This window comes from Geodermatophilus maliterrae (genome assembly GCF_041018925.1).
Lineage (GTDB): Bacteria > Actinomycetota > Actinomycetes > Mycobacteriales > Geodermatophilaceae > Geodermatophilus > Geodermatophilus maliterrae.
Window position 1 is genome coordinate 1 of the sequence record NZ_JBFNXQ010000028.1, and the last position, 51,386, is coordinate 51,386.

A 51,386-nucleotide genomic window follows, 5' to 3' on the forward strand; every position below is an offset into this window, starting at 1 on the left:
CCCCCCGACCCCGGGCGCGCCCCCCCCCCCCGCCGCGGGCGCCGCCGGCGGTGGCCACGCCCGCGGGCCGGCCGTGAGCGATCGGCGGCCCTGGCCGGCGCGGGCGGTGGCGCTGCTCGCCTGCCCGGTGTGCGGGCAGCCCCTGGCGGCCCTGCCCGGGGACACCGGCCTGCGCTGCCCTGCCGGGCACTCCTTCGACCGCGCCCGGCAGGGCCACGTCACGCTGCTGCCGCCGGGGCACACGCCGCCGCCGGGCGACACCGCGGCGATGGTGGCCGACCGGGCGGAGGTGCTCGCCGCCGGCACCTACGCCGGGCTGACCCGTGTCCTCGCCGACGCGGTCGCCGCGGGGGAGGGGCCGGTGGACGGCGTCCTGGACCTCGGCGGCGGCACAGGGCACCACCTGGCCGGTGTCCTCGACCGGCTGCCCGACGCCGTGGGTGTGGTGCTCGACTCCTCGCGCTACGCCGCCCGGCGGGCGGCCGGGGCCTCGCCCCGCGCGCTGGCCGTCGTCGCCGACACCTGGGCCCGGCTGCCGGTCCGCGACGCCGCCGTGGACCGGGTGACGGTCGTCTTCGCCCCGCGCAACGGCCCGGAGACCGCGCGGGTGCTGCGTCCCGGCGGCCGGCTGGTGGTGGCCACCCCCGCGCCCGACCACCTCGCCGAGCTGGTCGGGCCGCTGGGTTTGCTGCGGGTCGACCCGGACAAGGCGGCGCGGCTGTCCAGCGCGCTCGAGCCGCACCTCACGCCGGCCGGGGGAGTGCGGCACCGCGAGGAGCTGGTGCTCGACCGGCGCGCCGTCACCACCGTCGTGGGGATGGGGCCGCACGCGCGGCACCTCGCGCCGGGGCGGCTGGCCGGCGCGGTGGCGCGGCTGCCGGCGCACGTGTCGGTGACCCTCGCCGTCGACGTCACCACCTGGACGGTCTGACCCCGTGGACGCCGGAGGGGCCCGGCCGTGGCGGCCGGGCCCCTCCGGGCTGTGCTGTGCGGTGTCCCCGACGCCGTCACGGCGGCGGGAACGACGTCACCGTACGGCGCGGCTGCGTCCCCGGGTGGCGAACACGTAGACCAGCAGCACCACGATGGCGCCGATGATCGAGCCGATGATCCCGGCGGTGCCGAGCTCGAAGCCCCTGCCGCTGAGCAGGCTGCCGAGCAGGTTCCCGACGAGGGAGCCGACGATGCCGAGCACGATGGTCATCCCGATGCTCATCGACTGCTTGCCCGGGACGACGGCGCGTGCGATGAAGCCGGCGATCGCGCCGACGACGATCAGCACGATGATGTTCCAGAGGATCTCCACGGTGGACCTCCTGAGCATGTGGCCGAGGTGGCCGGGGCCTGGGATCTCCAGCGCCGGACGGTCCTGTTCCCTTCCTGAGCAGGGCGGAAACCATCGTGATCATGATGTGACCTGAGGGTGCGCCGGGGTGCACGCTCCGTGCGGCGGCGTGCCCTCCCGGTCGGGCCGGACGGCCCCGGCGCACACGGTCTAAGCTGCGGCTCGTGACGATCGCGCCTGCACCGATCGTGAGCCGGCCGAGCCCGGCTCGCGAGGTCCAGCGGGGCTCCCAGCTGTCGAACCTGCTGCGGACCACGGACCACAAGACCATCGGCCTGATGTACATGGCCACCTCGTTCGCCTACTTCATCATCGGTGGCTTCATGGCCATGCTGATCCGTGGCGAACTGGGGCAGCCCGGCCTGCAGTTCCTGTCACCGGAGCAGTACAACCAGCTGGTCACGATGCACGGCACCATCATGCTGCTGATGTTCGCGACGCCGCTGTTCTTCGCGTTCTCGAACCTGATCATGCCGCTGCAGATCGGTGCGCCCGACGTCGCCTTCCCGCGGCTGAACGCCTTCTCGTTCTGGCTGTTCTTCTTCGGCAGCGCGATCGTCGTCTCGGGCTTCTTCACCCCCGGTGGGGCGGCCGACTTCGGCTGGTACGCCTACGCCCCGCTCTCCGACGTCGTGCACACCCCCGGCGTCGGCGTCAACATGTGGTTCTGCGGTCTGGCGGTCAGCGGCCTGGGCACCATCCTCGGCGCGGTCAACTTCACCGCCACGATCGTCTGCCTGCGGGCGCCGGGCATGACCCTGTTCCGGATGCCGATCTTCACCTGGAACACGCTGGTCACCAGCCTGCTGGTGCTGCTGGCCTTCCCGATCCTCACCGCGGCGCTGCTGGCGATGCTGGCCGACCGCAACCTCGGCGCCCTCGTCTACTCCGACGAGAACGGCGGGCCGATGCTGTGGCAGCACCTCTTCTGGTTCTTCGGCCACCCCGAGGTCTACATCATCGCGCTGCCGTTCTTCGGCATCATCACCGAGGTCATCCCGGTGTTCTCGCGCAAGCCGCTGTTCGGCTACAAGGGCATGGTCGCCGCGACGCTCCTCATCGGTGGCCTCTCGCTGACCGTGTGGGCGCACCACATGTACGCGACCGGCGCCGTGCTGCTGCCGTTCTTCGCCTTCCTGACCTACCTGATCGCCGTGCCGACCGGCATCAAGTTCTTCAACTGGATCGGCACCATGTGGCGCGGGCAGCTCACCTTCGAGACGCCGATGCTGTTCTCGATCGGCTTCCTGGTGACCTTCCTCCTGGGCGGTCTGACCGGTGTGCTGCTGGCCAGCCCGCCGCTGGACTGGCACGTCAACGACAGCTACTTCGTCGTCGCCCACTTCCACTACGTCGTCTTCGGCACCGTGGTGTTCGCCGCCTACGCCGGCATCTACTTCTGGTTCCCGAAGATGGCCGGCCGGATGATGGACGAGCGGCTGGGCAAGCTGCACTTCTGGCTGACCTTCATCGGCTTCCACGCGACGTTCCTCGTCCAGCACTGGCTGGGCACGGAGGGCATGCCGCGCCGGTACGTCGACTACCTGCCGACCGACGGCTTCACGACGCTGCACGTGATCTCGACGATCGGGTCGTTCATCCTGGGCGCCTCGACGATCCCGTTCCTCTACAACGTCGCCAAGTCGTGGAAGTACGGCCGCCTCGCGCTGCGCGACGACCCCTGGGGTCACGGCAACTCGCTGGAGTGGGCGACGTCGTCCCCGCCGCCGCGGCACAACTTCACGGAGATCCCGCGGATCCGGTCGGAGCGCCCGGCCTTCGAGGCGCACTACCCGCACCTCATCGAGCGGCTCCAGCGCGAGGCGCACGTCGGGAAGCGGCACGAGCCCTACGGCGGGGTCAGCGAGCTGTCCGGCGACTCCGGTCCCCGTCAGGGTCCCAACGACCCCGATCCCTTCTAGAAGGACCCCGCTGCCCCCCACCGCTCGCAGGCTCGCGGCGGGACCCTGCAGCGGGGCCGCCCGCGATCTCACCAGCGACGCCCCGTCGGCCCCGGCCGGCGGGGCGTCGCCGTGTCCGGACCGCCTCCGGGGCCGGCCCGGAGCGTGCGGCACCATGACGCCGTGTCGCTCGACCCCGCTCCCCGCACAGCTGCCCACCCGCCGGTGGAGGGGCCCCGCGCGCTCCTGACGGTGACCGGCGTCGACCGGCCCGGGGTGACCGCCCGGCTCTTCGGTGCGCTGGCCGAGGGCGCCGAGGGTCTCGCGCCGGTCGAGGTGGTCGACGTCGAGCAGGTCGTCGTGCACGGCCACCTGGTGCTCGGCGTCGTCCTGGGCGCCCTGCCGGCCGACGGGCCGGTCGACGAGGCCACCTTCCTCTCCGGGCTGGCCCGCCTGGGGGCCGGGGTCGCCGAGGCCACCGGGGTCCGGGTGGAGATCGAGTCGGCCTCCGGCCCGGGCCCGGGCGGCGCCCGCGCAGGCCGCCCGCACCACGTCATCCTGCTCGGCCGCCCGGTGCCGCCCGCGGCCGTCGCGGGAGCCGCCACGGCCATCGCGGGGGTCGGCGGCAACATCGACGCGATCCGCCGGCTGTCGGACTACCCGGTCACGAGCCTGGAGCTGACGGTCTCCGGCGCCGAGGCCACCGAGCTGCGCACCGCGCTGGCCGCCGTCGCCGCCGCCAGCGGTGCCGACATCGCCGTCGAGCAGGTGGGGCTGGCCCGGCGCAGCAAGCGGCTGATCGTCCTCGACGTCGACTCGACCCTCGTCCGCGGCGAGGTCATCGACGAGCTGGCCGCCCGCGCGGGCCGCGCCGCCGAGGTCGCCCGCATCACCGCGGCCGCGATGAACGGCGAGCTGGACTTCGCCGAGTCGCTGCGCGCCCGGGTGCGCACCTTGGCCGGGCTGCCGGTCGAGGTGCTCGACGAGGTCCGCGAGCACCTGGAGCTGACCCCGGGCGCCCGCACGCTGATCCGGACCCTGCAGCGGCTGGGTTTCCGCTGCGGCATCGTCAGCGGCGGCTTCACCCAGATCACCGACCCGCTCGCCGTCTCACTGGGCCTGGACTTCGCGGCGGCCAACACCCTCGAGGTGGCCGACGGCCGGCTCACCGGAGGTCTGGTGGGCGAGATCGTCGACCGCGCCGGCAAAGCGCGCGCGCTGGCCCGCTTCGCCGCCGAGCACGGCATCCCGCTCGAGCAGACGGTGGCCGTCGGCGACGGCGCCAACGACCTCGACATGCTCAACGCCGCCGGCCTGGGCATCGCCTTCAACGCCAAGCCGGTGGTGCGCGAGCAGGCCCACACCGCGCTCAACCAGCCCTACCTCGACGCCGTCCTGCAGGTCCTCGGCTTCACGAGGGACGAGGTCCTCGACGCGCTGTGACGCGGCGTTTGCGGGCGTTCCTCGTGCGTCGGGGGTCCTGCAGCGCCCGCGGAGCACGAGGACCACCACGAGGGCACCTCAGCCCCGGGTCACCGTGCCCTCGAGCTGGACGCCGGCGGTGCGGAGCTGGTCGAGGGCGGCGTCGGTGGAGGCCTCGGAGACCCCGGCGGTGAGGTGCAGCAGCACCCGGGTCGCGAAGCCCTCGCCGACGGCGTCGAGCGCGGTGGCCCGCACGCAGTGGTCGGTGGCGATGCCGGCGACGTCGACGGCGTCCACCCCGCGCTCGCGCAGCCAGTCGGCCAGCGGTGTCCCCTCGGCGCGCCCCTCGAAGCCCGAGTAGGCCGCCGCGTACTCGCCCTTGTCGAAGACCGCCTCGAGCGGCTCCCGGTCCAGCGCGGGGTGCAGCTCCGCCCCGGCGGTGCCGACGACGCAGTGCGCCGGCCACGTCTCCAGGAAGTCCGGCTGCTCGGCGAAGTGGCCGCCGGGGTCGACGTGGTGGTCCCGGGTGGCGACGACGTGCGCGTACTCCCCGGCCGCGTCGCGGACGTGGGCGCTGATGGCCGCCGCCACGGCCGCGCCGCCGGCCACCGCCAGGCTGCCTCCCTCGCAGAAGTCGTTCTGCACGTCGACCACCAGCAGTGCGCGGCTCATCGCGGTCCTCCCGTCCTCACTCGGTCACCGTCTCCAGTGCCGGTTCCCCGCGCGAGAGCGCCCATGCCTCGGGCGGCAGCGCTTCGCGCACCCGGCGGTGGTGCGCCGTCGCCGCGGTGAGCGCGTCGGCCGGGGAGGAGGGGTCGACCACCCGCCCGCCGCGGACCAGCTCGACCAGCAGCGACCGGTCGCCGTCCCGGGGCTCGACCCGCCCGCTGGTGACCACCTCGGCGGTCGCCGTCCCGTCGGCGTCGTGCCGGCGGACGGCGGTCTTGCGGCCGCCGACGGAGTTCTTGCCCTCCGAGCGCTTGGCCACCGGCACCCCGTCGCGCTCGACCAGCTTGTAGACCATCCCGGCGGTCGGGGCGCCCGAGCCGGTGACCAGCGAGGTGCCCACCCCGTAGCCGTCGACCGGCGCGGCCATCAGCCCGGAGATGGCGAACTCGTCGAGGTCGCTGGTGACGATGATCCGCGTGCCGGTCGCGCCGAGGGAGTCCAGCAGCTCGCGGGCGTGCGTGGCCAGCGTGGGCAGGTCGCCGGAGTCGAGCCGGATCGCGCCCAGCCCCGGCCCGGCCACCGCGACGGCGTTGCGGATCCCCTGGACGACGTCGTAGGTGTCGACCAGCAGGGTGGTGCCGACGCCGAGCGCCTCGATCTGCGCGCGGAAGGCGTCGGTCTCGTCGTCGTGCAGCAGGGTGAACGCGTGCGCGCTGGTGCCCGTCGTCGGGACGCCGTAGCGCCGTCCGGCCTCCAGGTTCGAGCTGGCCACGAACCCGACCAGCGAGGCGGCGCGCGCCGCGGCGACGGCGGCCTGCTCGTGGGTGCGGCGCGAGCCCATCTCGATGCACGGCCGCTCGCAGGCCGCGCCGACCATGCGCGCGGCGGCCGAGGCGATCGCGCTGTCGTGGTTGAGCACCGACAGCACCAGGGTCTCCAGCAGCACGCCCTCGGCGAACGGCGCGCGGACGGTGAGCACGGGGGAGCCGGGGAAGAACGGCTCGCCCTCGGCGTAGCCGTCGACGTCGCCGGAGAAGCGGAAGCCGGCCAGCCAGTCGAGCAGCCGGGGGTCGGTGAGCCCCTGGGCGCGCAGCGTCTCGAGTTCGTCGTCGCCGAAGCAGAACTCCGGCAGCGCCTCGATCAGGCGGCCGGTGCCGGCGACGACGCCGTAGCGGCGGCCGTGCGGCAGCCGCCGGGCGAAGACCTCGAACACGCAGTCGCGGTCGGCGGTGCCGTCGGCCAGGGCGGCGGCGACCATCGTCAGCTCGTACCGGTCGGTGAGGAGGGCGGGACCCGTCGGCATGGCCGGAGCCTAGGTGTGCCGTCCTAGAGTGGTGACGTGGCCGGACCCCTCGCGCCGACGCAGACACCCGAGACCACGGTCGAGGAGACCGCCGACCTCGACCGACCGTGGGTCACCATCGTCTGGAACGACCCGGTGAACCTCATGACCTACGTGACCCACGTGCTGCGCGAGCTGTTCGGCTACGACGAGCCGACGGCCACCGGGCTGATGCTGCAGGTGCACCACGAGGGCAGGGCCATCGTCAGCTCGGGCCCGCGCGAGCGGATGGAGCACGACACCAGCCGGCTGCACGCCTACGGCCTGTGGGCCACCTACCAGCGGGACTCGTGAAACCCTTCCGCCGTCGTGGGAACGACGTCGTCGCCCGCCTGGACCCCGCCGAGGCCGGCGTCCTCGGCCTCCTGCTCGACCAGCTCGAGCAGCTGCTCGCCGCCGACCCCGCCGACGTCGAGGGCGATCCCGTGCTCGACCGGCTGCTGCCGGCCGGGCACCGCAGCGACCCGCGGCTGGCCGCCGACTACCGCGAGATGACCGAGGCGGCGCTGCGCAGCGGCAAGACCGACGACCTCGCCGCCGTCCGGGCGACGCTCGCGGCCGGGGGCGGCGAGGTGCGCCTGGACCGCGAGCAGGCCGGCGCCTGGCTGCGCACCACCAACGACCTGCGGCTGGCGCTGGGGGAGCGGATCGGCGTCACCGAGGAGACCGAGCCGCCCGACGACCCGACGGGCGAGGAGGGCCAGCAGCTGGCCGTCTACTACTGGCTCACCGCGCTGCAGGGGTCGCTCGTCGACGCCGTCGCCGCCGGTCGCGCCGGCCGAAGGTGAGCACCACCAGCACCGCGAGCAGCAGGTCGAGGACGAAGAACACCGACACCAGGCTGGGCATCTCCAGGTCACGGACCAACGCCCCGACGGCGCAGACGAGCACGACCGCCGAGAGCAGCAGGACCAGCAGCAGGGTCAGCGCGCGGACGGCGACGAGCAGGACCAGCGAGGCCCGGTCGGCGGTGACGTCGCTGCTGTAGTGCCCGGTGCGCCGGGTCAGCCCGCCGACGCCGAGCCACAGCGACGGCAGGGCGAGCAGGACCACGCCGACGACCATGAGCAGCTCGAGGACCACGGTCCCGCACCGTATCCGGTCGGTGACCCGCCGGTGACCCGTCCTCCGCCCGGACCGACGTCCCGGCGGCCGCGCGGCGCCGCCTAGACTGGGCGTCGTGCTGCGCATCGACCGCGCGACCTACGACGCCATCGTGGCCCACGCCCGGGAGGACCACCCGGACGAGGCCTGTGGCGTCGTCGCCGGCCCGGAGGGCAGCGACCGTCCCGAGCGGTTCATCCCGATGCTCAACGCCGCACGGTCGCCGACGTTCTACGAGTTCGACTCCGCCGACCTGCTCAGGCTGTACCGGGACATGGACGACCGCGACGAGGAACCGGTCGTCGTCTACCACTCGCACACCGCGACCGAGGCGTACCCGTCGCGCACCGACGTCAGCTACGCCTCCGAGCCGAACGCGCACTACGTCCTCGTCTCCACCCGGCACCACGGCGAGCGGACCGGGCTGGCCGGCGACGAGGTCGAGTTCCGCAGCTTCCGCATCGTCGGCGGCCAGGTGACCGAGGAGGACGTCGAGGTCGTCGAGTCCTACCTGTTCGGCCACTCGCCGACGACCGTCGTCTACGACTGAGGAAGGCCCCTCCTGCAGGGGGGCCGGCCGCCCGTAGGAATTCCCGGCGGCGAGCGGGCGTTGCCCGCGACCGAGAGCACTCCCGCGCTGCCCTCCGCAGCGCTGCCGCACGTCCCCGACCCCTCCCGAGGAGAACCGCACACCATGGCCATCGAGGTCCGGATCCCGACCATCCTGCGCACCCACACCGGCGGCAACAAGACCGTCGAGGGCAGCGGGGACACCCTCGGCGCGCTCGTCGACGACCTCGACGCCAAGCACCCGGGCCTCAAGGGCCGCCTGGTGACCGAGGAGGGCAAGCTGCACCGCTTCGTCAACGTCTACGTCAACGACGAGGACGTGCGCTTCACCGGTGCGCTGGACACCCAGGTCAAGGACGGCGACTCGGTCACCATCCTCCCGGCGGTCGCCGGCGGCTGCTGAGGCCCCGTCCTCCCCGTCCCCACCCTCCGTCTCCCGGAAGAGCACTCGATGGCCCGCTTCGCCTCCCTCGTCGACTCCCTCGGCGGCACCCCGCTGGTCGGGCTGCCGTCGCTGTCGCCGACCCCCGACGTGCGGCTGTGGGCCAAGCTCGAGGACCACAACCCCACCGGCTCCATCAAGGACCGGGCCGCCATCTCGATGATCGAGGCGGCCGAGAAGGAGGGGAAGCTCGCGCCGGGCGACACGATCCTGGAGCCGACCAGCGGCAACACCGGCATCTCGCTGGCGATGGTGGCCCGGCAGCGCGGCTACCGGCTGATCTGCGTCATGCCGGAGAACACCTCGGTGGAGCGCCGCCAGCTCCTGGAGATGTACGGCGCGCGGATCATCAGCTCGCCGGCCGCCGGCGGCTCCAACCAGGCCGTGGCGATGGCCAAGGAGCTGGCCGCCGAGCACGACGACTGGGTGATGCTCTACCAGTACGGCAACCCGGCCAACGCCGAGGCGCACTACACCGGCACCGGCCCGGAGATCCTCGCCGACCTGCCCTCGATCACCCACTTCGTCGCGGGCCTGGGCACCACCGGCACGCTCATGGGCTGCTCGCGCTACTTCCGCGAGCACAAGCCCGACGTCCAGGTGATCGCCGCCGAGCCGCGCTACGGCGAGCTGGTCTACGGGCTGCGCAACATCGACGAGGGGTTCATCCCGGAGCTCTACGACGCCGAGCTGCTCGACTCCCGCTTCTCCGTCGGGCCGGAGGACGCGATCCACCGCACCCGGCAGCTGGTCGAGCGCGAGGGCATCTTCGCCGGCATCTCGACCGGGGCGATCCTGCACGCCGCCCTGGGCATCGCCGACAAGGAGGTCGCGGCGGGCCGCAGGGCCGACATCGTCTTCATCGTCTGCGACGGCGGCTGGAAGTACCTCTCCACCGGCGCCTACGCCGGCACCCTCGACGAGGCCACCGCGGCCCTCGAGGGCCAGCTCTGGGCGTGAGGGCCCCGCTCGAGCTGCCCGCCCGCGGCCTGCTGTTCGACAACGACGGCGTCCTCGTCGACTCCGACGCCGCCGTCACGGCCTCCTGGTCGCGGTGGGCCACCGAGCAGGGGCTCGACCCCGCCGGCGTCATGGCCGTGGTGCACGGCCGCCGGTCGGCCGACACGGTCGCCGACCTCGTGCCCGGGGCGCGGCGGGTGGCGGCGACCGCGCTCATCGACCGCTACGAGCTCGAGGACGCCGAGACGGTGCCCGCCGTCCCCGGCGCCGCCGACCTGCTGGCCTCCCTCCCCGCGGAGGTGTGGGCCGTGGTCACCTCCGGCACCCCGGCGCTGGCCACCGCTCGGCTGACCGCCGCCGGCCTGCCCCTGCCGAAGGCGATGGTCACCGGCCCGGACGTGCGGGCGGGCAAGCCCGACCCGGAGTGCTACCGCCTCGGCGCGCAGGCCCTGGGTCTGCGCCCGCAGGAGACCGTGGTCCTCGAGGACAGCCCCGCCGGGATCGCCGCCGGGCGAGCGGCCGGCGCACGGGTGGTCGGGATCGGTGCGCGGGCGCTGACGGCCGGCGCCGACGTCGTCGTCCGTGACCTCACCGGCCTGCGCTGGACCGACGGCGTGCTGTCCGTGCCCGCCGGGGGCGTGCTGCGGGCGCGTTGAGCGCGGCAGCTAGCCTGGCCGCGCCATGGTGAGGGAACGGGGCGTCGGCCGGGACCGGCAGGGGACGGCAGCGTGAGGCTCACGGTGGTCGGGTGCTCGGGCAGCGGTCCCGGCCCGACGTCGGCGGCCTCCTGCTACCTGGTGGAGCACGACGGCTTCCGCCTGCTGCTCGACCTCGGCAACGGCGCCTTCGGTGCCCTGCAGGCGCTCGCCGACCCCGACTCGATCGACGCGCTGTACCTCTCGCACCTGCACGCCGACCACTGCCTCGACGTCGCCCCGCTGGTCGTCTGGCACCGGTACTCCGGCCGCTCCTCGCGTCGTCGGCTGCCGCTGATCGCCCCGGCCGGTGCCGAGCGGCGGCTGGCCGCGGCCTACGACGCCGACGGCGGCCCGCTGACCGACGTCTTCGACTTCGCGGTCACCCCGGTCTCGGCCCGGCTCGGTCCCTTCGCCGTGCGGACCGCCCGCACCGCGCACCCCGTCGAGTGCCACGCCATCCGGCTGACCGCGCACGGCAGCTCGCTGGTCTACACCGGCGACACGGGCCCGAGCCGCGCCGTCGTCGACCTGGCGTACGGCGCCGACGTGCTGCTGGCCGAGGCCGCCCACCCCGAGGTCGACGGGCTGCCGCCCGACCTGCACCTCACCGGCCGGCAGGCCGGCCAGGCCGCGGCGGCCGCGCGGGTGCGCCGGCTGCTGGTCACCCACGTGCCCGCCTGGGTCGACCCGGCCGCGCAGCTGGCCGCCGCCCGGGCGGTGTTCCCGGCCGCCGAGCTGGCCCGGCCGGGCGCCTCCTACGAGGTGTGAGCCGGGCGGCGCCACGATCAGGTGACCTGATCGTGGCGCGTCCTCCCCGACCGCCCACCGTGGGGAGGACGCGCTGCGGTGAGGGAGGACGGCGGCCGGATCAGGCCCCCGGCGGCCGGCGCGTGAACCGCACCATGTCCACCGTCCCACCGCCCGTCCGGCGGGGGTGCGCGACGACGTCGACGCGGCGGTACCCCGCCCGCTCCGCCGTCCGGACGGAGGTGGTGTCGCCCGGCTCGACGAAGAGCTCGAGGCGGTCGAGTCCCGGCAGCGTGGCGGCGAACGCCGTGACGGCGCGCAGCGCGCGGGTCGCCACACCCCGCCGGCGGGCGTGCGGCGCCACGAGGTAGCCGACCGTCCCCACGCCCACGCCCCAGCGGTCCAGCCACAGGCCGATCTGCCCGGCGGCGCGGTCGGTCGTGGTGTCGGCGACCGCGAAGGAGAAGCCCGCGCCGTCGGTCCACCGCCGGTGCTGGCGCCGGATCCACTCCCGGGCGGCGTCCTCGTCCGCCGCGCTGGGCAGCGTGCTGATGGCGGCGACGTAGGGGTCGCTCGACAGGTCCACCACCGCGGGCCAGTCGCCGTCGCGGAAGGGGCGCAGCCGGATGCCGTCCTCCTCCGGTGCGGTCACCGGCCACGGGGGGAGCCGGGAGCGGGGCCTCACCCGGCGGACCGTAGCGCGGGCCGTCGCGCTTGCCGGGCCCGCGGGGACACGGCACGGTGGGCCGGTGGTCGACGACGAACGGGACGGCGTCCGGCTGACCAGCCTCGACCAGCCGCTCGGGGACGGGCTCGGGGTGACCAAGGGCGACCTGGTCGACCACCTGGACGCGTTCGCCGACCGCCTCGTGCCGCAGCTGGCCGGCCGGCCGCTGTCGGTCAAGCGCGTACGGCCGGGCCAGGAGCCGTTCATGCAGCGCAACGTCGCCAAGGGCGCGCCGGAGTGGGTGCGCACCGTGCCGGTCTGGTCGTTCGGCGCGCACCGCGAGGTGCACCAGGTGCTCTGCGACGACCGCCGCACGCTGCTGTGGCTGGCCAACCAGCGGGCGGTGGAGTTCCACGTCCCCTTCTTCCGCGCCGGCGCCGAGACGGAGCCGACCGGCCTCGTGCTCGACCTCGACCCGCCGGAGGGCGCCGACTTCGACGTGGTCGTGCGGGCCGCGGAACTCGTGCGGCGCGCGCTGGCCGGCGCCGGCCTCGCGGGGGCGGTGAAGACCAGCGGGTCCAAGGGCGTGCACGTCGTCGTCCCGGTGCGCGGCCTGGGACCCGAGGACGCCGCCGCGGCGACCCGCGCGCTGGCCGCGCACGCCGCAGCACTCGACCCGGACCTGGCCACGACCGCCTACATCCGGGAGGACCGGCACGGCCGGGTCTTCCTCGACTCGACCCGCTCGGGCTCCTCGACGATCGTGGCTGCCTACAGCCCGCGCATCCGCCCGGGCCTGCCGGTGTCGGCGCCGGTCGCGTGGGAGGACCTGGCCTCCGTGCGGCCGGGCGACGTCACCGTGCGGACGGCGCCGGAGCGGCTCGGGGACGGCGACCCGTGGACGGCACTGCTGCCCGCGCCGCAGGAGCTGCCCGCCGACCTCGTGGCCGAGGGGCACACCATCCCGGTCGCGCGGGTGGCCGCGATGCACGAGGGCAAGCGGCGGGCGCGGGCCAAGCGGGCCACGGAGGGCTGACCCCGGGGACGACGATCCGGCCGCCGTCGTCCACAGCCGGCCCCGCCGTCCACGACCGCCTGTGTGCGTGCGCGTCCTGTCGGTGCCGACGCGCAGGCTGCACCGCATGACGCCCGACCCGCAGACGACCGCCTGGCTGGACCAGGAGGACGCCCACCTCGACGCGGTCGCCGCCGAGATCGTCGCCGGCCGGTCGCTGGTGCCCGGCGAGCTGCTGGACGCGGCGCGGGAGCAGCTGGTCGTCGAGGACTGCCCCAACCCCGGCGCGGTGCTGCTCGGCGCCAACCGCTGGTACCAGCGGCCGGCGGAGTACTCGGTGCCGGCGTACCAGCTGGCCTGGGCCTCGCCGGCCGGTCGCTTCCCGTGGGACGCCGGCTGGGACGGCGGGCCGCACCGGCAGCCGCGGCCGGGGACGTGGACGGCGTGAGGGCCGGCCCGGTCGCGGCGCCGCTCAGCCGGCGGGCACCTCGCGCCGGTCCTCCGACCAGAGGGTGTGGAACGCACCCTCGCGGTCGACCCGCCGGTAGGTGTGCGCGCCGAACAGGTCGCGCAGGCCCTGGATCAGCGCGGCCGGCAGCCGCTCGGCGCGCAGGCCGTCGTAGTAGGCCAGCGCGCTGGCGAAGCCGGGCGCCGGGATGCCGGCGCGGGCCGCCTCGACCACCACGGTGCGCCAGCCCTCCTGGCACTCGGCCACGGCGTCGCGGAAGTACGGGTGCACGAGCAGCGTGGCCAGGTCCGGTTCGTCGGTGTACGCCTGCCGGATCCGGTCGAGGAAGCGGGCCCGGATGATGCAGCCGCCGCGCCAGATGGTGGCCAGTGCGGCCCGGTCGACGTCCCAGCCGTGCGCCTGCGCGCCCGCGGTGATCTGGTCGAAGCCCTGGGCGTAGGCCACCACCTTCGAGGCGTACAGCGCCTGGCGGACCGCCTCGACGAAGCCGTCCCGGTCGGCCACCGGCTCGGGTGCCGACGACGGGCCGGGCAGCACCTCCCGCGCGGGGGCCCGCTGCTCGGCGTGCCCGGACAGCGCCCGGGCGAACACCGCCTCGGCGATGCCGCTCACCGGCACCCCGAGGTCGAGCGCCGACTGCACGGTCCAGCGCCCGGTGCCCTTCTGCTCGGCCTGGTCGAGGACGACGTCGACGAAGGGGCGGCCGGTATCGCCGTCGACGTGCCGCAGGACCTCGGCGGTGATCTCGATGAGGTAGGAGTCGAGGTCGCCCTCGTTCCACCCGGCGAACACCTCGCCGATCTCCGTGGGCGACATGCCCAGCCGGGTGCGCAGCAGGTCGTAGGCCTCGGCGATGAGCTGCATGTCGGCGTACTCGATGCCGTTGTGCACCATCTTCACGAAGTGGCCGGCGCCGTCGCCGCCGACGTGGGTGCAGCACGGCGTCCCGTCCACCACGGCCGCGATGCTCTCCAGCAGCGGGCCGATCAGCCGGTAGGCCTCCGCGGAGCCGCCGGGCATGATGCTCGGCCCGAGCAGCGCGCCCTCCTCGCCGCCGCTGATCCCGGAGCCGACGAAGTGCACGCCCTTCTCGGCCAGGGCCGCCGTCCGCCGGATGGTGTCGGTGTAGCGGGCGTTGCCGCCGTCGACGAGCACGTCGCCCTCGTCGAGCAGCGCCATCAGCTCCTGGACGACGGCGTCGGTCGAGGCCCCGGCCTGGACCATGACGATCACCCGGCGCGGTCGCTGGAGGGCGGCGACGAACTCCTGCACCGAGCCGGTCGCGACGAACTCACCCTCGTCGCCGTGCGCGGCCAGCAGCGCGTCGGTCCGTGCCCGGGTGCGGTTGTGGACGACCACGCGGCAGCCGTGGCGGGCCAGGTTCCGGGCGAGGTTGGCCCCCATCGTGGCCAGGCCCGTGACGCCGATCTCTTCGCTCATGCCGGGCCATGCTGCCCCACCCGGCGGTGCTCTGGCGATGCCGACGTGCGGGTCCCCGGCCACCTGCGGCCGGTGCGCTGCCGGCGCGGCCGGGGCGGACCGGCTGCCCGGACGGTGTACCCGCAGGTCACCGCGGCCCTAGGCTCGGCGGTGTGATCGCGCCCCCCGACGAGGTCGTGCGGCGGGCCGCGCACACGCTGCTCCGCGAGGAGCGCCTGGACACCACCGTCCTCGCCGCCGCGCTCGGCATCTCCCGGGTCACGCTGTTCCGCCGCGTCGGCAACCGCGACGCCATCCTGGGCGAGGCGCTCTGGTGGCTCGCCGAGCGCACGCTCCGGCAGGCGGCCCAGGTCCACGACTCCCGGCCGGAGGGCGAGGGGGAGCCGGGCCGGCTGCGCAGCCTGGCGGTGATCGAGGACTTCCGCTCGGTGCTCGGGACGGCGCCGTCGCTGCGCCACCTCATCGACGAGGAACCGGCCACCGCGCTGCGCATCCTCACCGACCCGCGCGGGCGGGTGCAGCCGCGGATGATCGAGGCCTACACCGCCCTGTTCGAGCGCGACGTCGAGACGCTCGGGCTGACGCCGGAGGTGCCGCTGCCGCTGCTGGCCTACGCGGTCGTGCGGCTGGGGGAGTCGTTCCTCTACTCCGACGTCATGGTCTCGCGTGAGCCCGACCTCAAGGCCGCCGCGACGGTCTGCGACGCGCTGGTCACCGGGGTCCTGGGGCTGCGGGCCTGACCGGCGAGGGTCAGTCCAGGCCGAGGTCGCGGCGCAGCTTCGCGACGTGCCCGGTGGCCTTGACGTTGTAGGCGGCCCGCTCGACGCGGCCCGCGGCGTCGATCACGAACGTCGACCGGATGACGCCCTGCACCTCCTTGCCGTACAGCTTCTTGGTGCCGTACGCGCCGTAGGCGGTCAGCACCTGCTTGTCCGGGTCGGAGACCAGGGTGATGCCCAGGCCCTCCTGCTCGCGGAAGCGCTGCAGCTTCTCCGGCGGGTCGGGCGAGATGCCGATGATGTCCAGCCCCGCCTCGGCCAGCTCGCCGGCCGCGGCGGTGAAGTCGACCGCCTGGGTGGTGCAGCCCGGGGTGAGCGCGGCGGGGTAGCAGTAGACGATCACCCGGCGGCCGCGGTGGTCGGCGAGCGAGACCGGGGTGCCGTCGGCGTCGGACAGCGTGAAGTCGGGGGCCGGGTCGCCGGGCACGAGACGGACGGGAGCGGGCGCGGTCTCGGTCATGTCTGGCATGATGCCGTGCCCCCGGGACGGGACGGCAGCGGGGCGGAACGGCCCGTGGTCATCCCGCCAGGAAGGACAGCCGCACGTGCCGCTCCGGGTTGTCGCCGTTGGGGTCGACGAGGCAGATCGACTGCCAGGTGCCCAGCAGCAGCCGCCCCTCGAGCACCGGGACGCTGGTGGCCGGCGGCACGAACGCCGGCAGCACGTGGTCGCGGCCGTGCCCGGGGCTGCCGTGCCGGTGCCGCCACCGGTCGTCGCGGGGCAGCAGCTCGTCGAGCTGGGCGAGCAGGTCGTCGTCGCTGCCGGAGCCGGTCTCGATGACCGCGACGCCGGCCGTGGCGTGCGGCACGAAGACGTGCAGCAGCCCGTCGCCCTGGCCCCGGACGAACTCCTCGCACTCCCCGGTCAGGTCGACCACCGCCGGCACCCCGCCGGTCCGCACCGTCCGCAGCTCCGATCGCACGAGCACGATCGTGGCCGCTGGGGCGCGATCCCGCCGGGCGGGCGCGGGCCGAGGGGGCGTCGATAGGCTCGGCGTCCGTGACCCGCCCCGACGGCCGCTCGGCCGACCAGCTCCGCCCGGTGACCATCACCCGCAACTGGCTCGACCACGCCGAGGGCTCCGTGCTCGTCGAGTTCGGCCGCACCCGGGTGCTCTGCGCGGCCAGCGTCACCGAGGGCGTGCCCCGCTGGCGCAAGGGCTCGGGCCTGGGCTGGGTCACCGCCGAGTACGCGATGCTGCCCCGCGCCACGCACACCCGCGGCGACCGCGAGTCGGTCAAGGGCCGCATCGGCGGGCGCACCCACGAGATCAGCCGGCTCATCGGCCGCTCGCTGCGCGCCTCGATCGACCTGGCGGCGCTGGGGGAGAACAGCGTCGCCATCGACTGCGACGTCCTCCAGGCCGACGGCGGCACCCGGACGGCGGCCATCACCGGCGCGTACGTGGCCCTCGCCGACGCCGTCTCCTGGCTGGGGGCACGGAAGAAGCTGGCGAAGAAGAACGCGATCGTGCAGTCGGTCGCGGCGGTGAGCGTCGGCGTGGTGGACGGCGAGCCGCGGCTCGACCTCGCCTACGAGGAGGACGTGCGCGCCGGCACCGACATGAACGTCGTCTGCACCGGCGACGGCGGGTTCGTCGAGGTGCAGGGCACCGCCGAGGGCGCGGTGTTCGACCGGCCGACCCTCGACGCGCTGCTCGACCTCGCCGTCGCCGGCTGCGCGGAGCTCACCCGCGTGCAGCAGGCGGCGCGGCAGCAGGAGGCGCGGCAGCGATGACCCGGCTGCTCCTGGCCACCCGCAACGTCGGCAAGCTCGCCGAGCTGCAGCGGCTGCTGTCCACCGCCGTCCCCGGCGTCGAGGTGGTGGGCCTGCGCGACGTCGCCGACTACCCCGAGGCACCCGAGACCGGCGCGACCTTCGCCGAGAACGCGCTGCTCAAGGCACGCGAGGCGGTCCGGTACACCGGCCTGCCGGCGGTGGCCGACGACTCGGGCATCACCGTCGACGCGCTCAACGGGATGCCGGGCGTGCTGTCGGCGCGCTGGTCGGGCCGGCACGGCGACGACCCGGCCAACACCGCGCTGCTGCTCGGCCAGCTCGCCGACGTGCCCGACGAGCGCCGCGGCGCGGCCTTCGTGTGCGCCGCCGCGCTGGTCACCCCCGACGGCAGCGAGCACGTCATCGAGCGGCAGTGGCGCGGGCAGGTGGCCCGCGAGCCCCGGGGCAGCAACGGCTTCGGCTACGACCCGGTGTTCCTGCCCGACGGTCTGGAGTCCACCGCGGCGGAGCTCGAGCCGGCGGAGAAGGACGCGCGCAGCCACCGCGGGCAGGCCTTCGCCGCGCTGGTCCCGGTGGTCGCCCAGGAGCTCGGCACCCGCTGAACCGACGGCACCCGTGAGTCCCGGGTGCGCGACGGTCGGCTCCTGACCCCGGCGGGTCAGGAGGTGGGCTCGGCCCCCGTCGCGCCGCCGGCCTGCGGCTCCTGCGTCGACTGCCCGGTCTGCTCGGAGGTGCCACCGCCGGTGTCGCCATCGGTGCCGGAGTCGGTGCCGGAGTCGCCCTCCGTCCCCGAGTCGGTGCCGGTGTCGGTGTCGGAGCTGGTGTCGGAGCTGCCGCCGTCGTCGTCCGTCGGCGAGGACTCCGAGGTGGAGGTCGCGGGCGTCGAGGAGTCGCTCTCCTCGGAGCCGGACTCCTCGGCGCCGCTCTCCGGAGCCGTGGACGCCGGGGCCTCGGTCGTCCCGTCGGCCGGCGACGTGGTGGCCGGGGAGGTCGGCGTGGTGTCCTGCGAGGACGACACGGTGGCGAGCTCGCCGAGGGTGGTCGACGAGGACGAGGTGTCGGACCCGACCAGCGCGGACACCGGCTTCTGCCCGATCAGCTCGATGCCGGTGACGACGGCCATCGCGAGGACGAAGACGGCGGCGGTGTAGGCGGCCACCCGCGGCCAGCGCACCCTTGCGAGCAGCGGTCGCGAGGCGGGCGCGGCGCGGCGCGGGTCCAGGTGGGCGGGCAGCACGCGGGTGGCGGTGTCGTCGCCGGCCGCGTCGGCGGTCGCGGAGGGCCTGCCGCCGATCTGGGTGCGCACCTTGCGCAGCCGCTCGGTGGTGCGGCTGAGCGAGGCGCTGTAGACGGCGGAGCCCGTGGTGCTCACCACGCTGACCAGGGCTGCGCCGATGACGGTGCCGGCCACGCCGAAGAAGGAGGCGAGGACCGCCGCGGAGACGGCGGCCAGGGCACCGGCCACCACCTGGGTGGCGCTGAGCTGGGTCCGCGGGGGCTTCTCGGCGGTCTCGTCGGGTCGGTCGCTGGTCTCGGTGCGTGGGGAGGTCATGGGCTCCGACGGGTCGGGTCCGGAGGACGCGTGGACGGGCGGGACCCGGCGCAGGCACGTCGTCGTGCGGCCGGGCAGGCCCCTCGAGACTACGACGGCCCCTGGCGTGCCGGGGGCGGTGCGTCCCGGGGTGCACCGGTCGACCTGCGGAGACACCCCCGCTGTGATCCTGCTCGCGGCCGGGACACGCGGCGCGGACCGCGCGACACGCCGGGCCCGGTCTCACCCCGTGGGAACAGCGCGCGGCCGCCGGCTCAAGCCGTGGCCGCCCTCCTCCGTTGCTGGGGACGCAGGCTCCGCACGGAGCACGACCGAACCGACGAGGGGCCATGGACACCGACGACCGCCGGCCGGGGGCCGCCACCTCAGTGCGACCCCGGTCCGAGGCCTCCTACAGGCGGCGCAGGGCCCTGCGGCTGCCCACCCACACTGCCGCCGTGGGGCTGGTCGCGGTCCTGCTCACGCTCACCGCCTTCTCGGTGGCCGCCACGGTGACCAACGCCCACGCGGCCGCACAGAGCCAGCAGAGCGCCCGGGTGTCGGAGGCCTCCATGGAGGCGGAGCGGTCGCTCGCGCTCCAGGAGGACCTGCTCGACCAGCTGGTGACCGAGCCGGACACCGAGCTGCGCGCGCAGTACGACACGGCCGGCGCCGCCACCCGCGCGGCGATCGAGGAGCTGGCCGGCGTCGACGGCACCAGGCACGACGCGCTCGTCGACGAGTGGCTGCGGCTGCACGAGAGATGCCGCTCGGCCGTGGAGGAGCTGCTCGTCGTCGCCGCCGAGGACCCCGAGCGCGCCGAGGAGGTCGAGGAGGCACGCGTCGACCCCTCCTTCGACGCCCTCGAGTCGCTGTTGCGCCATGAGGCCGAGGAGCACTTCGAGGAGGCCCGCGCGTCCCTGGCCTCGCTGGGCGACGTGCAGGACCTGCTGCTCGTCGCCACGCCGGTGGGGTTCGGCGTCGGGCTGGCCCTGGTCGCCTGGTTCACCGCGGTCCTCACGCACAGCCGTCGCGAGGTCGTCGCGCAGGCGGAGCGCAACCGCCAGCAGGCGCTGCACGACGCGCTGACCGGCCTGCCCAACCGCACGCTGCTGCGCCAGCGCGTGACGGAGGCACTGGCCGGCGCCGACGGGGCGGCGTTGACGCTCATCGACCTCGACCGCTTCAAGGACATCAACGACACGCTGGGCCACGCCCACGGCGACGTCGTCCTGCAGGCGGTGTCCACGCGGCTGCAGAGGGCGGTCCGTGCGACGGACACCGTGGCGCGGCTCGGCGGCGACGAGTTCGCCATCCTGCTCCCGTCCACCGCCGGCCCCGACGACGCACGGGAGCTCGCCACCCGGGCCCTGGCCGCGATGGAGGCGCCCATCGAGGTCGACGGCGCCTCCCTCGACGTCGACGCCAGCATCGGCATCGCGCTCTCCGGCGTCCACGGGGACGACGTCGAGTCGCTCCTGCGCGGCGCCGACATCGCCATGTACACGGCCAAGGACCGCGGCCTCGGGGTGTGCGTCTTCGACGCGGATCTCGACGACCACAGCGTGGAGCGGCTCGGCCTGCTCGGCCAGCTGCGGCGCGCGATCGACAACCGCGAGCTGGTCCTGCACTTCCAGCCCACGGTGTCACTCCCCGGCGGACGGCTGCGCGGCGTGGAGGCGCTGGTGCGCTGGCAGCACCCGGAGCGCGGGCTGCTCCCGCCCGGTGAGTTCATCCCGCTCGCCGAGCGCACGCCGCTGATCCGTCCGCTGACCCGGTACGTCATCGACGCGGCGCTGGAGCAGTGCGCCCGGTGGCGGGACGCCGGCCTCTCCCTGGGTGTCGCGGTCAACGTCTCGGTCCCGAACCTCGTCGACGAGCGCTTCGTCCACGAGGTGCGCGAGCTGCTCGGCCGCTGGCGGCTCCCGGCGTCCTCGCTGGAGCTGGAGGTCACCGAGGGCGCGATCATGGCCGACCCGGACCGGGCCCGGCGGGTGCTCGGCCGCCTCGCCGAGTGCGGCGTCACGCTCTCGATCGACGACTTCGGCGCCGGCTTCACCGCACCGGCCCACCTCAAGGACCTGCCGGTGCACCAGCTGAAGATCGACCGGTCCTTCGTCGCCCGGATGGCCGTCGACCCGCGCAGCGCGCTGATCGTGCGCTCGGTCGTGGAGCTCGGGCACAACCTCGGGCTGACCACGGTGGCCGAGGGCGTCGAGGACCAGCGGACCTGGGACCGGCTGGAGGAGCTGGGCTGTGACGTGGCCCAGGGCTGGCTGGTCCGCCGGGCGGTGCCGGCCGACGGGCTGGAGGCCTGGCTCGACGCGTCCGGCTCCGCGGCCGTGCCCGACCTGGCGGCGGCCGGCACCGCGACGGCGTAGGCGGCGGCCGCATGCGCCGCGGGCCGGGCGGGCACTGCGGACCCGTGCGCGTGGTGGTGGACGAGGTCAGGACGCTGTGGTTCGACGACGGGACGCCGGTGCGCGCCGCCTCCGGGATCGCGCCGCTGGGCGAGGGGTGGCTGGTCGCGCAGGACGACGCCACGTCCGCCGCCTGGCGCCGCGCCGGCTCGGTGACGCCGGTGCGCGTCCTGCCCCCGGTGGAGGGCCACGACACCTTCGCGGAGGCGGCGGGGACCAAGCACCTCAAGCCGGACCTGGAGGTGGCCTGCCCGGCCGAGGTGGACGGCGAGCCGGCCGTGCTGCTGCTCGGCTCCGGCTCCTCGCCGCGGCGGATGCGCGGGGTGCTGGTGCGGTTCGAGGACGGGCGGCCGGTCGCGCGGGCGGCGGACCTGGACCCGCTGTACGCGCGGGTCGTCACCGTCCTCGGCCTGCCGCCGGACCAGCTGAACCTGGAGGGCGGCAGCCGGTCCGGCGGCACGGTGCGCTGGTACCAGCGCGGCAACCTGGCGGCCGGCGTGGCCTCGGCCAGCGTGGAGGTCCCGCTGGCCGACCTGGTGGCCGCCGTCCTCGGCCGGACCGCTCCCGCGTCGGTCCCGGTGGCGCGGCCGCGCCGCTACGAGCTCGGCGAGGTCGACGGCGTGGGCCTGGCGGTCACCGACGCCGTGGCGCTGCCCGACGGGCGCGAGCTGCTCAGCGCGGCCGCGGAGGACACCCCCAACGCCGTCGACGACGGCCCGGTGGTGGCCACCGCGCTGGCGCTGGTCGACGGCGAGGACGTGCTGGCCGTCGCCCGGATCCCCGAGGTCGGCGGCCGGGTGCACAAGGTGGAGGGCCTGGCGCTGCGCGACGTCCGCGGCGGGGAGGCGCACCTGCTGGCCGTCGTGGACGCCGACGACGCGGGGGCGCCGTCTGTGGAGCTGGAGCTGCGCGCCGTCCTGGACTGACGGCCCGGCCGGCCGCTCGAGTGCGGGAGGCGGGAGTCGAACCCGCACGCCCGAGGGCACCAGATCCTAAGTCTGGCGTGGCTGCCGTTACACCACTCCCGCGTGGCCGGGAGTCTAGGTCGCTTCGCCCGGCCGGGTGCCCCGTCCCGCCGGGAACGGGCCGGTCGGCGCCGCGTCTGGCAGGCTGTCGCCGTGCCTCGCGACCCTCGAGAGATCCAGCTGGAGATCGACGCCGCCCGGGAGTCGCTGGCGGCGACCCTGGACCACCTGGCCCACCGGGGCAGCCCCACGCGGCTCAAGGCCCAGGGGCAGGCCGCCGCCCAGCGCTTCCTGGTGTCCCCGGCCGGCAAGGCGACGATGGGCGGCCTCGGCCTGCTCGTGACCCTGGTCGCCGTCCGGAAGGTCCGGCAGCGCAGGGCCCCGAAGCGCAGGGTCGCCACCCGCAGGGTCCAGCCCCGCCGGGTCCAGTCCCGCAGGCGCTGACCGCCGCCATGGGCACCCCGCGCCGCGACACGGCCGGCCCCGGTCAGGAGTCGGTCTGGGACTACCCCCGCCCGCCGTCGGCCGAGGTCACGCCCCGCCGCGTCGTCGTCGAGCTCGGTGGCCGCGTGGTCGCGCGGACGTCACGGGCGGTGCGGGTCTGCGAGACCAGCCACCCGCCGGTCTACTACGTGCCCCGCGAGGACGTCGTCCCCGGCGTGCTCGAGCGGGCGGCCGGGTCGTCGTGGTGCGAGTGGAAGGGGGCGGCGACCTACTGGGACGCCGTCGTCGACGGCCGCCGGCACCCGGCCGTCGGCTGGTCCTACGAGCAGCCCACCGCCGGGTACGAGCACCTGCGCGGCGCGGTGGCGTTCTACCCCAGTCGGGTCGACCGCGCGCTGGTCGACGGCGAGCAGGTGCGCGCGCAGGCCGGTGACTTCTACGGCGGCTGGATCACCGCCGACGTCGTCGGTCCCTTCAAGGGGGAGCCGGGCACGCGGGGCTGGTGACGCTCAGCGCCTGCCTTGCACCAGCGGGAGCACGACCGTCTCGAGCACCGCGTCGGCGTAGGCGGCGTCCACCGGCTCGCGGGTGACCAGCCACCGCTGCACGAACAGCGCGGTGCTCGCCTCGGCCGGGATCGACCCCGGCAGCCCCGGACCCACCTCGCCGCGGGCCTGCGCCCGGGCCCAGGTCTCGTCGTAGGCCCGCCGCCACACCGCCAGGGGCCCCTCCCGGAACGCCTCGGCCAGCGCCGGCTCGTGCTGCATGGCCGCCAGCAGCGAGCGGGTGGCCGCGCCGACCGGGCTGGCCATCATCTCGACCATCCGGTGCACCAGCGAGCGCAGGTCGCCCTCCAGCGACCCGGTGTCGGCGGCGACCGTCCACGCCCGGTTGACCTCGGAGACGGTGTCGACGACGAGGTCCTGCTTGGTGCGCCAGCGACGGTAGATCGTCGCCTTGCCCACGCCGGCCTCCGCGGCCACGGCGTCCATCGTCAGCGCGCCGTAGCCGACCTCCCCGAGCAGCCGCAGGATGGCCGCGCGGATGACGTCGTCGCGGCTCGGATCACGCGGACGACCTCCCCGGCCGGCGCGGGGCGGCTGGTCGGCGAGCACAGCGGAGGTCATGCGCGCACCCTAGGGCCTCCGGGGGCCGTCGGAGGCGGTCCGCGTCGCGCGGAGGAGTACCGGTCCGTCCCGTTCCGGCCGGGCCGCCGGCACCGCGCCGCGCGCCTGCCCGCGCGGGCCGGCGGGGTCGGCCATCCTGCTGGGCGTGGGCAGTCCGATCGGCGCAGCGCGGCGGCGCGAGGAGTGGCACCTCCCGGACGTCGCCACCCGGGTCCTGCTGGCGACCGAGCAGGAGCACGTGCTGCCGGCCGTGGCGGCCACCGCCCGCTCGGTCGGGCTGTCGGTGTTCGCCGCCCCGGGCCTGCTCGACCTGCTCGACGAGCGCGACGGCCTGGGCGTGGAGCGGTTGTTCGACCGGCTCTCCCGCGAGCTGACCGGCGCCGAGGCCGAGGCGGTGCGGGTGGCCACCGACCCCGCCGGCGAGTACACCGCGCTGGCCACCGGACTCCTCACCGCCCCGACGCTGGCCGCCGAGCTGGCCCGCCGGGGGATCACCGCCGAGGTGGGCGTCCTGGCCGAGGCGGAGCTGTGGTCGGCCTACCAGCCGATCGTCGAGCTGGCCGGCCGCGCCGTCGTCGCGCACGAGGCGCTGCTGCGCGGCGACTCCGGCGGCCGCACCATCGACGGCGGCGACCTCTTCTTCGTCGCCGACTCCGCCGGCTGGCTGCCCCGGCTGGACCGGGTGGGCCGCGAGTGCGCCATCGCCGGGGCCGCCGGCTGGATCGGCGACGCCGACCTGTTCGTCAACACCCACCCCACCTCCGTGCTGCGCCCCGACGCCGACCTGGCCAGCACCGCCGAGGCGCTGGAGCTGGCCGGGCTGCGGCCGCGCCGGCTGGTGCTCGAGGTGGGGGAGCGGGCGGCCGTCACCGACCGCGGGCACCTGCTGGCGGTGCTCGAGTCCTACCGCGCCCACGGCTGGCGGGTGGCCCTCGACGAGGTGGCCGCCGGGTGGTCGAGCCGCTCGCTGCTCGACGTCGTCCGGCCCGACGTGGTCAAGCTCGGGCGGGCGCTGGTGTCGGCGCTGCCCGACGACGGCGCCCGTGCGGTGGTGCGCACGGTGGCCGGGCACGCACACCGCCTCGGTGCGGTGGTCGTGGCCGAGGGCGTGGAGACCGAGCAGACCGCCGAGGAGGTGGCCGGGCTCGGCGCCGACCTCGCCCAGGGCTGGCTGTTCGGCCGGCCGGCGGCCCCGCCGGCCGGCGACTCGCCCGCCGCCACCGCCGAGCCCGACGCCGAGCCCGACGCCGAGGAGCTCAGTCCAGCCCCCACCCGGTGAGCACCGGGCGCGCGTGCTCGTGCCCGAGCACGCCGTAGGCGCCGGCCGGCAGGGCGAACAGCGCCCCGGCGTCCGGGCCGAGCCCCAGCCAGCGGGCGGTGAGCACCCGCAGCACGTGCCCGTGGGCGACGAGCGCGACGTCGCCGTCGTCCAGGCGTGCCCGGGCCCGCTCCAGGACCCGGTCCACCCGCCGGCCGACGTCGGCCACCGACTCGCCGGGGGACTCCCCGGGGACGACGGGGTCGCGCCACACCGACCACTGCCGGCCGAGCTCCTCGCTGATCTCGGCGGTGGTGCGGCCCTCGTAGCCGCCGTAGTCGAACTCGACGAGGTCCTCGTCGACGCCGGTGGCGGTGAGCCCGGCCAGCTCCGCGGTGCGCCGCGCCCGCCGGCGGGGACTGACCCACACCTCCGCGAAGGAGCGCAGCGCCAGCGTCGGGGCCAGCTCGCGGGCCCGCTGCTCGCCCTCGGGGAGCAGCGGCACGTCGGTCACGCTCGTGTGCTGGCCGCTGCGGCTCCACTCGGTCTGCCCGTGCCGCAGCACCACGATCTCGCCCACCGCAGCCTCCCGTCGTCCGTGTCGCCGGTCACATCCCGTGATGTGGGGAAGCATCCCCCAGGACGCCGTGCTGGCCCCGACGAGACCCCGGGGCAGCCGGCCCCGGGCCCGCGCACCCGGGAGGGTCCATGACCACGGCCGCACAGACCGACACCTTCGCCATCGGCGGGGACCTGCCCGTCCACCGTCTCGGCTACGGCGCCATGCAGCTGCCCGGCCCCGGCGTCTGGGGCGAGCCCGCCGACCGCGACGCCGCGCTGCGCGTGGTCCGCGCCGCCGTCGAGCAGGGCGTCGACCTCATCGACACCGCCGACTCCTACGGGCCGTTCGTCAGCGAGCAGGTCATCGCCGAGGCACTGCACCCGTACCCGGAGGACCTGGTCATCGCGACCAAGGCCGGCCTGAGCCGTCAGGGCCCGGGCATCTGGACGCCGGTCGGCCGACCCGCCTACCTCAAGCAGCAGGTCGAGCTCTCGCTGCGGCACCTGCGCGTGGAGCGGATCGACCTCATCCAGCTGCACCGCATCGACGCCGACGTCCCGCTCGCCGACCAGCTCGGCGCCTTCAAGGGGCTGCAGGACGAGGGCAAGGTCCGCCACATCGGCGTCTCCGAGGTCTCGGTCGAGGAGTTGCAGGCCGCGCGCGAGATCGTCGACGTCGTCAGCGTGCAGAACCTCTACAACCTGACCAACCGGCAGTCGCAGGACGTCCTCGACTACGCGACCGAGCACGGCATCGCGTTCATCCCGTGGTTCCCGATCGCCACCGGTGACCTGGCCGCGCCGCACAGCCCGGTCGCCGACGTCGCCCGCGAGCTCGACGCGACGCCGGCGCAGGTCGCGCTGGCCTGGCTGCTGCAGAAGTCGCCGGTGGTCCTGCCCATCCCCGGTACCAAGTCGGTCGACCACCTGACCGAGAACATGGGTGCGGCCCGGCTGACCCTCTCCGACGAGGACATGAGCCGCCTCGACGCCCTCGCCTGACACCGGGACCTGACTCCGAGCGGTCCGCCGCGGCAGGAGGGGCCTCAGCGCCAGCGGTCCCGCGGGACCGTGCCCCCGGAACAGGCCGCGCCGTGCGCTCCGGACAGGTCGTCGGGGACCGGCCGGGGACGTGCGGGCGGGATCTCGTCCCACGGGGCCGTCACGCGTGCCGTCGCCACGGCCGGCGTGGCCGCCGGCGGCTCGCCGACCGGGCGCGGCCGGGGTCGCACGGGGTACTGGCCGGTGAGCGGCCCGTCGAGCTCGAGGTGCTCGGCCAGGCCCTCCTCGGACACCAGTCGCCGGGTCACGGCCGGGGCCCCGACCAGCCGGCAGCACCGGCCGGCCGCCGCCATCGCGTCGCTGAACCCGGCCAGGGCCTGCAGCGCGGTGCCGTCCTGGAAGCGGGCGCCGGCCACGTCGACGACGACGCTGGTCGTCCCGTGCCCGGCCGCCCGGGTCAGCGCCGGGACGAGCCGGGTCAGCGTGGGGCGGCCGGCGTCCCCGGTGAGGCGGACGACCACCTGGTCGGGGGCGGGCACGACGGCGACGTGGAGGTGCACGGGGACTCCGTGGTGTCTGCGGCATCGCGGGTTCGGACGCCGGGACCGACGCTAGTGCCGATCCGGGCTCTCAGCAACGGGGAGTGTTCGGTCGGTAGCGGAAAGCTCCCGTCGAGCGGTGGACGGGACCTGCGTCACCCGCGTCGTCGCCACGGTGCGACAGGCGTCACCATGGGGGCGTGGACGCCGAGGACTTCACGCAGATCCGGAACGCGGTGCGCCGGCTGGTCCGGGAGGTGGTGGTCCCGCGCGAGGAGGAGATCGACCTCGACGACCGCATCCCCGAGGAGCTGCGCGGCGCCGCCGCCGAGATGGGCCTGTTCGGCTACGCCCTCCCCGAGGAGTACGGCGGCCTGGGCGTGGACATGCGCGAGGACGTCGAGCTCGCCTTCGAGTTCGGCTACACCACGCCGGCCTTCCGCTCGCTGTTCGGCACGAACAACGGCATCGCCGGGCAGGTGATCGCCCGCTTCGGCAGCGAGGAGCAGAAGAAGACGTACCTGCCCCGGCTGGCCGCCGGCGAGCTGATCGGCTCCTTCGCCCTCACCGAGGCCGAGGCCGGGTCCGACCCCGCCGGCCTGCGGACCAGTGCCCGCCGCGACGGCGAGGGCTGGGTGCTCAACGGCGCGAAGCGCTACATCACCAACGCCCCGCTGGCCGACCTGTTCGTCGTCTTCGCCCGCACCGACCCGGAGGAGAAGGGCGGCCGCGGCATCTCCAGCTTCGTCGTCGACGCGAAGGCGCCCGGCGTCTCGCTGGGGGCCAAGGACGTGAAGATGGGGCAGTCCGGCGCCTGGACGTCGGAGGTCTTCTTCGACGACGTGCACGTGCCCGCCGACGCACTGGTCGGCGAGGAGGGCCGCGGCTACGCGAAGGCGCTCACCGTGCTCTCCCGCGGCCGGCTGCACATCGCCGCCCTGTGCGTCGGGATGGCGCAGCGGGTGCTCGACGAGTCGATCGCCTACGCCGCCACCGCCAAGCAGGGCGGTGCCCCGATCGGGCGCTTCCAGCTCGTGCAGGCGCTGATCGCCGACGTGCACGCCGAGCTGCTCGCCGGCCGGGCGATGGTCCGCGAGGTCGCCGCCCGGTACGACAGCGGCGAGGACACCTCGATCGGCCCGTCGTCGGCGAAGCTCTGGTGCAGTGAGATGGTCGGCCGCGCCACCGACCGGGCGGTGCAGGTGCACGGCGGCCTGGGCTACCTGCGCAGCACGCCGGTCGAGCGCTTCTACCGCGACGCCCGGCTCTACCGGCTCTACGAGGGCACCAGTGAGGTGCAGCGGGTCATCGTCGGCAGCGGCCTGCTGCGCGCGGCCGGTATGCCGCGTGGCTGAAGGCGCCGCCCTGGGGCCGGGGGAGCGGGCCGCGCGCCGGGAGGCCGTCGGGGACCTGGGCGGCGCGCTGCGCGAGCTGGCCGACGCCGCGGTCCGCACGGAGGTGCCCGAGGACGAGCTCGCGGGCGTCGCCGCCGTGGCCCGCGAGCTCGCCGCCCGGCTGCGGGCCCGCGGCCGGGGGCTGCACGAGGTCGCCCGCGTCGACGACCCCGAGACCGGTGAGCGCTGGTACAGCCCCGTCTACGGTCCGGGAAGCCCCGTGGCGCCGTCGCTGGTGGCCGCCGACACCCCCGACGGGCGGGCGACCGGCCGGGTCACCGTCGGCAAGCCGCACGAGGGCCCGCCGGGACTGGTGCACGGCGGGGTGGTGGCCACCCTGCTCGACCACGTCCTGGCCCGCGCCGTCCGGGCCGCCGGCCGTGGCGGGCTCACCGCCACGCTGACCGTCCGCTACCGCCGGCCGGTGCAGCTGGGCGTGCCGCTGCTGCTGTCGGCCGAGGTGGGCGAGACGCACGGCCGCCGCACCACCGCGACGGCGCGGCTGGTCGCCGAGGACGTGCCCGAGGTCGTGCTGGCCGAGGCCGAGGGGCTGTTCGTCTCCCTGCGCCCCGAGCGGGCGGCCAGCGTGTTCGCGCACATGGACCGGCCGGTCGGCGCCTGGACGTCGTCGTCGGACGGCTGACCGGCCCACGCAGGCGGCCGGGAGCGGGAGCCGAGCCGGCCGCTGACGTGTCGCGCGCATGCCTGCGCGACCGTCCGCCGGGCTGGCGGGCGGTCGTGCGAGCGGGATCGGGATGGTCCGGGCAGGGCTGGTGGGTCAGGCGGCGGGTCGGAGTCCGGCGCCGGTGCGGATCTCGGTGCCGTCGGGTCGCCAGGTGCGCCATCGCCCGTCGGGTTGTCGCTCGACGCGGGAGCCGTGGTGGACCTTGGTGTGGTGCCGCTCGCACAGCAGCGCCGAGTTGGCCAGCGACGTCTCACCGCCGTCGAGCCAGTGGATCAAATGGTGCACGTCGCACCAGTGCGTGGGGGCGTCGCAGCCGGTGAACACGCAGCCGCCGTCGCGCAGCTCCACCGCGCGGCGCAGGTACCGGTCGGCCAGGCGCTGTTCGCGGCCGAGGTCGAGCGGGGCGCCGTCGGGGCCCATCACGACCCGGGAGACGGTGGCGTCGCAGGCCAGCCAGCGGGCCCGGGCCGCGGAGACGGTCGCGCCGAACCCCATCCGCCCGGCCCCCGTCGCGGTGGCCGGGTCGGCCAGGTCGCCGAGGTCGATCACCACGGCCACGTGCGGCTTGTGCCCGCGCAGGGTGGGCAGGCTCCCGGCGGCCAGGGCGGTGTCGGGACACTGCACGAAGGCGTCCCCGAGCCGCTGGGCGCGGGTGCGCTCGTCGCCGGCGGGCCGGTCGGCCTGCACGATGCTCTCCAGTGCGGTCTGCACCTTCTCCCCGCCGACGGCGTCGAGGTGGAAGCGGCCGCCGAGTGACCCGTCGGCGTGCTTGGCCAGCACCAGCGAGCGGCCCTCGGTGGGGTCGGGTTCGGGGCCGTCGGGGTCGAGGTCGGCCAGGTAGTGCCGCACGACCGCCCCCAGGTCGGCGTGCTCGCCCTCGACCGCCACGCCGGTGAACACCGCGTCGATCACGGCCAGGTCCACGCCCTGCGCGGCGGCCGCGGCCAGCCGCTGCGGCGTCACCGCCCGCGCCACCACGGCCACCTGGTCGGCCGACACCAGGCCGGCGTCGTGCGCCTCGGCCAGCGCGGGCAGGTGCTCCAGCACCCGCCCGGCGGTCACCAGCCGGCCGGCCGCGGCCGCCGGGAGCCGGCAGTGCCCGCGCAGGCACGAGGGCATGGACTTCAGCCCGTCGCGCTCGGGCGCCTGGGACAGCTCCGCGGCCCGCACCCGCCGGGCCAGCAGGGCATCGACCCGGTTGCGCTCGGCGACCAGCGCGGCGACGTCGTCGAGGCCGTCACTACCGACCGGACCACCCGAACACATGTACGGATGCTAGCCGATCGGGTCGGGCTGCTCAACCCGAAGGCGCAGGTCAGCGGCTCGCCGGATGCCAATAGTGCGACAAGGGCACCACTCAGGTGAGGGCTTGAACATGTCGGGCGCGGGTTGGCGAGACCGGCGGAACGGCTGCACCGAGGCGACCGGTACCGCGCCGGCCGGGACGGCGTCCCGCACGGCCGTGGCAGAGGTCACCCGCGGGTGGTCGCGCAGGCCGAGGCGGACGCCCAGGGGGTGGCGTGCGCCGCCGGTCCCGTCGACGACGAGCGTGGGCAGCCGGTCGTCGTCCCGGTCCGGGTCGAGGACGGCGTGCCGAGCGAAGGCCACAACCGCCTCCAGCCCAGCTCGCCGCAGCGGCACCCGACGCCTCTTACCGTCCACGGGCACGAGGCGGCCCGGTGGTGGCTACGGCGGTCACCCGGTCCCGTGCAGGGGTCCACCGCGAGTCTGTGAGCGGTGGGGGGCGCGGGGGTCCTTTCCTCAGTCCGGGCGGCGGTTCGGCACGTTGGTCGGGTCGCCGCCCGGGTCGTGCTCCTGGCCGCCGGTCGCGGACAGCAGCGGCCCGGGCGCGCCGTCGCCCCGGCCGAGGGCGGCGACGAACTGGCGCAGGACGTCGTCGCCGCGGTGGGCCGGGTGCCAGTCGAGCTGGGTGCGGGCGCGGGCGGTCTCGAGCACCGGCGACTGCAGGCCCAGGTCGAGCCAGCCCGGCTCGGTGGGCACCAGGTGGGCGTGGAAGGCCGCCGACAGGCCGGTCCGCAGCGCCACCGCCGGCACCGGGATCCGCGTCGTACCCAGCGCGCGGGCGATGCCGTTGGCGTCGAGCGCCGGGTCGGCGGAGAGGTTGAACGGGCCGGGTGCGCGGCGGTCGAGCATCCGGGTGATCGCGTCGGCGACGTCGTCGGCGTGCACGAAGCCCACCTGGAGCGAGGGCAGCGGCAGGGGCAGCAGGGAGGCGACCTGCCCCGGCACGAGGCGGACGGCGCCGAACAGCAGCGGCCCGAGGAAGTAGCGGCCGATCTCGCTGGCGGCCTCGGGCTGGAGCACCAGCGTCGGCCGGACGACGGTCAGCGTGACGTCCTGCTTGCGCCCCACGACCTCGCGGACGACCCGCTCGGCCTCCGACTTCTGCCGGCTGTACTGCGAGGACGGGATGCCGGTGGTGGGCCAGTCCTCCGTGACCGGCCGTGCGCCGCCGCCAGGGGCGTAGGCGCCCAGCGAGGACATGTGCACCACGTGCTGCACGCCCGCGGCGACCGCGGCCCGCACGACGCGGCGGGTGCCGTCGACGTTGGCCCTGCGCAGCACGTCGGGCTCGCGCCCCGGCTGCAGCGCCCAGGCCAGGTGCACCACGGCGTCGACGCCCTCGAGCAGGTTGGTCAGCGCCTGCTCGCTGGCGGTCTCACCGAGGTCGGCGTGGTACCAGGTCACCGTGTCGTAGGGGGCGGTGTCCGGCGGCTGCCGCCGGGCCAGCCCACGGACCTCGGCCACGCCACTGCCCGGGGCGGTCAGTCGCCGCAGCAGGGCGGTGCCGACGTTGCCGCTGGCGCCGGTGACGGCGACCTTGAGGCCCTTCAGGTGGTCGCGGGGGAGATCAGCCATGTCCCCGCGCTACCCGCAGCGCCGGGCGGCAACCGGCGAGGCCGGTCACCCACCCACCACCTCCCCGGCGGTCACGGCGCCGGGACCGCGCCGGACTCCGGATCCGTGGTCACGGCGACGTGACCGCGGGAGCGGAGATCCAGCGAGATCAGCGCGATCAGCAGCAGCGCGGCGGCCGCGGCGAGGAAGCCGGCGCCGGTGCCCGCCGCCTCGGCCAGCCGCGCCAGCCCCAGGGTGCCGCCGAGTGCACCCACCTGCAGCGCCAGCGAGGACGCCGACAGTGCCGTGGCTCGCTGCCCGGCGCCCACCCGTCCGTGCAGCACCGCCTTCCAGAGCGGCCAGGCGGCGGCGTTGGCGGTGTAGAAGACGGCGAACAGGCAGCCCAGCAGCAGCGGTCCGCCGAGCGGGACGGCCGCGATCGCCGCGGCGCCCAGGACGGTCAGCACGGCGCTCCCGACCGCAGCCGAGCCGCGGGCCGCCCGGCGCGCGGCCGGGGCGAGCAGCGCACCCAGCCCGGCCGCGGCGAACGACACCGCCATCACGACGCCGAAGAGGGTCGCGCCCGCGGCGCGGTCGCCGGTCAGGTCGGCGGCGTGCAGCGGGCCGAGCAGCTCCAGCGTGGCCAGCACCGTCCCCACCAGCAGGGACACGGCGAGCACCCGTCGCAGCAGCCGGTCGTGGCCCACGAGCCGGGCGGTGTCGCGGACGACGGCAGGCACCCCGCGGACGCCGGCCAGCACGGCGGCGGGGCCCGGACCGCGTGTCCGGCCCAGCGGGACGACGAGCAGCGCGACGGCGACCACGGACACCGACGTCAGCACCGCGGCGGCGACGACGGGCAGCACCAGGACCTCGGCCCCCGAGCCCTCGGCGAGCAGCGGCAGCAGGCCGCCCAGGACGGCGCCCACGCACAGGCCCGCGCCGTCGGCCGCCCCCGCCCGCGACAGGCCCGGGGCCACGTCGGCACCCGGGTCCGCGGCGCGGACGGCGTCGACGAACCAGGCCTCCAGCGGCCCGGAGCTCAACGCCCGGCCGACGCCCCTGAGCCCCTCGGCCAGCGCGAAGGCGGCGACGTCGTCGGCGGCCGCCACGGCCAGCAGGCCGGCCGTGGAGACCAGTCCGGAGAGGACGAGGACCGGCCGGGTGCCGATGGCGTCGGCCAGCCCCCCGGTGGGCAGCTCCAGGACCAGGACCACCGTCGAGTAGACGGCGAACACCACCCCGATGTCGGCAGGGGACAGGCCGCGCGAGGAGGCCAGCAGCACGGTGACCGGCGCACTGAGGCCCACGGGCAACCAGTGCAGCGCCGTCAGCCCGACGTAGCGGCGGGTGGCGGAGCGGACGTCGAGGCTCACGACGGGTACTCCGCGAGCCGGAAGAGGTCGACGAGCACGTGCACCAGCGGCTGGTCGGGCTCCTCCCGCTCGGTCCGCCACCGCTCGACCACGCCGTTGAGCTCGTCGAGCAGCGCCCGTGCGCCGTCGGGGGACAGGTGCAGCGCCCAGTCGTTGAGCGAGGTCGCGTCGCGCCAGACCTCCTCGAGCTGCTCGCGCTGCTCGGCGTGGGCGGCCAGCAGTCGCCGCTGCGTGGCCAGGCTCTGGTGGGTCAGCTCCTCGACGACCTCCCGCCCGCCCGGCTGCCCGACCACCTCCTCGGTCTGCCACCGGGTGCTGCGGTGCAGGGCCCGCCACCACCGCTCGCGCCCGGTGCCCTCGCCGGGCACCTCCTCGACGAGGCCGAAGCCGGCCAGCTGCCGCAGGTGGTAACTGGTGCTGCCGCTGCTCTCACCGAGCCGCTGGCCCAGCTTCGACGCGGTCGAGGGCCCCTCGGCGCGCAGCAGGCCGAGCAGGGTCGCCCGCAGCGGGTGGGCGAGGGCGCGCAGCGTGCGGGCGTCGTGAACGTCGTGGACGTCGACGGCGGGCGTCGGCGGGGTCTGCTCGAGCACGCGGCCGAGGCTAGAGGTGCAGAGAAGTCTTTGCAAAGAGAACTTTGCACTATGGGGCGTCCAGCGACTCCCCGCGGCGCTCGGGCAGCGCCGAGGACCCGACGGCGGCCACGACGAAGAAGGCGGCGAAGACGCCGAAGACCAGTCCGCTGCCGCCGGCGTCCAGCAGCGGCGGGACGCTCAGCGGCGCGGCGATCGAGGCGATCCGGCCGAACCCGGCGGCCGCGCCCGCGCCGGTGCCGCGCAGCGCCGTCGGGTAGACCTCCGGCGTCACGGCGTAGAGCGCGCCCCAGGCACCGAGGTTGGAGAAGGACAGCACCATCCCGGTGACCAGGACGGCGGTGTCACCGGCGGCCAGGGCGAACAGTGCGGCGCCGAGCGCCGAGCCGAGCAGGAAGACCACCAGCGTCGGCCGCCGTCCCCACCGCTCCACGAGGACGGCCGCCGCCGCGTACCCGGGCAGCTGGGCCAGCGTGATGAGCAGCGTGTACGCGAAGGACCTGACCAGGTCGAACCCGGAGGCCACCAGCAGCGTGGGCAGCCAGATGAAGGCGCCGTAGTACCCGAAGTTGATGCCGAACCAGACCGTCCACAGCGCCGCCGTCCGCCCCCGGGTGCCGGGAGCCCACAGGCCGGACGGGCGCGTCGCCGGGACCGGGGTGGCCGACGGCGCGGCCATCGGCCCGGGGATGACGCCGGCGGCCGTCTCGAAGCGGCGCACCGCCGCCTCCGCCTCGTCGTGCCGCCCGCGCAGCTCCAGGAAGCGCACCGACTCGGGGAGGCCGCGGCGCACCACCACGGCGTAGAGCGCCGGGACCGCCCCCAGCGCCAGCGCCCACCGCCAGCCGCCGTCGCCGCGGGGGACGACGAGGTAGCCGATCAGCGCCGCGAGCAGCCAGCCGACCGCCCAGAACGCCTCGAGCGCCACCACCACCCGGCCGCGCAGCCGGGCCGGCGCGTACTCGCTGACCAGCGTGGAGGCGACCGGCAGCTCGGCGCCCAGGCCCAGGCCGATGAGGAAGCGGAAGACCAGCTGCGCCGTCACCGACCAGGCCAGCGCGGCGGCGCCGGTGGCCACGCCGAAGACCAGCAGGGTCAGCGCGAAGACCTGGCGCCGGCCGATGCGGTCGGCGGGCAGGCCGCCGAGGGTGGCGCCCAGCCCACGCCGGAGCCGACCACGAGCCGGCCGTGCTCACGGGTGAACGGCAGCCGGTCGAGCCGCTGGGCCCGGGTCAGCGTGGGGGGCGCCGCGTCGGTGCTCACGGCGGCGGGCGGTACCCCGCGCGGAGACCGGTCACGCGGGAGGGACGTCAGCGGGCGAGCATCCCGGCGTCGACCGGGAGGGCGACGCCGGTGATGAAGCGGGCCTCGTCGGAGGCGAGGAAGGCGACCGCGGCGCTGACGTCCTCCGGCTGCAGCAGCATCACGTCGAGCAGGCTGGGAACGTCCTCGACCGGCTTGGCCAGGGAGCCGTCGTCCCCGCCGAACAGCGCCGTGACGGCGGGGTTGAGCACCATCGGGGTGGCGACGCCGGACGGGCAGACGCAGGTGACCCGGATGCCGTGCGGGGCGAGCCAGTTCGCCCACGTCCGCATGAGCCCGACGACGCCGTGCTTGCTCGCGACGTACCCGTCCCCGCCGCCGCTGCCGTCACCCCCGCGGCCGGTCAGGCCGAACGCCGAGCTGGTGAGGACGACGGCGCCGCCGCGCCCCTGCCCGACCAGCACCGGCGCCGCGGCCTGCACGGTGTTCCAGACACCGGTGAGGTTGACGTCGAGCTGGTCGCGGAAGGCGGTGGCCGCGGGTACACCGGCCGCCATCAGGCCGATGCCGGCGTTGGCCAGCACGACGTCGAGCCCGCCGAGCTCGGTGACCGCCGTGCGCACGGCCGCCGCCAGCGCGTCGGCGTCGCGGACGTCGGCCTGCGCCGTGACCACCCGCCGGCCGAGCCCCTCGACCAGCCGTGCGGTCTCGGCGAGGTCCTCCGGCGTGGCCAGGTCGTAGGCCACGGTGTCCAGGGGGCCGCACAGGTCGACGGCGACGACGTCGGCGCCCTCGCCCGCCAGCCGCACCGCGTGGCTGCGCCCCTGCCCGCGGGCCGCCCCGGTGATGAGCGCGACCCTGCCGTCGAAGCGTCCCACGGTCCCTCCCGCCCTCGCCGTTCGGTGTGGTGACCGGCCGGCGGGGACGGACTCATCGGTCCCGGGTGGGTCAGCCGTCGTCGTCCTCGCCGTCGGTGGCGTCCTCGACCTCCTGCTCGGCGTCGTCGACGCCCTCCTCGACCTCCTGCTGGACGCCGTCGTCGACGACGTCGCCGCCGCAGGCGGCGGTGCCGAACGAGGCGGCTGCGACGGCGAGGCCGGCGGCGGCGAGCCGCCAGCGGCGCGTGGTGGTGGCTGTGGACACGGTCGCTCCCGGGGTCTCGGAGGGGATCCGGGGATGCCCAGCTGGCCCACCGCCCATGCCCGGATCGACCCGCCGCCCGCCCGCGGAGGGCAGCGCTGCGGGCGTTCCTCGCGCCGTACGGGTCCTGCGGCGCCCGCAGAGCACGAGGAACACCCGCAGGGCGGGCTACGGTCGCCGGCATGACGGGACAGCTGGCGGTCGTCGAGGCGTGGCTGGACGCGGTCGACCGGGCCGACGCGGACGCCGCGACGGCACTGTGCGCGCCGGACCTCGAGGTGGTCGGGCCGCGCGGCAGCGTGCGCGGCCGCGAGGTGCTGGGGCCGTGGATGGCGCGGGCCGGCTTCTCCGCCCGCCCGCTGCGCTGGTTCTGCGGAGCCGACGGCGCCGTCGTCGTCGAGCAGGACGCCACCTGGGCCGACCCGGCCACCGGCGCCGAGCGCGGCCGCGCCGTCGTCGCCTCGCGGTTCACCGTCGCCGGCGGCGTCGTCACCGCCTACCAGCGGCACGACGACGGCCTGGGCGCCGCCCTCGCCGCCGCCGGGCTGGGCGAGTCCGACGAGGTCACCGCGCGCGGCTCCCGCCCGGTAGGAACGACGGCATGACCGTCAGCTACTTCGCCCTGTACCGGACCCCCGACGACCCGGCCGACTTCGAGCAGCACTACTTCGGCACCCACGTGCCGCTGGTGGAGAAGACGCCGGGGCTGGTGGCCAACCGGGTGCACCGGGTCACCCGCCAGGTCGTCGGGGAGCCCGCGTACTTCCTGGTCGCCGAGCTGGTGTTCGAGTCGGCGGAGGCGATGAAGTCGGCGTTCCGGTCGCCGGAGTGGGCCGCGTCGGGTCAGGACCTGCAGTCCTGGGGCGGCGCCGACCTGGTGACGATGTTCGCCGCCGAGCCGCACCCCTCCGCCGGGCAGCAGTCCTGACGGTCCCGCCCGGCCGCGTCAGTCCGCCGCGGCCGGGCGGGTCAGCCGGGCCGCGACGACGTCCGCCGGCAGCACCGCCTGCCCCGTCGTCCCCCGGCCGAGCAGCCGGCCGTGCGCGTCGACGGCCTCCAGGGCGCAGGTGAGCCGGCCCGCGTGGACCTCGGTGCAGCGGGCGGTGACACGGACGCGGTCGCCCACCCAGGCCGGGGCGAGGTGCTCGACGCAGACCGCCGTCCCGATGCCCTCCTCGCCCGGCTCGAGGTGCGGCAGCAGCAGCTTGCGGCCGGCCTCCTCGAAGTGCCGGGCCATCGAGTAGGTGGCGTAGACGGGGTGCACGCGGCCCAGCTCGTCGAAGTCGACGGTCATCGCCTCGGTGACGACGACGTCGAGGACGGCGGTCTCCCCGGCGGCGACCGGCGTCACCGGCTCAGGCGTCGAAGTCGACGGTGACGGCGTCCGACAGCGGCAGGGTCTGGCAGGTCAGCACGTAGCCGGCCTCGACCTCCTCGGCCTCGAGGGCGTAGTTGCGCCGCATCTCCACCTCGCCCTCGGTGACCCGCGCCCGGCAGGTGCCGCAGACGCCGCCCTTGCAGGCGAAGGGCAGGTCGGAGCGGACCTCCTGGGCCGAGTCCAGGACCGGCACGCCGCGGGGGAGGGCCAGCGTCGTCGACCGGCCGTCGAGGACGACGGTGACCTGGCTGCTCGGCCCCTCGACGGTCTCCTCGTCGCCGCGGACCGGCTCCGGCGGGACGTCGTCGACGTAGAACAGCTCCTGGTGCACCCGCTCGGCCGGGACGCCCAGTCCGGCGAGCAGCGCCCGGGCCTCGGTGACCATCCCGTGCGGGCCGCACAGCCACCAGTGGTCGACGTGCGGGGCGTCGGTGAAGGCCTCGACCAGGGTCCGCAGCCGCTCGCCGTCGAGCCGGCCGGTGGTCAGCTCGGCGTCGCGCGGCTCGCGGGAGAGGACGTGCACCAGCTGCAGGCGGGTGCCGTAGCGGTCCTTCAGGTCGGCGAGCTCGTCGGCGAACATGACCGTGTTGGTGCGGCGGTTGCCGTAGAAGACGGTGACGGTCGACTCGCCGTCGCGCAGCACGCTGGCGGCCAGCGACAGCGCCGGGGTTATGCCCGAGCCGGCGACGACGAAGACGTGGTCGGCCGGGGTCGAGAGGTCGGCGGTGAAGGTGCCCGACGGCGGCAGCACCTCGATCTCGTCGCCGGGCCCGACCTCGTGCACCAGCCAGGAGGAGAAGAAGCCGCCGGGCACCTCGCGGACGCCGACCCGTGGCGCCGCGCCCACCGGCGCGCAGATGGAGTAGGAGCGGCGCTCGTCCCGCTCGCCGTCGACCCGGCGGAGCGTGAGGGCCTGCCCGGGCCGGAAGGCGTAGTCGTCGGCGAGCTCGGGCGGGACGTCGAAGGTGACCGCGACGGCGTCGTCGGTGAGCCGCTCGACGCGGGCGACCCGCAGCGGGTGGAAGCTCGGGCGGCGCCGCGCGGGGGTCGCGGGGGCCTCGGCGGCCGTCACTCAGATCTCCTTGACGTGCTCGAAGGGCTCGCGGCAGGTGCGGCAGCGGCGGAGGGCCTTGCACGCGGTGGCGCTGAACTCGCTGAGCTCCTCGGTGTCCGGCGAGCCGCACAGCGGGCAGGCCGCCGTCCGCCGGGTCGGGCCCAGCTGCAGGGGGACGGGCCCGGCGGCCCGCACCGGTGCCCGGCCGGGCGGTGCGATGCCGGCCGCGGCGAGCTTGCGGCGGCCGTCGGCGCTGATCCAGTCGGTGGACCACGCGGGGGAGAGCACGGTGCGCACCTCGACGTCGTCGAACCCGGCGCTGTGCAGGGCGTGCAGCAGGTCGGCCCGCATGACGCCCATCGCCGGGCAGCCGCTGTAGGTGGGGGTGATGTCGACGACGACCGTGCCGTCGTGCACCCGCACGTCGCGGAGGACGCCGAGGTCGGCGAGGGTGAGCGCGGGCAGCTCGGGGTCGGTGACGGTCTCGGCGACCGCGCGGGGGTCGGTGGCCTGCTCGAGGGTCACGGCGGTCACCACGTCGCCGCCGGGTGCTGGCGCGCCAGGCCCTGCAGGTCGGCCAGGAGCGCGGTGAGCTCGGGGCCGTGCTCGCCCACCCGGCCCCGCGGCGCCGCGTCGGCCGGCCACCCGGGCACCCGCAGCGTGGCCCGCCCCAGGACGGTCGTGAGCACCTCGTGCACCTCCTCGCGGACGTCGGCCGGGTCGACGGCGACGCCGGCTCCGGTGAGCCGCCGCTCGACGTCGGTGGCGGTGAACAGGTCGGCCAGCAGCGGCCAGACGGCGTCGACGCCGGCCTGTGCCCGCCGGTGTGACTCGTCGGTGCCGTCGCCGAGGCGCAGCACCCAGCGCGCCGCGTGGTCGCGGTGGTAGGCCAGCTCGTTGACGCCCTTGGCGGCGATGGCCGCGAGCACCGGGTCGCGGGACTCCCGCAGCCGCGCGAACACCGCCAGTCGGACCGTCGAGGCCACCAGCAGCCGGACCATCGTCTGCCCGAAGTCGCCGTTCTCCGCCTCGACCAGCCCGGTGCTGCGGAACTCGTCGGGATCGCGGAAGTAGGCCAGTGCGTCCTCGTCCGGGATGGAGTCCGTGGCCAGCGACCGGGACCGGCCGAGCACGCCGACCGAGCCGGCGCGGGCCAGCAGCAGCCGCGCCTGCCCGAGCAGGTCGAGCGCGACGTTGGCGACGGCGACCTCCTCCTCGAGCTCGGGCGCGGCGGTGACCCACTGGGTCAGCCGCTGGGCGAGCACGAGGGCGTCGTCGCCGAGCATCAGGCAGTAGGCGCCCAGGTCGGCCGGGTCGACGCCGTCGGGGACGGTGGTGTCGACGCCGGCCAGCGGCTCGTCGAAGCCGGTGCCGAACGCCCAGTGCCCCTCGCCCCCGTGGGCGTGGTCCAGCGCGTCGTAGACGGTCTCCTCGTGTGCCATGCCTCTCCTGGTGACGTGCTGGAACGGCCCCCTCCCAGGGGTCCCCGCGCCGAGGTAGGAAGTGCGGGGGAGGGAGGGGGTCCTTCACATGTGCGGGACGTCCTCGGGGATCTCGTAGAACGTCGGGTGGCGGTAGACCTTGTCGCCGCTCGGGGCGAACATCGGGTCCTTCTCGTCGGGGCTGGAGGCGGTGATGTCGGCTGCCTTGACCACCCAGATGCTCACGCCCTCGTTGCGCCGGGTGAACACGTCGCGGGCGGCGTGCACGGCCATCTCGTCGTCGGGCGCGTGCAGCGAGCCGACGTGCACGTGGTTGAGCCCCCGCTTGCCGCGGACGAACACCTCGTACAGCGGCCAGTCCCGCCGGGTGACGGCCGGCTGGGGCTCGACGGGCACCTCGGGTCCGGTGGGGACGGCGCCGTGCCCGCCCTCGGCGGTGACGTCGGTGCTCATGCGGCGGACCGGGCGTGCTTCTGCGCGTAGGCGGTGGCGGCCTCGGTGACCCAGGCGTTGTCGTCGCGCGCGGCGCGGCGGCGGGCGATCCGCTCGGCGTTGCACGGGCCCTGGCCGCTGATGACCCGCTTGAGCTCCGACCAGTCGATCGGGCCGGAGCGGTACCGCCCGGTCTCCGGGTCGAGGGCGAGCTCCGGGTCGGGCAGCGTGACGCCGAGGAACTCCGCCTGCGGCACGGTCATGTCGACGAACCGCTGGCGCAGCTCGTCGTTGCTGTGCCGCTTGATGCCCCACGCCATCGACTGAGCGGAGTTGGGGCTCTCGTCGTCCGGCGGCCCGAACATCATCAGCGAGGGCCACCACCACCGGTCGACGGCGTCCTGCACCATGGCCCGCTGCTCGTCGGTGCCGCGCATCATCGTCATCAGCAGCTCGTAGCCCTGCCGCTGGTGGAACGACTCCTCCTTACAGACGCGGATCATCGCCCGCGCGTAGGGCCCGTAGGAGGAGCGGCACAGCGGCACCTGGTTGCAGATGGCCGCGCCGTCGACCAGCCAGCCGATCACGCCGACGTCGGCGTAGGTCAGCGTCGGGTAGTTGAAGATCGAGCTGTACTTCTGCTTGCCCTCGATGAGCTTGTCGGTGAGGTCGGCCCGGTCGGCGCCGAGGGTCTCCGCCGCGGAGTAGAGGTACATGCCGTGCCCGGCCTCGTCCTGGACCTTGGCCAGCAGGATCGCCTTGCGCCGCAGGCTGGGGGCGGCCAGCAGCCAGTCGCCCTCCGGCTGCATGCCGATGATCTCCGAGTGCGCGTGCTGCGCGATCTGCCGGACCAGCGTCCTGCGGTAGCCCTCGGGCATCCAGTCGCGCGGCTCCACCCGCCGGTCGTGGGCGATGGTGGCGGCGAAGTGCTCCTGCAGCGCGGCCTCGTCGGTCGCAGGCCGGTCCAGCGTGGGCGCGGACATCGGTTCTCCCTCGGTCGCGAGGTATTTACTGACCGGGCGGTCGGTAATAGTGTGCCGCAGGAGGACGCGCGGCACAAGGAGCGGCGCGGACGACGAGGAGGCACCGATGACGACGGCGACCGGCGACACCACCCGGCGGCTGGGGACGGCGCCCGCTCCTGACGCGCTCGACGCGGCGGAGCGCACGTCGGTCGACGAGCTCCGCGCTCTGCAGCTGGAGCGGCTGCGGTGGTCGCTGCGGCACGCCTACGAGAACGTGCCGCACTACCGGCGGGCCTTCGACGCCGCGGGCGTCCACCCCGACGACTGCCGCGAGCTCGCCGACCTGGCGGGGTTCCCGACGACGAGCAAGGCCGACCTGCGGGAGAACTACCCGTTCGGCATGTTCGCCGTCCCCCAGGAGCAGGTGCGGCGGGTCCACGCGTCGTCCGGCACGACCGGGCGGCCGACCGTCGTCGGCTACACCGAGCGCGACATCGACACCTGGGCCACGGTGATGGCCCGCTCCATCCGCGCGGCCGGCGGGCGCCGCGGCGACCGGCTGCACAACGCCTACGGCTACGGCCTGTTCACCGGCGGTCTCGGCGCCCACTACGGCGCGGAGAAGCTCGGCTGCACCGTCATCCCGGTCTCCGGCGGCATGACCCCGCGGCAGGTGCAGCTGATCACCGACTTCGAGCCACGGGTGATCATGGTGACGCCGAGCTACATGCTCACCATCATCGACGAGTTCGAGAAGCAGGGCCTGGACCCTCGGGGGTCGAGCCTCGAGATCGGCGTCTTCGGCGCCGAGCCCTGGACCGAGCAGATGCGCCGCGAGATGGAGGACCGCCTCGACATCCAGGCCGTCGACATCTACGGCCTGTCCGAGGTGATGGGCCCCGGCGTCGCCCAGGAGTGCGTGGAGACCAAGGACGGCCTGCACGTCTGGGAGGACCACTTCTACCCGGAGGTCATCGACCCCGTCACCGAGGAGGTGCTCCCCGAGGGCGAGGTCGGGGAGCTGGTCCTCACCTCGCTGACCAAGGAGGCCATGCCGGTCGTCCGGTACCGCACCCGCGACCTCACCCGGTTGCTCCCCGGCAGCGCGCGACCCGCCATGCGCCGCATGGAGAAGATCACCGGCCGCACCGACGACATGATCATCCTGCGCGGGGTGAACCTCTTCCCCACCCAGATCGAGGAGGTCGTGCTGCGCACCCCCGGGCTCTCGCCGCACTTCGCCCTGGAGCTGACCACCCGGGGCCGGATGGACCACCTCACCTGCCGCATCGAGGCCCGTCCGGACTGCCCGCCGGCGCGCCGGGCCGCCGCCGCGGAGGAGGTGGCCACGGCCGTCAAGGACACGGTGGGCACCAGCATCGAGGTGCAGGTGGTCGACCCCGAGACGCTCGCCCGCTCGGTCGGCAAGCTCCAGCGGCTGCACGACCTGCGCGACCGGACATGACCCCGTCGGGCACCGCGACCGGACGGCGGGGCAGACCCGGGCACTCGCTGGACTCCCTGCTGGACGTCGCCGTCGCGGTCTTCAACGAGCGCGGCTACGACGCCACCAGCATGGACGAGCTCGCGGCGCGGCTCGGCATCACCAAGTCGGCCATCTACCACCACGTCCCGAGCAAGGTCGAGCTGCTGCGGCTGGCCCTCGACCGTGCCCTCGACGCCTTGTTCGCCGTCACCCGGGAGTCCGCGGCGACCACCGGTCCGGCGATCGGGCGCCTGGAGCACGTCGTCCGCGGGTCGGTGCGGGTGCTGGCGGCCGAGCTGCCGTTCGTCACGCTGCTGCTCCGGGTGCGGGGCAACTCCCCGGTGGAGGAGGCCGCGCTCGGGCGGCGCCGCGAGTTCGACCGCATCGTCACCGACCTCGTGCGCGCCGCCGAGGACGAGGGGGACGTCCGGCCCGACGTCGACCCGGCCATCACCAGCCGGCTGCTGTTCGGCACCGTCAACTCGCTCACTGAGTGGTACCGCCCCGGCGGCAGCCTGTCCGCCGACGCGCTGGCCGACGCGCTCGTCACCACCACGTTCTCCGGCCTGCGCGCACGGCGCTGACACCGGTGTCGGAGGAGCGGAGCCGGAGGGCGCGGGCACGCACCCCCACGGCTCCGGTCGGGCACTCAGCCGGTGATGGCGATCCGGCGGGGCCTGGCCTGCTCGGCCTTGGGGACGTGGACGGTCAGCACGCCGTCGGCCAGCGAGGCGGTGACGCCGTCGGCGTCGACGTCGCCGGGGAGGGTCACGGCGTAGGAGAACCGGCCCACGCGCCGGGTGGTGCGGCGCAGGATGCCGGTGCGCTCCTTCTGCCTGACCTCACCGGTGACGGTCAGCTGCCGGTCGCCGAGCTGGATGTCGACGTCGTCCCGGGAGACCCCCGGCAGCTCGATCTCGACCGAGTAGGCGTCCTCGGTCTCCTCGACGTCGGCGAGCGGCGCCCAGCGGTCGACGGTGCCGAGGCTCTCGGCCCACAACCGGTTCACCCGCTCGTAGAGGTCCTCCAGCTCGCGGAAGGGGTCCCAGGAGGAGGTGTCCCGGGGCGCGGGGGAACGGGACGGGGAACGGACGGGAAGGGTCATCGTGGTGTCCTCCTCTCGGCTCGGGTGGTCCGTCCACTCCGTGGAACTTGCAGTGCCCGCTGTAGATTCCCGGCCCTGACGCGGCTCAGGCCGTGCTGCGGACGTGCACGGTGACCAGCTCGGCGGTGCGCTCGGCGGCCACCTCCGGGATCCAGTGCGGTACGCCCTCGAGCACCTCCAGCCGGTAGGGCGCGGCCACGTGGTCGCGGGTCCGCTCGGTCGCGGCGCGGCCGAGGGCGACGTCGCCGGTGCTCCACACGTGCAGCGTCGGCACGGTCACCCGGCCGACCGTGTCGCGGGCGGCCAGGGGGACGGCGCGGTACCAGGCCAGCGCGGCCGACAGCGCCCCCGGCCCGCGCATGCGGGCGACGTAGCGGGCGACCGCGTCCGCCGGCAGTCCGCTGCTCTCCAGCACCCCCCGCAGCAGCTCGCCGTCGCGGGCCAGCAGCAGCCGCTCGGGCAGCACGGGCAGCTGGAACAGCGCCATGTAGGTCGAGCGCAGCGCCTGGTCGCTGGTCACCAGCGAGCGCGCCATGGCGGCCGGGTGCGGGGTGGACAGTGAGGTCAGCGTGCGCACCCGGCCGGGGTGCCAGGCACCGAGCGCCCAGGCGACCGCGCCGCCCCAGTCGTGGCCGACCACGTGCGCGCTCTCCAGCCCGGCCTCGTCGAGCAGCGCCAGGACGTCGGCGGTGACCTCCCGCAGCCGGTAGGCCGACCGCCCGGGCGGCCGGGCGCCGGGGCTGTAGCCGCGCTGGTCGGGCGCGAGCGTGCGCAGGCCGGCGCCGTGCAGCAGCGGCGCGAGTCGGTCGAAGGCGGAGGAGTCCTGCGGGAAGCCGTGCAGCAGCACCACGGGCTCGCCGTCGGGAGGTCCGCCGTCGCGGACGTCGAAGACCAGGCCGCCGCGCCGGAACTGTCGCATGGGGGCCCCTTGCCCGGCCGGACGCGTGCCGGAACACCGGCCGTCGGGGAGGATGGTCCGGTGACGGTGACCGCGGCAGAGCTGATCGTGCTGGTCGACGACGACGGGACGCCGATCGGCACGATGCCCAAGCCGCTGGTGCACCACGGCGAGACCCCGCTGCACCGCGCCTTCTCGGCCTACCTCTTCGACGACGCCGGCCGGCTGCTGGTCACCCGCCGCGCCCGGGACAAGCAGACCTTCCCCGGCATGTGGACCAACACCGTCTGCGGCCACCCCGGCCCCGACGAGGACGACGGCGCCGCGATCGCCCGCCGCGCCTCCTTCGAGCTGGGCCTGCAGGTGGCCGACCTGCGCCCGGCGCTGCCCGGCTACCGGTACCGCGCGGAGTTCCGCGGCGTCGTCGAGAACGAGGTCTGCCCGGTCTACCTCGGCCGCTTCACCGGTGAGCCCGCCCCCGACCCCGGCGAGGTGGGGGAGTGGGAGCTGCTCGACTGGGCCGCCTTCCGCCGTCGTCAGGAGGGCGAGGGCGGCGACGCGTGGTCGCCCTGGTGCCGCGAGCAGGCCCGCCTCATCGAGCAGGCCGGCCTCGTCCCGTCGTCCTGAGGTGGCTCTGTCGTGCTGATGGCACCTCGGGCGTCGTGAGGGGACGGGCACGGACCGTGGCGGGCGCGCGAGGTGCCTGGTGTCGCTGCCGAGGACGCGCCGGGACGCCGACCTAGGTTCCGCCGCGTGGACCGACGGGGCTTCCTCCTCCTGCTCGCCGCCGGGCTGACGGGTGCCGCCGTGGGCCGCGGCGCCGCCGAGGTGGACCTGGCCGCGCCCGGCACCCCCGCGGTCCGGCCGGCGGCCCCGGCCACCCCCACCGGGCCCGGCGGGATCGTCGCCGTCCCGGCCCCGACCGGCGTCGTCGACCGGCTGCCCGGGACCGGCCCGCAGCTGGCGCTGACCATCGACGACGGCAGCAACGGCGAGGTCGTCGCCGCGCTGGTCACCCTGGTGAGGGAGACCGGCACCCGGCTGACCTTCTTCCCCAACGGGTCCTACCGGACCTGGGGGGACAACGCCCGCGACCTCTGGCCGCTCGTCGAGTCCGGTCAGGTCGCCTTCGGCAACCACACCTGGTCGCACCCGGACGTGACGACGGTGTCCGACGCCGAGGTCGCCGACGAGCTCCGCCGCAACCAGGACTTCATGCGCCGCACGCTCGGCGTTCCCGCCACCCCGTTCTGGCGGCCGCCGTTCGGGTCGCACGACGCGCGCACCGACGCGATCGCCGCCGACCTGGGGCACCCCACGACGGTGATGTGGAACGGCACCTTCGACGACGGCCGCGTGGTCGGCGCCGAGGGGCTCGTGGCCGCCGCGCAGGCGTGGTTCACCGCCCAGGGGATCGTCGTCGGGCACGCCAACCAGCCGGCCCTGACCACCGTGCTCGACCGGCTGCTCGAGCTGATCGCGACCCGGCAGCTGGTGACGGTCACCCTCGCCGACGTCTGGTCGTCCCCGGCCTGACCGCCCAGGTCCCGCCGTCCGCGCGGAGGCGAGCCGACGGCCTCCGACCTGCGGGCGGCGGCGGTGTCGGCGAGGCTGTCGGCACGGACGGTGATCACGGCCCTGCACCGGGCCGGTGGACGGAGGTAGCAGGTGGCAGGGGAGCTGAAGGGCCGCGTGGCGCTGGTCACGGGCGGGGCCAGCGGCCTGGGCCGGGCGACGTGCGTGTCGCTGGCCGAGGCCGGCGCGCACGTCGTCGTCGCCGACATCGACGCCGACGGCAGCGCGCGGACCCGCGACCTGGTGACCGACGCCGGGGGCAGCGCCGAGGTCGTCTCGCTCGACGTGACCGACGACGGGAGCCGCCGCGCGGTCGTCGCCTCGCTGTTCGAGCAGCACGGTGACGCCTTCGACGTCCTGGTCAACGTGGCCGGCATCGACCGCCCCGGCTACGTCACCGACATCGACCTCGACGACTACCGGCGGGTCATGGCGGTCAACTGCGAGGGGCCGGTGTTCCTCACCAGCGAGTTCGTGAAGCGGGTGCAGGACCTGCCCGAGGGGCGCACGGCCGACGTCGTGCACGTCGTGTCGCTGTCGGCGATCACCTCGGGCAGCGGCGCGATCGCCTACAACGGGTCCAAGGCCGGCTTCCTCAACGCCACCCGGTGCATCCAGCGGGAGCTGCGGGAGAAGGCCGTGACGCTCCCCGACGGCTCGGAGCGGCCCTTCCCCTGCCGGGTGCAGAGCGTCATCCCGGCGGCCATGGACACCCCGATGATGGAGCAGTGGGGCATCCCCTCCCACCTGATGATGCCGCCGTCGGCGGTGGCCGACACCGTGCGCACGCTGCTGCTGCTGCACCCGGCGGCCTTCGTCCCCGAGATGCAGATCGTGCCGCGTCTCGAACCGAACTTCCCGCGCTGAGGAGCCTCCCGTGACCGACCCCGACCTGCCCGACAGCGGCATGGCCTCCGGCTCCGACGCCGGCGAGCCGGGGGAGCACCTCGGCAGCGGTGACCTGCGTCCCGACGAGGAGCGCCTGCTCGCCGAGCTGGAACGCGGCGTGGACGGGGCGCCCGACGCCGGCGACGCGGAGCTCCGGGCGGCCGAGGACGAGGCGCCGCTGCCCGCCGAGGGCGGCGGGCAGGACGACGGCCTCACCGCGGAGTTCTCCGACCGCGACCCGACCGAGGGCTGAGGAAGGACCCCCCTGCCCCCCACCACTCGCAGGCTCGCGGTGGGGCCCTGCAGGGGGCCGCCGGGAGAGGCGCTCGTCAGTCGCGCGGGAGCAGGCGGACGGCGACGAGCGCGACGTCGTCCTCCGCGCCGTCGGGGACCATCCGCTCGAGGACCTCGTCGCACACCTCCTCGACCGGGCGGTCGCGCAGCTCGGCCAGCGCCTGCCCCAGCCGGGCGACGCCGTCGTCGAAGCCGGACTCCCGGCGCTCGACCAGCCCGTCGGTGTAGAGCAGCACGGTCGAGCCGCGGTGCAGCACCGTCACCTGGTCGGTGCGCGCCGCGTGGGGGTCCGCCCCGAGCAGCATCCCCGGCCGTGGCGCGCTGAGCGCCTGCAGCGCGCCGTCCGGGCCCACGACCAGCGGCGGCAGGTGCCCGGCGCTGGCCCAGCGCATCCGGGTCACCCCGGCGGCGCGCTCCTCCGGCGTCTGCTCCAGGCGGCCGACCAGCACGGTGGCCAACGCCCCCAGCCCCAGCCCTTCGATCGCGCCGTCGAGGCGGGCGAGCACCCGGGCCGGGCCCTCGGCGTTGTCGAAGGCGATGCCGCGCAGCAGCCCGCGCAGCTGGGCCATGCAGGCCGCGGCCTCGGTGTCGTGGCCGACGACGTCGCCGATGACCAGCACCGTCGAGCCGTCGGGCTGGACGAAGACGTCGTACCAGTCGCCGCCCACCTGGGCCTCGCGCGTGGCGGGCACGTAGCGCACCGCCATCTCCAGGTGCTCGGGCTCCGGGGGGTCGGACAGCAGGCTGCGCTGCAGGGTCTCCGCCGCGCGCACGATGCGGCGCGAGCGGGCGTAGAGCGCCTCGAGCAGGTGGGTGCGCAGCTGCGCGACCTCGGAGCGCTCCTGCGGCGTCCACGGCCGGGAGCGGTGGCGGACCGTCTCGCGCCACCGGTCGAAGCTCTTGCGCGGGCTGAGCCGGACGCCGTCGCCCTCACGCTCGGCGATCGCCTTGTTGTGCGGGTCGCCGCCCCAGTCGACGGAGTGCACCGTCTCCCGGCGGTGCCACAGCACGTGCTGGCCCTCCGGCAGCGGCAGCACCAGCACACCGCAGGCGACGTCGACCGGCACGTCGAGCTCCGGGGCGTCGCGGCGCAGGGAGTCGGTGGCCACGACCTCGCCGCCCCGTGCCGCGGCCCAGCCGACCAGCGCCTCGACCAGCTCCGGCGGCAGCGCGTCGCCCTTGCTGCCGGTCCCGCCCTGCAGCGACACGGTCACGCCGTCGGCGGGCAGGACGTCGAGGAGGCTGGTGCTGCCGAGCAGCGTGTCGGCCAGCGGGCGGTCCTCGTCGAGCGTGGCCGACGTCAGCCACGCCAGCGTCGAGCGCACCTGCAGCGCCCGGTGCACCTCGTCCTCGGCGGTGCGGTCGACCAGCCGCAGGGACAGCGTCGAGCCGAGGAACTCCGCGGCCGCCCGGGTGGCGAACGGCGGGGCGTGCGGGCCCGAGTAGTGGTGGCAGGCGATGAGCCCCCACAGCTCGTCCTCGCGCAGCAGGGAGATCGACATCGAGGCGCGCACGCCCATGTTGTGCAGGTACTCGACGTGCACCGGCGAGACGCTGCGCAGCGTGGCGTAGGTCAGGTCCAGCGGCCGGCCGGTGGCGGGGTGGGCGGCCGGGTGGACGGGGCTCGGGACGTAGTCGACGTCGGAGATCAGCCGCAGCCAGTTCTTCTCGTACAGCGCCCGGGCCTGCGCCGGGATGTCCGAGGCGGGGTAGTGCAGCCCGAGGAAGGAGTTGAGGTGCTCGGCCTTCGCCTCGGCCACGACCTCACCGTTGTAGTCGGCGTCGTAGCGGTAGACCATCACGCGGTCGAAGCCGGTGAGGCCGCGCACCGCCCGGGCGGTGACGTCGTAGAGGTCCTGCAGGGTCGCGGCGCGGTTGAGCTCGGTGACCGTGCTGCGCACCGCCTGGTAGGTGTTCGGGAAGGAGAACGGCCGCGGTCCGCGCGCCGGCTCCAGCTCCACCACCAGGTTGGTCACCGGCGGCGCGCCCGGCTCGGGCTGGCCGTGCTCGTCGCGGGCGCCGGTCAGCACCGCGCGGTGCAGGATCGCGTCGACCGGCACCGGGTCCCCGCCGACGTCGAGGGTGATCTCCACGGGGTTGCGCTCGCGCAGGTCGCCGAAGGCGCTGGCCGAGCGGACGACGGCCCCGGTCTGCGCCACCCCCAGCACCTCGGCCAGGGGGCGGCCCAGCGCGTCGGACCAGCCGACGCCGGTCAGCTCGGCGAGGTTCTCCGATGCCTGGACGACGACCAGGTCGGGCTCGCTGACGGCGAGCAGCACGCCCCGCGGCTGGATGCTGCCCGGGACGTGGATCGGCTCGCGGGCGCAGTTGTCCAGGTCGACCGGCGTCCCCGGCGCCAGCCAGGCGACGTCGGGCCCGGCTCCCGCCGGGACGTCCGACCTGACGTCCGTCACGCGCGGACGCCCTGCGGCCGGGCGGCCGGGTGGCACCAGTCGGCGAGGACGGCGAAGGTGGTGCGCGCCGCGGCGACGACCCGCCCGGCGTCCCCGGGGCCGGCCACGTGCTCGCGGGTGACCCGCCGGAAGGCGTGCCACATCGCGCCGGTGTCGGCGCCGTAGGGGCTGAAGCAGCGCAGCCGGGGGCCGCCTGCCAGCCCGGGCAGCGTGGCGAGGTGACGGTCGATGAAGGTGCCGCCGAGGGTCGAGCCCTCCAGCACGTAGAGCCGCCCGATCGCCTCGTCGGTGTCGTGCACGTCGGGCAGGAGGGGCTGCCCGGCCGGCTCGGGGTCGGCGCCGAGGGCGCGCAGGTCGGCGGCGTAGAGCGCGGCGCGGCGGCGCCGGTCCCAGTCGAGGGCGGCGGCGTCCTCCGGGCGGCGGCGGGCCCAGGCGTCCAGGCCGGCCTCGGCCACCAGCCAGAAGGCGTGCAGGCGCCCCAGGACGCCGACCAGCCGGTCGCGGTCGAGCTGGGGGTCCATCAGGTCGAGGGTGGACTCGACCCGGTCGTGCTCCTCGGCGGTGGCCGTGCGCAGGTCCCGGAGGACGTCGCCGGCTCCGCCCGCGTCTCGAGGCAACGCCTCTCCTCCCGCAGCCATCAGCACCCCGAGGGTAGGTCACCCTCCGGACGGCGTCGCGCCCGAGCGGACCGCCCGGTTCCGTGTGGGACGCCGGTCAGGGCAGCCGCGCGCGTCGGAGCGAGGCGTGCACCAGCAGCCGGGTGTCGCCGTCGGCGAGGTCCAGGCCGGTCAGGGCGGTGATCCGGCCCAGGCGGTGGTACAGCGTCTGCCGGTGGATGCCCAGCGCCGTCGCCGTCCGGGCCACGCTGCCGGCGGCGTCGAGGTAGGCCTCGGCGGTGGTGGCGAGCGCCGGCTCGGCCAGGAGCGGGGCGACCGCCGGGTCCGGGGCGGGCAGGGCGGCGGCCGTGCGCCAGCCGCCGAGCTCGGCCCA

At 75.5% G+C, this 51,386-nt stretch carries 63 protein-coding genes and 1 tRNA gene; 31 read left to right on the forward strand and 33 right to left on the reverse strand.

The genetic code is table 11. The features are described 5' to 3' along the window. Positions 1-106: 106 nt before the first annotated feature. Entirely contained in the window at positions 107-931 is an 825-nt protein-coding gene (locus tag ABQ292_RS10710; protein WP_438940581.1) for a putative RNA methyltransferase, read from the forward strand. 96 nt (positions 932-1,027) lie between these two features. On the opposite strand, the gene ABQ292_RS10715 is transcribed toward ABQ292_RS10710, so the two are convergent. Further along, entirely contained in the window at positions 1,028-1,306 is a 279-nt protein-coding gene (locus tag ABQ292_RS10715) for a GlsB/YeaQ/YmgE family stress response membrane protein (RefSeq protein ID WP_369206066.1), read from the reverse strand. Between the two features lie 203 nt (positions 1,307-1,509). On the opposite strand from ABQ292_RS10715, the gene ctaD reads away from it, so the two are divergent. Then, positions 1,510-3,267, forward strand: a complete 1,758-nt coding sequence (gene ctaD / locus ABQ292_RS10720) for an aa3-type cytochrome oxidase subunit I (protein ID WP_369206068.1) — start codon at positions 1,510-1,512, stop codon at positions 3,265-3,267. Between the two features lie 162 nt (positions 3,268-3,429). Then, a complete protein-coding gene (gene serB, locus ABQ292_RS10725) occupies positions 3,430-4,689 on the forward strand; it encodes a phosphoserine phosphatase SerB (protein WP_369206070.1) in 1,260 nt (419 codons plus the stop codon). A 78-nt stretch (positions 4,690-4,767) separates the two neighbouring features. Here serB and ABQ292_RS10730 read toward each other — a convergent pair whose 3' ends face one another. Beyond that, positions 4,768-5,340 carry an isochorismatase family protein gene (locus tag ABQ292_RS10730; protein WP_369206072.1) on the reverse strand — a complete coding sequence of 191 codons (573 nt, stop codon included), beginning with the start codon at positions 5,338-5,340 and terminating at the stop codon, positions 4,768-4,770. A gap of 16 nt (positions 5,341-5,356) precedes the next feature. Then, positions 5,357-6,640, reverse strand: coding sequence for a nicotinate phosphoribosyltransferase (locus tag ABQ292_RS10735; RefSeq protein WP_369206074.1), 1,284 nt, complete (start codon positions 6,638-6,640; stop codon positions 5,357-5,359). A 36-nt stretch (positions 6,641-6,676) separates the two neighbouring features. Between ABQ292_RS10735 and clpS the strand changes: the two genes are divergently transcribed. Together clpS and ABQ292_RS10745 are read left to right on the forward strand one after the other, a co-directional pair. Continuing rightward, positions 6,677-6,973 (forward strand): ATP-dependent Clp protease adapter ClpS, encoded by a 297-nt coding sequence (gene clpS, locus ABQ292_RS10740; protein ID WP_369206076.1) that lies wholly within the window; start codon positions 6,677-6,679, stop codon positions 6,971-6,973. After that, positions 6,970-7,467: a DUF2017 family protein gene (locus tag ABQ292_RS10745; RefSeq protein WP_369206078.1), complete on the forward strand. Its 498-nt coding sequence runs from the start codon at positions 6,970-6,972 to the stop codon at positions 7,465-7,467. The genes clpS and ABQ292_RS10745 overlap by 4 nt, the downstream gene beginning before the upstream one ends. Here the strand turns inward: ABQ292_RS10745 and ABQ292_RS10750 are convergent. Continuing rightward, positions 7,406-7,762: a hypothetical protein gene (locus ABQ292_RS10750; protein WP_369206080.1), complete on the reverse strand. Its 357-nt coding sequence runs from the start codon at positions 7,760-7,762 to the stop codon at positions 7,406-7,408. The genes ABQ292_RS10745 and ABQ292_RS10750 overlap by 62 nt on opposite strands. Positions 7,763-7,859: 97 nt before the next feature. On the opposite strand from ABQ292_RS10750, the gene ABQ292_RS10755 reads away from it, so the two are divergent. From ABQ292_RS10755 to ABQ292_RS10775, 5 genes are all read left to right on the forward strand, one after another. Then, positions 7,860-8,333: a M67 family metallopeptidase gene (locus ABQ292_RS10755; RefSeq protein WP_369206082.1), complete on the forward strand. Its 474-nt coding sequence runs from the start codon at positions 7,860-7,862 to the stop codon at positions 8,331-8,333. Between the two features lie 144 nt (positions 8,334-8,477). Continuing rightward, positions 8,478-8,756, forward strand: coding sequence for a ubiquitin-like small modifier protein 1 (locus ABQ292_RS10760; protein ID WP_369206084.1), 279 nt, complete (start codon positions 8,478-8,480; stop codon positions 8,754-8,756). A 48-nt stretch (positions 8,757-8,804) separates the two neighbouring features. Next, complete coding sequence (locus tag ABQ292_RS10765; RefSeq protein ID WP_369206086.1) at positions 8,805-9,755, forward strand: PLP-dependent cysteine synthase family protein; 951 nt, start codon at positions 8,805-8,807, stop codon at positions 9,753-9,755. Then, on the forward strand, positions 9,752-10,411 hold the full coding sequence (locus tag ABQ292_RS10770; protein ID WP_369206088.1) for an HAD-IA family hydrolase: 660 nt from the start codon (positions 9,752-9,754) through the stop codon (positions 10,409-10,411). The genes ABQ292_RS10765 and ABQ292_RS10770 overlap by 4 nt, the downstream gene beginning before the upstream one ends. 72 nt (positions 10,412-10,483) lie before the next feature. Then, positions 10,484-11,221, forward strand: coding sequence for an MBL fold metallo-hydrolase (locus tag ABQ292_RS10775; RefSeq protein ID WP_369206090.1), 738 nt, complete (start codon positions 10,484-10,486; stop codon positions 11,219-11,221). A gap of 100 nt (positions 11,222-11,321) precedes the next feature. Here ABQ292_RS10775 and ABQ292_RS10780 read toward each other — a convergent pair whose 3' ends face one another. Next, on the reverse strand, positions 11,322-11,885 hold the full coding sequence (locus ABQ292_RS10780) for a GNAT family N-acetyltransferase (RefSeq protein WP_369206092.1): 564 nt from the start codon (positions 11,883-11,885) through the stop codon (positions 11,322-11,324). Between the two features lie 64 nt (positions 11,886-11,949). On the opposite strand from ABQ292_RS10780, the gene ABQ292_RS10785 reads away from it, so the two are divergent. Further along, positions 11,950-12,903 (forward strand): DNA polymerase domain-containing protein, encoded by a 954-nt coding sequence (locus ABQ292_RS10785; RefSeq protein ID WP_369206094.1) that lies wholly within the window; start codon positions 11,950-11,952, stop codon positions 12,901-12,903. A 106-nt stretch (positions 12,904-13,009) separates the two neighbouring features. Beyond that, positions 13,010-13,330 (forward strand): DUF4262 domain-containing protein, encoded by a 321-nt coding sequence (locus ABQ292_RS10790; protein WP_369206096.1) that lies wholly within the window; start codon positions 13,010-13,012, stop codon positions 13,328-13,330. A gap of 24 nt (positions 13,331-13,354) precedes the next feature. Here ABQ292_RS10790 and gnd read toward each other — a convergent pair whose 3' ends face one another. After that, positions 13,355-14,791 carry an NADP-dependent phosphogluconate dehydrogenase gene (gnd, locus tag ABQ292_RS10795; protein ID WP_369206098.1) on the reverse strand — a complete coding sequence of 479 codons (1,437 nt, stop codon included), beginning with the start codon at positions 14,789-14,791 and terminating at the stop codon, positions 13,355-13,357. A gap of 152 nt (positions 14,792-14,943) precedes the next feature. Here gnd and ABQ292_RS10800 point away from each other — a divergent pair, with 152 nt between their 5' ends. Further along, the gene (locus tag ABQ292_RS10800; protein ID WP_369206100.1) at positions 14,944-15,531 is read left to right on the forward strand and encodes a QsdR family transcriptional regulator; all 588 of its coding nucleotides are present in this window, start codon (positions 14,944-14,946) and stop codon (positions 15,529-15,531) included. Between the two features lie 10 nt (positions 15,532-15,541). On the opposite strand, the gene bcp is transcribed toward ABQ292_RS10800, so the two are convergent. Both bcp and ABQ292_RS10810 read right to left on the reverse strand, forming a co-directional pair. Then, positions 15,542-16,030 carry a thioredoxin-dependent thiol peroxidase gene (gene bcp, locus ABQ292_RS10805; RefSeq protein ID WP_369206102.1) on the reverse strand — a complete coding sequence of 163 codons (489 nt, stop codon included), beginning with the start codon at positions 16,028-16,030 and terminating at the stop codon, positions 15,542-15,544. Between the two features lie 58 nt (positions 16,031-16,088). Beyond that, positions 16,089-16,493 (reverse strand): YjbQ family protein, encoded by a 405-nt coding sequence (locus ABQ292_RS10810; protein WP_369206104.1) that lies wholly within the window; start codon positions 16,491-16,493, stop codon positions 16,089-16,091. 77 nt (positions 16,494-16,570) lie between these two features. On the opposite strand from ABQ292_RS10810, the gene rph reads away from it, so the two are divergent. Next, positions 16,571-17,308 (forward strand): ribonuclease PH, encoded by a 738-nt coding sequence (rph, locus tag ABQ292_RS10815; RefSeq protein ID WP_369206106.1) that lies wholly within the window; start codon positions 16,571-16,573, stop codon positions 17,306-17,308. After that, the gene (gene rdgB, locus ABQ292_RS10820; protein WP_369206108.1) at positions 17,305-17,913 is read left to right on the forward strand and encodes an RdgB/HAM1 family non-canonical purine NTP pyrophosphatase; all 609 of its coding nucleotides are present in this window, start codon (positions 17,305-17,307) and stop codon (positions 17,911-17,913) included. Before rph ends, rdgB begins: the two co-directional genes overlap by 4 nt. Before the next feature lie 56 nt (positions 17,914-17,969). Here rdgB and ABQ292_RS10825 read toward each other — a convergent pair whose 3' ends face one another. Further along, positions 17,970-18,863: a hypothetical protein gene (locus ABQ292_RS10825; RefSeq protein WP_369206110.1), complete on the reverse strand. Its 894-nt coding sequence runs from the start codon at positions 18,861-18,863 to the stop codon at positions 17,970-17,972. 437 nt (positions 18,864-19,300) lie between these two features. On the opposite strand from ABQ292_RS10825, the gene ABQ292_RS10830 reads away from it, so the two are divergent. Both ABQ292_RS10830 and ABQ292_RS10835 read left to right on the forward strand, forming a co-directional pair. Next, a complete protein-coding gene (locus tag ABQ292_RS10830; RefSeq protein ID WP_369206112.1) occupies positions 19,301-21,223 on the forward strand; it encodes a putative bifunctional diguanylate cyclase/phosphodiesterase in 1,923 nt (640 codons plus the stop codon). Between the two features lie 44 nt (positions 21,224-21,267). After that, positions 21,268-22,188 (forward strand): DUF6910 family protein, encoded by a 921-nt coding sequence (locus tag ABQ292_RS10835; protein WP_369206114.1) that lies wholly within the window; start codon positions 21,268-21,270, stop codon positions 22,186-22,188. Positions 22,189-22,209: 21 nt separating this feature from the next. Here the strand turns inward: ABQ292_RS10835 and ABQ292_RS10840 are convergent. Then, positions 22,210-22,290 (reverse strand) — tRNA-Leu (locus ABQ292_RS10840). Positions 22,291-22,380: 90 nt separating this feature from the next. On the opposite strand from ABQ292_RS10840, the gene ABQ292_RS10845 reads away from it, so the two are divergent. Both ABQ292_RS10845 and ABQ292_RS10850 read left to right on the forward strand, forming a co-directional pair. Continuing rightward, a complete protein-coding gene (locus ABQ292_RS10845; RefSeq protein WP_369206116.1) occupies positions 22,381-22,671 on the forward strand; it encodes a DUF3618 domain-containing protein in 291 nt (96 codons plus the stop codon). Positions 22,672-22,679: 8 nt separating this feature from the next. Further along, complete coding sequence (locus tag ABQ292_RS10850; RefSeq protein WP_369206118.1) at positions 22,680-23,177, forward strand: DUF427 domain-containing protein; 498 nt, start codon at positions 22,680-22,682, stop codon at positions 23,175-23,177. Between the two features lie 3 nt (positions 23,178-23,180). On the opposite strand, the gene ABQ292_RS10855 is transcribed toward ABQ292_RS10850, so the two are convergent. Beyond that, positions 23,181-23,798 carry a TetR/AcrR family transcriptional regulator gene (locus ABQ292_RS10855; protein WP_369206120.1) on the reverse strand — a complete coding sequence of 206 codons (618 nt, stop codon included), beginning with the start codon at positions 23,796-23,798 and terminating at the stop codon, positions 23,181-23,183. A gap of 145 nt (positions 23,799-23,943) precedes the next feature. Between ABQ292_RS10855 and ABQ292_RS10860 the strand changes: the two genes are divergently transcribed. After that, positions 23,944-25,077: an EAL domain-containing protein gene (locus tag ABQ292_RS10860; protein ID WP_369206122.1), complete on the forward strand. Its 1,134-nt coding sequence runs from the start codon at positions 23,944-23,946 to the stop codon at positions 25,075-25,077. Here ABQ292_RS10860 and ABQ292_RS10865 read toward each other — a convergent pair. After that, positions 25,055-25,636 carry a histidine phosphatase family protein gene (locus ABQ292_RS10865; RefSeq protein WP_369206124.1) on the reverse strand — a complete coding sequence of 194 codons (582 nt, stop codon included), beginning with the start codon at positions 25,634-25,636 and terminating at the stop codon, positions 25,055-25,057. The genes ABQ292_RS10860 and ABQ292_RS10865 overlap by 23 nt on opposite strands. Positions 25,637-25,764: 128 nt before the next feature. Here ABQ292_RS10865 and ABQ292_RS10870 point away from each other — a divergent pair, with 128 nt between their 5' ends. Continuing rightward, positions 25,765-26,619 (forward strand): aldo/keto reductase, encoded by an 855-nt coding sequence (locus tag ABQ292_RS10870; RefSeq protein WP_369206126.1) that lies wholly within the window; start codon positions 25,765-25,767, stop codon positions 26,617-26,619. 44 nt (positions 26,620-26,663) lie between these two features. On the opposite strand, the gene ABQ292_RS10875 is transcribed toward ABQ292_RS10870, so the two are convergent. Then, positions 26,664-27,179 (reverse strand): STAS domain-containing protein, encoded by a 516-nt coding sequence (locus tag ABQ292_RS10875; RefSeq protein ID WP_369206128.1) that lies wholly within the window; start codon positions 27,177-27,179, stop codon positions 26,664-26,666. A 179-nt stretch (positions 27,180-27,358) separates the two neighbouring features. Between ABQ292_RS10875 and ABQ292_RS10880 the strand changes: the two genes are divergently transcribed. Next, positions 27,359-28,513: an acyl-CoA dehydrogenase family protein gene (locus tag ABQ292_RS10880; RefSeq protein WP_369206130.1), complete on the forward strand. Its 1,155-nt coding sequence runs from the start codon at positions 27,359-27,361 to the stop codon at positions 28,511-28,513. Then, positions 28,506-29,195, forward strand: coding sequence for a PaaI family thioesterase (locus tag ABQ292_RS10885; RefSeq protein WP_369206132.1), 690 nt, complete (start codon positions 28,506-28,508; stop codon positions 29,193-29,195). The genes ABQ292_RS10880 and ABQ292_RS10885 overlap by 8 nt, the downstream gene beginning before the upstream one ends. Positions 29,196-29,330: 135 nt before the next feature. Here ABQ292_RS10885 and ABQ292_RS10890 read toward each other — a convergent pair whose 3' ends face one another. The 9 genes from ABQ292_RS10890 to ABQ292_RS10930 all read right to left on the reverse strand — a co-directional run bounded on the left by ABQ292_RS10890 (position 29,331) and on the right by ABQ292_RS10930 (position 36,468). Further along, positions 29,331-30,503 carry an HNH endonuclease signature motif containing protein gene (locus tag ABQ292_RS10890; RefSeq protein ID WP_369206134.1) on the reverse strand — a complete coding sequence of 391 codons (1,173 nt, stop codon included), beginning with the start codon at positions 30,501-30,503 and terminating at the stop codon, positions 29,331-29,333. A 9-nt stretch (positions 30,504-30,512) separates the two neighbouring features. Continuing rightward, positions 30,513-30,845, reverse strand: coding sequence for a hypothetical protein (locus tag ABQ292_RS10895; protein ID WP_369206136.1), 333 nt, complete (start codon positions 30,843-30,845; stop codon positions 30,513-30,515). Between the two features lie 153 nt (positions 30,846-30,998). After that, on the reverse strand, positions 30,999-32,117 hold the full coding sequence (locus ABQ292_RS10900) for an NAD-dependent epimerase/dehydratase family protein (RefSeq protein ID WP_369206138.1): 1,119 nt from the start codon (positions 32,115-32,117) through the stop codon (positions 30,999-31,001). Positions 32,118-32,188: 71 nt separating this feature from the next. Then, positions 32,189-33,472, reverse strand: a complete 1,284-nt coding sequence (locus tag ABQ292_RS10905) for an MFS transporter (RefSeq protein WP_369206140.1) — start codon at positions 33,470-33,472, stop codon at positions 32,189-32,191. Then, a complete protein-coding gene (locus tag ABQ292_RS10910) occupies positions 33,469-34,062 on the reverse strand; it encodes a helix-turn-helix domain-containing protein (protein ID WP_369206142.1) in 594 nt (197 codons plus the stop codon). The genes ABQ292_RS10905 and ABQ292_RS10910 overlap by 4 nt, the downstream gene beginning before the upstream one ends. Positions 34,063-34,111: 49 nt before the next feature. Then, the gene (locus ABQ292_RS10915) at positions 34,112-35,221 is read right to left on the reverse strand and encodes an MFS transporter (RefSeq protein ID WP_369206185.1); all 1,110 of its coding nucleotides are present in this window, start codon (positions 35,219-35,221) and stop codon (positions 34,112-34,114) included. Next, a complete protein-coding gene (locus ABQ292_RS10920; protein ID WP_369206144.1) occupies positions 35,158-35,325 on the reverse strand; it encodes a hypothetical protein in 168 nt (55 codons plus the stop codon). Before ABQ292_RS10920 ends, ABQ292_RS10915 begins: the two co-directional genes overlap by 64 nt. Before the next feature lie 47 nt (positions 35,326-35,372). After that, entirely contained in the window at positions 35,373-36,203 is an 831-nt protein-coding gene (locus tag ABQ292_RS10925) for a mycofactocin-coupled SDR family oxidoreductase (RefSeq protein WP_369206146.1), read from the reverse strand. Between the two features lie 70 nt (positions 36,204-36,273). Continuing rightward, the gene (locus tag ABQ292_RS10930; RefSeq protein WP_369206148.1) at positions 36,274-36,468 is read right to left on the reverse strand and encodes a hypothetical protein; all 195 of its coding nucleotides are present in this window, start codon (positions 36,466-36,468) and stop codon (positions 36,274-36,276) included. Positions 36,469-36,647: 179 nt separating this feature from the next. Here ABQ292_RS10930 and ABQ292_RS10935 point away from each other — a divergent pair, with 179 nt between their 5' ends. Further along, positions 36,648-37,070, forward strand: coding sequence for a nuclear transport factor 2 family protein (locus ABQ292_RS10935; RefSeq protein ID WP_369206150.1), 423 nt, complete (start codon positions 36,648-36,650; stop codon positions 37,068-37,070). Further along, positions 37,067-37,393 (forward strand): EthD family reductase, encoded by a 327-nt coding sequence (locus ABQ292_RS10940; RefSeq protein ID WP_369206152.1) that lies wholly within the window; start codon positions 37,067-37,069, stop codon positions 37,391-37,393. The genes ABQ292_RS10935 and ABQ292_RS10940 overlap by 4 nt, the downstream gene beginning before the upstream one ends. A gap of 18 nt (positions 37,394-37,411) precedes the next feature. Here ABQ292_RS10940 and ABQ292_RS10945 read toward each other — a convergent pair whose 3' ends face one another. The 6 genes from ABQ292_RS10945 to paaA all read right to left on the reverse strand — a co-directional run bounded on the left by ABQ292_RS10945 (position 37,412) and on the right by paaA (position 41,754). Beyond that, a complete protein-coding gene (locus ABQ292_RS10945; protein ID WP_369206154.1) occupies positions 37,412-37,816 on the reverse strand; it encodes a thioesterase family protein in 405 nt (134 codons plus the stop codon). Between the two features lie 4 nt (positions 37,817-37,820). Beyond that, positions 37,821-38,915 carry a 1,2-phenylacetyl-CoA epoxidase subunit PaaE gene (paaE, locus tag ABQ292_RS10950; protein ID WP_369206156.1) on the reverse strand — a complete coding sequence of 365 codons (1,095 nt, stop codon included), beginning with the start codon at positions 38,913-38,915 and terminating at the stop codon, positions 37,821-37,823. Continuing rightward, entirely contained in the window at positions 38,916-39,422 is a 507-nt protein-coding gene (paaD, locus tag ABQ292_RS10955) for a 1,2-phenylacetyl-CoA epoxidase subunit PaaD (protein WP_369206158.1), read from the reverse strand. It lies immediately after the preceding gene. A 5-nt stretch (positions 39,423-39,427) separates the two neighbouring features. Further along, entirely contained in the window at positions 39,428-40,339 is a 912-nt protein-coding gene (gene paaC / locus ABQ292_RS10960) for a 1,2-phenylacetyl-CoA epoxidase subunit PaaC (protein WP_369206160.1), read from the reverse strand. 84 nt (positions 40,340-40,423) lie between these two features. Beyond that, positions 40,424-40,792 (reverse strand): 1,2-phenylacetyl-CoA epoxidase subunit PaaB, encoded by a 369-nt coding sequence (paaB, locus tag ABQ292_RS10965; protein WP_369206162.1) that lies wholly within the window; start codon positions 40,790-40,792, stop codon positions 40,424-40,426. Further along, complete coding sequence (gene paaA, locus ABQ292_RS10970) at positions 40,789-41,754, reverse strand: 1,2-phenylacetyl-CoA epoxidase subunit PaaA (RefSeq protein ID WP_369206164.1); 966 nt, start codon at positions 41,752-41,754, stop codon at positions 40,789-40,791. The genes paaB and paaA overlap by 4 nt, the downstream gene beginning before the upstream one ends. Positions 41,755-41,860: 106 nt before the next feature. Between paaA and paaK the strand changes: the two genes are divergently transcribed. Continuing rightward, on the forward strand, positions 41,861-43,201 hold the full coding sequence (gene paaK / locus ABQ292_RS10975; RefSeq protein WP_369206165.1) for a phenylacetate--CoA ligase PaaK: 1,341 nt from the start codon (positions 41,861-41,863) through the stop codon (positions 43,199-43,201). Beyond that, the gene (locus tag ABQ292_RS10980; RefSeq protein WP_369206166.1) at positions 43,198-43,806 is read left to right on the forward strand and encodes a TetR/AcrR family transcriptional regulator; all 609 of its coding nucleotides are present in this window, start codon (positions 43,198-43,200) and stop codon (positions 43,804-43,806) included. The genes paaK and ABQ292_RS10980 overlap by 4 nt, the downstream gene beginning before the upstream one ends. Positions 43,807-43,871: 65 nt before the next feature. Here the strand turns inward: ABQ292_RS10980 and ABQ292_RS10985 are convergent, their stop codons facing one another. Both ABQ292_RS10985 and ABQ292_RS10990 read right to left on the reverse strand, forming a co-directional pair. After that, positions 43,872-44,327, reverse strand: coding sequence for an Hsp20/alpha crystallin family protein (locus ABQ292_RS10985; protein ID WP_369206167.1), 456 nt, complete (start codon positions 44,325-44,327; stop codon positions 43,872-43,874). Positions 44,328-44,412: 85 nt separating this feature from the next. Continuing rightward, positions 44,413-45,246 carry an alpha/beta fold hydrolase gene (locus ABQ292_RS10990; protein WP_369206169.1) on the reverse strand — a complete coding sequence of 278 codons (834 nt, stop codon included), beginning with the start codon at positions 45,244-45,246 and terminating at the stop codon, positions 44,413-44,415. Positions 45,247-45,306: 60 nt separating this feature from the next. Between ABQ292_RS10990 and idi the strand changes: the two genes are divergently transcribed. From idi to ABQ292_RS11010, 4 genes are all read left to right on the forward strand, one after another. Continuing rightward, on the forward strand, positions 45,307-45,852 hold the full coding sequence (gene idi / locus ABQ292_RS10995) for an isopentenyl-diphosphate Delta-isomerase (protein ID WP_369206171.1): 546 nt from the start codon (positions 45,307-45,309) through the stop codon (positions 45,850-45,852). Positions 45,853-45,978: 126 nt separating this feature from the next. Further along, positions 45,979-46,761 carry a polysaccharide deacetylase family protein gene (locus tag ABQ292_RS11000; RefSeq protein ID WP_369206173.1) on the forward strand — a complete coding sequence of 261 codons (783 nt, stop codon included), beginning with the start codon at positions 45,979-45,981 and terminating at the stop codon, positions 46,759-46,761. 132 nt (positions 46,762-46,893) lie between these two features. Next, positions 46,894-47,667, forward strand: a complete 774-nt coding sequence (locus ABQ292_RS11005; RefSeq protein ID WP_369206175.1) for an SDR family NAD(P)-dependent oxidoreductase — start codon at positions 46,894-46,896, stop codon at positions 47,665-47,667. Positions 47,668-47,677: 10 nt separating this feature from the next. Further along, positions 47,678-47,941, forward strand: coding sequence for a hypothetical protein (locus tag ABQ292_RS11010; RefSeq protein WP_369206177.1), 264 nt, complete (start codon positions 47,678-47,680; stop codon positions 47,939-47,941). Between the two features lie 76 nt (positions 47,942-48,017). Here the strand turns inward: ABQ292_RS11010 and ABQ292_RS11015 are convergent, their stop codons facing one another. The 3 genes from ABQ292_RS11015 to ABQ292_RS11025 all read right to left on the reverse strand — a co-directional run. Next, the gene (locus ABQ292_RS11015) at positions 48,018-50,396 is read right to left on the reverse strand and encodes a SpoIIE family protein phosphatase (RefSeq protein ID WP_369206179.1); all 2,379 of its coding nucleotides are present in this window, start codon (positions 50,394-50,396) and stop codon (positions 48,018-48,020) included. Continuing rightward, positions 50,393-51,013 (reverse strand): biliverdin-producing heme oxygenase, encoded by a 621-nt coding sequence (locus ABQ292_RS11020; protein WP_369206181.1) that lies wholly within the window; start codon positions 51,011-51,013, stop codon positions 50,393-50,395. The genes ABQ292_RS11015 and ABQ292_RS11020 overlap by 4 nt, the downstream gene beginning before the upstream one ends. 97 nt (positions 51,014-51,110) lie before the next feature. Further along, positions 51,111-51,386: helix-turn-helix domain-containing protein (locus tag ABQ292_RS11025; protein ID WP_369206183.1), on the reverse strand; the 276-nt coding region annotated here is incomplete at its 5' end.

Excerpts from the sequence above, each read along its gene's own strand:
- ABQ292_RS10730 (WP_369206072.1), bottom strand. The coding sequence starts at position 5,340 with ATGAGCCGCGCACTGCTGGTGGTCGACGTGCAGAACGACTTCTGCGAG.
- ABQ292_RS10735 (WP_369206074.1), bottom strand. The coding sequence starts at position 6,640 with ATGCCGACGGGTCCCGCCCTCCTCACCGACCGGTACGAGCTGACGATG.
- ABQ292_RS10760 (WP_369206084.1), top strand. The coding sequence starts at position 8,478 with ATGGCCATCGAGGTCCGGATCCCGACCATCCTGCGCACCCACACCGGC.
- ABQ292_RS10765 (WP_369206086.1), top strand. The coding sequence starts at position 8,805 with ATGGCCCGCTTCGCCTCCCTCGTCGACTCCCTCGGCGGCACCCCGCTG.
- ABQ292_RS10790 (WP_369206096.1), top strand. The coding sequence starts at position 13,010 with ATGACGCCCGACCCGCAGACGACCGCCTGGCTGGACCAGGAGGACGCC.
- gnd (WP_369206098.1), bottom strand. The coding sequence starts at position 14,791 with ATGAGCGAAGAGATCGGCGTCACGGGCCTGGCCACGATGGGGGCCAAC.
- bcp (WP_369206102.1), bottom strand. The coding sequence starts at position 16,030 with ATGACCGAGACCGCGCCCGCTCCCGTCCGTCTCGTGCCCGGCGACCCG.
- rdgB (WP_369206108.1), top strand. The coding sequence starts at position 17,305 with ATGACCCGGCTGCTCCTGGCCACCCGCAACGTCGGCAAGCTCGCCGAG.
- ABQ292_RS10825 (WP_369206110.1), bottom strand. The coding sequence starts at position 18,863 with ATGACCTCCCCACGCACCGAGACCAGCGACCGACCCGACGAGACCGCC.
- ABQ292_RS10850 (WP_369206118.1), top strand. The coding sequence starts at position 22,680 with ATGGGCACCCCGCGCCGCGACACGGCCGGCCCCGGTCAGGAGTCGGTC.
- ABQ292_RS10855 (WP_369206120.1), bottom strand. The coding sequence starts at position 23,798 with ATGACCTCCGCTGTGCTCGCCGACCAGCCGCCCCGCGCCGGCCGGGGA.
- ABQ292_RS10870 (WP_369206126.1), top strand. The coding sequence starts at position 25,765 with ATGACCACGGCCGCACAGACCGACACCTTCGCCATCGGCGGGGACCTG.
- ABQ292_RS10890 (WP_369206134.1), bottom strand. The coding sequence starts at position 30,503 with ATGTGTTCGGGTGGTCCGGTCGGTAGTGACGGCCTCGACGACGTCGCC.
- ABQ292_RS10900 (WP_369206138.1), bottom strand. The coding sequence starts at position 32,117 with ATGGCTGATCTCCCCCGCGACCACCTGAAGGGCCTCAAGGTCGCCGTC.
- ABQ292_RS10935 (WP_369206150.1), top strand. The coding sequence starts at position 36,648 with ATGACGGGACAGCTGGCGGTCGTCGAGGCGTGGCTGGACGCGGTCGAC.
- ABQ292_RS10940 (WP_369206152.1), top strand. The coding sequence starts at position 37,067 with ATGACCGTCAGCTACTTCGCCCTGTACCGGACCCCCGACGACCCGGCC.
- paaC (WP_369206160.1), bottom strand. The coding sequence starts at position 40,339 with ATGGCACACGAGGAGACCGTCTACGACGCGCTGGACCACGCCCACGGG.
- paaB (WP_369206162.1), bottom strand. The coding sequence starts at position 40,792 with ATGAGCACCGACGTCACCGCCGAGGGCGGGCACGGCGCCGTCCCCACC.
- paaA (WP_369206164.1), bottom strand. The coding sequence starts at position 41,754 with ATGTCCGCGCCCACGCTGGACCGGCCTGCGACCGACGAGGCCGCGCTG.
- paaK (WP_369206165.1), top strand. The coding sequence starts at position 41,861 with ATGACGACGGCGACCGGCGACACCACCCGGCGGCTGGGGACGGCGCCC.
- ABQ292_RS10980 (WP_369206166.1), top strand. The coding sequence starts at position 43,198 with ATGACCCCGTCGGGCACCGCGACCGGACGGCGGGGCAGACCCGGGCAC.
- ABQ292_RS10985 (WP_369206167.1), bottom strand. The coding sequence starts at position 44,327 with ATGACCCTTCCCGTCCGTTCCCCGTCCCGTTCCCCCGCGCCCCGGGAC.
- ABQ292_RS10990 (WP_369206169.1), bottom strand. The coding sequence starts at position 45,246 with ATGCGACAGTTCCGGCGCGGCGGCCTGGTCTTCGACGTCCGCGACGGC.